The organism is Acinetobacter sp. AOR14_HL, from assembly GCF_027855175.1.
Lineage (GTDB): Bacteria > Pseudomonadota > Gammaproteobacteria > Pseudomonadales > Moraxellaceae > Acinetobacter > Acinetobacter calcoaceticus.
This window is the reverse complement of record NZ_JAKTII010000012.1, coordinates 109,493-167,163: the sequence shown is the minus strand read 5'-3', so window position 1 is coordinate 167,163 and position 57,671 is coordinate 109,493. Positions and strand designations below refer to the sequence as shown.

At 38.6% G+C, this 57,671-nt stretch carries 52 protein-coding genes and 6 tRNA genes; 31 read left to right on the top strand and 27 right to left on the bottom strand.

Features of this window, described 5'->3' with window-relative positions:
• Nucleotides 1-355: 355 nt before the first annotated feature.
• Complete coding sequence (locus MKL38_RS13425; protein WP_231762616.1) at nt 356-1,063, top strand: nitroreductase; 708 nt, start codon at nt 356-358, stop codon at nt 1,061-1,063.
• A 25-nt stretch (nt 1,064-1,088) separates the two neighbouring features.
• Here the strand turns inward: MKL38_RS13425 and MKL38_RS13420 are convergent, their stop codons facing one another.
• The gene (locus tag MKL38_RS13420) at nt 1,089-2,303 is read right to left on the bottom strand and encodes a multidrug effflux MFS transporter (protein WP_270903501.1); all 1,215 of its coding nucleotides are present in this window, start codon (nt 2,301-2,303) and stop codon (nt 1,089-1,091) included.
• Nucleotides 2,304-2,429: 126 nt separating this feature from the next.
• Between MKL38_RS13420 and yccS the strand changes: the two genes are divergently transcribed.
• The 4 genes from yccS to MKL38_RS13400 all read left to right on the top strand — a co-directional run bounded on the left by yccS (nt 2,430) and on the right by MKL38_RS13400 (nt 8,918).
• Nucleotides 2,430-4,604 carry a YccS family putative transporter gene (yccS, locus tag MKL38_RS13415; protein ID WP_209831949.1) on the top strand — a complete coding sequence of 725 codons (2,175 nt, stop codon included), beginning with the start codon at nt 2,430-2,432 and terminating at the stop codon, nt 4,602-4,604.
• A 100-nt stretch (nt 4,605-4,704) separates the two neighbouring features.
• Nucleotides 4,705-5,280, top strand: coding sequence for an SdpI family protein (locus MKL38_RS13410; protein WP_005036343.1), 576 nt, complete (start codon nt 4,705-4,707; stop codon nt 5,278-5,280).
• 155 nt (nt 5,281-5,435) lie between these two features.
• Nucleotides 5,436-8,018 carry a sulfite reductase flavoprotein subunit alpha gene (locus MKL38_RS13405; protein ID WP_270903500.1) on the top strand — a complete coding sequence of 861 codons (2,583 nt, stop codon included), beginning with the start codon at nt 5,436-5,438 and terminating at the stop codon, nt 8,016-8,018.
• Between the two features lie 114 nt (nt 8,019-8,132).
• Nucleotides 8,133-8,918 carry a YdcF family protein gene (locus tag MKL38_RS13400; protein ID WP_270903499.1) on the top strand — a complete coding sequence of 262 codons (786 nt, stop codon included), beginning with the start codon at nt 8,133-8,135 and terminating at the stop codon, nt 8,916-8,918.
• 468 nt (nt 8,919-9,386) lie between these two features.
• On the opposite strand, the gene MKL38_RS13395 is transcribed toward MKL38_RS13400, so the two are convergent.
• The 8 genes from MKL38_RS13395 to MKL38_RS13360 form a co-directional block, all read right to left on the bottom strand.
• A tRNA-Val gene (locus MKL38_RS13395) sits at nt 9,387-9,462 on the bottom strand.
• A 66-nt stretch (nt 9,463-9,528) separates the two neighbouring features.
• Nucleotides 9,529-9,605, bottom strand: a tRNA-Asp gene (locus MKL38_RS13390).
• A 36-nt stretch (nt 9,606-9,641) separates the two neighbouring features.
• A tRNA-Val gene (locus tag MKL38_RS13385) sits at nt 9,642-9,717 on the bottom strand.
• An 89-nt stretch (nt 9,718-9,806) separates the two neighbouring features.
• Nucleotides 9,807-9,883 (bottom strand) — tRNA-Asp (locus MKL38_RS13380).
• 48 nt (nt 9,884-9,931) lie between these two features.
• Nucleotides 9,932-10,008, bottom strand: a tRNA-Asp gene (locus MKL38_RS13375).
• A gap of 24 nt (nt 10,009-10,032) precedes the next feature.
• Nucleotides 10,033-10,108, bottom strand: a tRNA-Val gene (locus MKL38_RS13370).
• A 207-nt stretch (nt 10,109-10,315) separates the two neighbouring features.
• Entirely contained in the window at nt 10,316-10,819 is a 504-nt protein-coding gene (gene elsL / locus MKL38_RS13365; RefSeq protein ID WP_270903498.1) for a cell wall-recycling L,D-carboxypeptidase ElsL, read from the bottom strand.
• A gap of 158 nt (nt 10,820-10,977) precedes the next feature.
• Nucleotides 10,978-11,337, bottom strand: a complete 360-nt coding sequence (locus MKL38_RS13360; RefSeq protein WP_045435412.1) for a YbaN family protein — start codon at nt 11,335-11,337, stop codon at nt 10,978-10,980.
• A gap of 104 nt (nt 11,338-11,441) precedes the next feature.
• Between MKL38_RS13360 and MKL38_RS13355 the strand changes: the two genes are divergently transcribed.
• The 3 genes from MKL38_RS13355 (at nt 11,442) to dapE (ending at nt 13,848) form a co-directional block, all read left to right on the top strand.
• The gene (locus MKL38_RS13355; protein ID WP_270903497.1) at nt 11,442-12,323 is read left to right on the top strand and encodes a DUF1853 family protein; all 882 of its coding nucleotides are present in this window, start codon (nt 11,442-11,444) and stop codon (nt 12,321-12,323) included.
• 122 nt (nt 12,324-12,445) lie between these two features.
• Nucleotides 12,446-12,589 carry an entericidin A/B family lipoprotein gene (locus MKL38_RS13350; protein WP_003655297.1) on the top strand — a complete coding sequence of 48 codons (144 nt, stop codon included), beginning with the start codon at nt 12,446-12,448 and terminating at the stop codon, nt 12,587-12,589.
• A 125-nt stretch (nt 12,590-12,714) separates the two neighbouring features.
• Complete coding sequence (gene dapE / locus MKL38_RS13345; RefSeq protein WP_270903496.1) at nt 12,715-13,848, top strand: succinyl-diaminopimelate desuccinylase; 1,134 nt, start codon at nt 12,715-12,717, stop codon at nt 13,846-13,848.
• Between the two features lie 131 nt (nt 13,849-13,979).
• Here dapE and MKL38_RS13340 read toward each other — a convergent pair whose 3' ends face one another.
• From MKL38_RS13340 to pilG, 7 genes are all read right to left on the bottom strand, one after another.
• On the bottom strand, nt 13,980-14,861 hold the full coding sequence (locus tag MKL38_RS13340; protein ID WP_270903495.1) for an alpha/beta fold hydrolase: 882 nt from the start codon (nt 14,859-14,861) through the stop codon (nt 13,980-13,982).
• Between the two features lie 330 nt (nt 14,862-15,191).
• Complete coding sequence (locus tag MKL38_RS13335; protein WP_270903494.1) at nt 15,192-15,659, bottom strand: hypothetical protein; 468 nt, start codon at nt 15,657-15,659, stop codon at nt 15,192-15,194.
• Nucleotides 15,659-20,164, bottom strand: a complete 4,506-nt coding sequence (locus tag MKL38_RS13330; RefSeq protein WP_270903493.1) for an Hpt domain-containing protein — start codon at nt 20,162-20,164, stop codon at nt 15,659-15,661. Before MKL38_RS13330 ends, MKL38_RS13335 begins: the two co-directional genes overlap by 1 nt.
• Before the next feature lie 148 nt (nt 20,165-20,312).
• Complete coding sequence (locus MKL38_RS13325) at nt 20,313-22,394, bottom strand: methyl-accepting chemotaxis protein (RefSeq protein ID WP_270903492.1); 2,082 nt, start codon at nt 22,392-22,394, stop codon at nt 20,313-20,315.
• 42 nt (nt 22,395-22,436) lie between these two features.
• Nucleotides 22,437-22,973 carry a chemotaxis protein CheW gene (locus tag MKL38_RS13320; protein ID WP_003655289.1) on the bottom strand — a complete coding sequence of 179 codons (537 nt, stop codon included), beginning with the start codon at nt 22,971-22,973 and terminating at the stop codon, nt 22,437-22,439.
• A 59-nt stretch (nt 22,974-23,032) separates the two neighbouring features.
• The gene (locus MKL38_RS13315; RefSeq protein WP_003655288.1) at nt 23,033-23,395 is read right to left on the bottom strand and encodes a response regulator; all 363 of its coding nucleotides are present in this window, start codon (nt 23,393-23,395) and stop codon (nt 23,033-23,035) included.
• 23 nt (nt 23,396-23,418) lie between these two features.
• Nucleotides 23,419-23,802 (bottom strand): twitching motility response regulator PilG, encoded by a 384-nt coding sequence (gene pilG / locus MKL38_RS13310; protein ID WP_000389061.1) that lies wholly within the window; start codon nt 23,800-23,802, stop codon nt 23,419-23,421.
• A 285-nt stretch (nt 23,803-24,087) separates the two neighbouring features.
• On the opposite strand from pilG, the gene MKL38_RS13305 reads away from it, so the two are divergent.
• From MKL38_RS13305 to MKL38_RS13290, 4 genes are all read left to right on the top strand, one after another.
• Entirely contained in the window at nt 24,088-24,723 is a 636-nt protein-coding gene (locus MKL38_RS13305; protein WP_270903491.1) for a hypothetical protein, read from the top strand.
• Nucleotides 24,724-24,791: 68 nt separating this feature from the next.
• Nucleotides 24,792-25,901 carry an efflux RND transporter periplasmic adaptor subunit gene (locus MKL38_RS13300; RefSeq protein WP_270903551.1) on the top strand — a complete coding sequence of 370 codons (1,110 nt, stop codon included), beginning with the start codon at nt 24,792-24,794 and terminating at the stop codon, nt 25,899-25,901.
• Between the two features lie 15 nt (nt 25,902-25,916).
• Nucleotides 25,917-29,015 carry an efflux RND transporter permease subunit gene (locus tag MKL38_RS13295; protein WP_270903490.1) on the top strand — a complete coding sequence of 1,033 codons (3,099 nt, stop codon included), beginning with the start codon at nt 25,917-25,919 and terminating at the stop codon, nt 29,013-29,015.
• Nucleotides 29,016-29,073: 58 nt separating this feature from the next.
• On the top strand, nt 29,074-30,789 hold the full coding sequence (locus MKL38_RS13290) for a proline--tRNA ligase (RefSeq protein WP_270903489.1): 1,716 nt from the start codon (nt 29,074-29,076) through the stop codon (nt 30,787-30,789).
• A gap of 54 nt (nt 30,790-30,843) precedes the next feature.
• On the opposite strand, the gene MKL38_RS13285 is transcribed toward MKL38_RS13290, so the two are convergent.
• The 3 genes from MKL38_RS13285 to MKL38_RS13275 all read right to left on the bottom strand — a co-directional run bounded on the left by MKL38_RS13285 (nt 30,844) and on the right by MKL38_RS13275 (nt 32,189).
• Nucleotides 30,844-31,185 (bottom strand): YegP family protein, encoded by a 342-nt coding sequence (locus MKL38_RS13285; RefSeq protein ID WP_270903488.1) that lies wholly within the window; start codon nt 31,183-31,185, stop codon nt 30,844-30,846.
• Between the two features lie 211 nt (nt 31,186-31,396).
• Nucleotides 31,397-31,741 carry a zinc ribbon domain-containing protein YjdM gene (locus MKL38_RS13280; protein ID WP_005036305.1) on the bottom strand — a complete coding sequence of 115 codons (345 nt, stop codon included), beginning with the start codon at nt 31,739-31,741 and terminating at the stop codon, nt 31,397-31,399.
• A 91-nt stretch (nt 31,742-31,832) separates the two neighbouring features.
• Nucleotides 31,833-32,189: a DUF488 domain-containing protein gene (locus MKL38_RS13275; protein WP_270903487.1), complete on the bottom strand. Its 357-nt coding sequence runs from the start codon at nt 32,187-32,189 to the stop codon at nt 31,833-31,835.
• 174 nt (nt 32,190-32,363) lie between these two features.
• Between MKL38_RS13275 and rutD the strand changes: the two genes are divergently transcribed.
• From rutD to MKL38_RS13235, 8 genes are all read left to right on the top strand, one after another.
• On the top strand, nt 32,364-33,170 hold the full coding sequence (gene rutD, locus MKL38_RS13270) for a pyrimidine utilization protein D (protein ID WP_270903486.1): 807 nt from the start codon (nt 32,364-32,366) through the stop codon (nt 33,168-33,170).
• Nucleotides 33,167-33,754, top strand: coding sequence for a malonic semialdehyde reductase (locus MKL38_RS13265; RefSeq protein ID WP_270903485.1), 588 nt, complete (start codon nt 33,167-33,169; stop codon nt 33,752-33,754). Before rutD ends, MKL38_RS13265 begins: the two co-directional genes overlap by 4 nt.
• A 358-nt stretch (nt 33,755-34,112) precedes the next feature.
• Nucleotides 34,113-35,231, top strand: coding sequence for a pyrimidine utilization protein A (rutA, locus tag MKL38_RS13260; RefSeq protein WP_270903484.1), 1,119 nt, complete (start codon nt 34,113-34,115; stop codon nt 35,229-35,231).
• On the top strand, nt 35,228-35,980 hold the full coding sequence (gene rutB, locus MKL38_RS13255) for a pyrimidine utilization protein B (RefSeq protein ID WP_270903483.1): 753 nt from the start codon (nt 35,228-35,230) through the stop codon (nt 35,978-35,980). Before rutA ends, rutB begins: the two co-directional genes overlap by 4 nt.
• Before the next feature lie 46 nt (nt 35,981-36,026).
• Complete coding sequence (gene rutC, locus MKL38_RS13250; protein WP_270903482.1) at nt 36,027-36,410, top strand: pyrimidine utilization protein C; 384 nt, start codon at nt 36,027-36,029, stop codon at nt 36,408-36,410.
• A gap of 96 nt (nt 36,411-36,506) precedes the next feature.
• A complete protein-coding gene (rutF, locus tag MKL38_RS13245; protein WP_209831965.1) occupies nt 36,507-37,067 on the top strand; it encodes an NADH-dependent FMN reductase RutF in 561 nt (186 codons plus the stop codon).
• A 30-nt stretch (nt 37,068-37,097) separates the two neighbouring features.
• Nucleotides 37,098-38,450, top strand: a complete 1,353-nt coding sequence (gene rutG, locus MKL38_RS13240; protein WP_270903481.1) for a pyrimidine utilization transport protein G — start codon at nt 37,098-37,100, stop codon at nt 38,448-38,450.
• 15 nt (nt 38,451-38,465) lie between these two features.
• On the top strand, nt 38,466-39,338 hold the full coding sequence (locus MKL38_RS13235; RefSeq protein WP_270903480.1) for an NAD(P)-dependent oxidoreductase: 873 nt from the start codon (nt 38,466-38,468) through the stop codon (nt 39,336-39,338).
• A 48-nt stretch (nt 39,339-39,386) separates the two neighbouring features.
• Here MKL38_RS13235 and MKL38_RS13230 read toward each other — a convergent pair whose 3' ends face one another.
• A complete protein-coding gene (locus tag MKL38_RS13230) occupies nt 39,387-39,839 on the bottom strand; it encodes an SRPBCC family protein (protein ID WP_270903479.1) in 453 nt (150 codons plus the stop codon).
• Nucleotides 39,840-39,878: 39 nt separating this feature from the next.
• Here MKL38_RS13230 and MKL38_RS13225 point away from each other — a divergent pair, with 39 nt between their 5' ends.
• The 4 genes from MKL38_RS13225 (at nt 39,879) to MKL38_RS13210 (ending at nt 42,646) form a co-directional block, all read left to right on the top strand.
• Entirely contained in the window at nt 39,879-39,995 is a 117-nt protein-coding gene (locus MKL38_RS13225; protein ID WP_151743408.1) for a hypothetical protein, read from the top strand.
• 59 nt (nt 39,996-40,054) lie between these two features.
• Nucleotides 40,055-40,777, top strand: coding sequence for a CAF17-like 4Fe-4S cluster assembly/insertion protein YgfZ (ygfZ, locus tag MKL38_RS13220; protein WP_005036286.1), 723 nt, complete (start codon nt 40,055-40,057; stop codon nt 40,775-40,777).
• Nucleotides 40,778-40,926: 149 nt separating this feature from the next.
• The gene (locus MKL38_RS13215; RefSeq protein WP_045435444.1) at nt 40,927-41,637 is read left to right on the top strand and encodes a DsbC family protein; all 711 of its coding nucleotides are present in this window, start codon (nt 40,927-40,929) and stop codon (nt 41,635-41,637) included.
• 184 nt (nt 41,638-41,821) lie between these two features.
• Nucleotides 41,822-42,646, top strand: coding sequence for a tetratricopeptide repeat protein (locus MKL38_RS13210; RefSeq protein WP_005036282.1), 825 nt, complete (start codon nt 41,822-41,824; stop codon nt 42,644-42,646).
• A 34-nt stretch (nt 42,647-42,680) separates the two neighbouring features.
• Here MKL38_RS13210 and MKL38_RS13205 read toward each other — a convergent pair whose 3' ends face one another.
• The 4 genes from MKL38_RS13205 to MKL38_RS13190 form a co-directional block, all read right to left on the bottom strand.
• Nucleotides 42,681-43,604, bottom strand: a complete 924-nt coding sequence (locus tag MKL38_RS13205; protein WP_045435448.1) for an AEC family transporter — start codon at nt 43,602-43,604, stop codon at nt 42,681-42,683.
• 56 nt (nt 43,605-43,660) lie between these two features.
• A complete protein-coding gene (locus MKL38_RS13200; protein WP_270903478.1) occupies nt 43,661-44,770 on the bottom strand; it encodes an NADH:flavin oxidoreductase/NADH oxidase in 1,110 nt (369 codons plus the stop codon).
• A gap of 9 nt (nt 44,771-44,779) precedes the next feature.
• On the bottom strand, nt 44,780-46,909 hold the full coding sequence (locus MKL38_RS13195) for a TonB-dependent receptor family protein (protein ID WP_270903477.1): 2,130 nt from the start codon (nt 46,907-46,909) through the stop codon (nt 44,780-44,782).
• A gap of 133 nt (nt 46,910-47,042) precedes the next feature.
• Entirely contained in the window at nt 47,043-47,609 is a 567-nt protein-coding gene (locus tag MKL38_RS13190) for a DNA-3-methyladenine glycosylase (RefSeq protein WP_270903476.1), read from the bottom strand.
• Nucleotides 47,610-47,685: 76 nt separating this feature from the next.
• Here MKL38_RS13190 and mutM point away from each other — a divergent pair, with 76 nt between their 5' ends.
• Together mutM and MKL38_RS13180 are read left to right on the top strand one after the other, a co-directional pair.
• Entirely contained in the window at nt 47,686-48,510 is an 825-nt protein-coding gene (gene mutM, locus MKL38_RS13185; RefSeq protein ID WP_270903475.1) for a bifunctional DNA-formamidopyrimidine glycosylase/DNA-(apurinic or apyrimidinic site) lyase, read from the top strand.
• Between the two features lie 18 nt (nt 48,511-48,528).
• A complete protein-coding gene (locus MKL38_RS13180) occupies nt 48,529-48,819 on the top strand; it encodes a peptidylprolyl isomerase (RefSeq protein ID WP_003655265.1) in 291 nt (96 codons plus the stop codon).
• 10 nt (nt 48,820-48,829) lie between these two features.
• Here the strand turns inward: MKL38_RS13180 and MKL38_RS13175 are convergent, their stop codons facing one another.
• From MKL38_RS13175 to typA, 3 genes are all read right to left on the bottom strand, one after another.
• Nucleotides 48,830-49,183 carry a gamma-glutamylcyclotransferase family protein gene (locus tag MKL38_RS13175; RefSeq protein ID WP_270903474.1) on the bottom strand — a complete coding sequence of 118 codons (354 nt, stop codon included), beginning with the start codon at nt 49,181-49,183 and terminating at the stop codon, nt 48,830-48,832.
• A gap of 141 nt (nt 49,184-49,324) precedes the next feature.
• Nucleotides 49,325-49,756, bottom strand: a complete 432-nt coding sequence (mscL, locus tag MKL38_RS13170) for a large conductance mechanosensitive channel protein MscL (protein ID WP_270903473.1) — start codon at nt 49,754-49,756, stop codon at nt 49,325-49,327.
• Between the two features lie 254 nt (nt 49,757-50,010).
• The gene (gene typA / locus MKL38_RS13165; protein ID WP_005036264.1) at nt 50,011-51,846 is read right to left on the bottom strand and encodes a translational GTPase TypA; all 1,836 of its coding nucleotides are present in this window, start codon (nt 51,844-51,846) and stop codon (nt 50,011-50,013) included.
• 178 nt (nt 51,847-52,024) lie between these two features.
• Here typA and MKL38_RS13160 point away from each other — a divergent pair, with 178 nt between their 5' ends.
• The 5 genes from MKL38_RS13160 to MKL38_RS13140 all read left to right on the top strand — a co-directional run bounded on the left by MKL38_RS13160 (nt 52,025) and on the right by MKL38_RS13140 (nt 57,586).
• The gene (locus MKL38_RS13160; protein ID WP_270903472.1) at nt 52,025-53,383 is read left to right on the top strand and encodes a uracil-xanthine permease family protein; all 1,359 of its coding nucleotides are present in this window, start codon (nt 52,025-52,027) and stop codon (nt 53,381-53,383) included.
• A 63-nt stretch (nt 53,384-53,446) separates the two neighbouring features.
• Nucleotides 53,447-54,460 carry a class I SAM-dependent methyltransferase gene (locus MKL38_RS13155; protein ID WP_270903471.1) on the top strand — a complete coding sequence of 338 codons (1,014 nt, stop codon included), beginning with the start codon at nt 53,447-53,449 and terminating at the stop codon, nt 54,458-54,460.
• A 21-nt stretch (nt 54,461-54,481) separates the two neighbouring features.
• Nucleotides 54,482-55,942 carry an amino acid permease gene (locus MKL38_RS13150; protein ID WP_270903470.1) on the top strand — a complete coding sequence of 487 codons (1,461 nt, stop codon included), beginning with the start codon at nt 54,482-54,484 and terminating at the stop codon, nt 55,940-55,942.
• Nucleotides 55,943-56,218: 276 nt separating this feature from the next.
• The gene (locus MKL38_RS13145) at nt 56,219-57,424 is read left to right on the top strand and encodes an RtcB family protein (protein WP_270903469.1); all 1,206 of its coding nucleotides are present in this window, start codon (nt 56,219-56,221) and stop codon (nt 57,422-57,424) included.
• 3 nt (nt 57,425-57,427) lie between these two features.
• Nucleotides 57,428-57,586: a hypothetical protein gene (locus MKL38_RS13140; RefSeq protein WP_005036254.1), complete on the top strand. Its 159-nt coding sequence runs from the start codon at nt 57,428-57,430 to the stop codon at nt 57,584-57,586.
• The last annotated feature ends 85 nt before the right edge of the window (nt 57,587-57,671 follow it).

Below are 57,671 nucleotides of genomic sequence, written 5' to 3'. Positions count from 1 at the left end.
TATATTTTTCATTAAAATTTTATATAAAAAATGGTCATATTTTATATAAAACTATCCGTTTTGTACTGTTTTTAAACATATTATACCTTTTTTTCAATTGAATATTTTTCACCCACTCACTGTTATGCTTTTATTTTTATAACCGACAAAATCATACTATTTTGTCTATTTAAATCTAAAGTGGCATATTCGAATTATGATTAATCAGACAATATGTCTAAACTAATTAAATTATCATACCTGTAAGAATATCTCTTTTCTAATATTTTTTGCTTATAAATGAAGTACTTTCAAAACATGGAATTAAGCTTCAAAAAGTATGAAAATATTTAAGACAAAGATATAGGAGTATCTCATGAATCTGGAACAAGTTCGTCTCGTTGATGAAGCTATCACTTCTCGACATTCTGTCCGCGCTTTTTTAAATACTCCAATTGAGTCAGGAGTTATTAAAGATATATTACAAGTCGCAAGTCGAGCACCTTCTGGAACAAATACTCAACCGTGGAAAGTGTATGTAGTAACAGGCAACAAGCGTAATGAAATGGTTGAACGTGTCTGTGCAGCACAAATCGAAGTTTCAAAAAACCCGGAACTTGCAGAACAATATAAAGAAACTTTTGCCTATTACCCTGAAAAATGGATATCCCCTTTTATTGACCGCCGCCGCGAAAATGGTTGGGGACTCTATGGTCTACTCGAAATTAAAAAGGGCGAAAAAGAAAAAATGGCTGAACAACAGTTACGTAACTTTAAACTGTTTGATGCACCAGCCGGCCTTTTCTTTACAGTAAATAAAACCATGGGAATTGGATCTAAAATGGATATCGCAATGATGATCCAAAACGTGATGGTTGCTGCCAAGGCACGAGGTTTAGATACATGCCCACAAGCAGCTTGGAACCATTTTCACCCTATTGTTTTAGATATCTTGGGTGCATCAGATGATGAAGAGCTAGTTTGTGCAATTGCGTTAGGTCATGCTGATCCTAATCACATTGTAAATACCTTCATTACACCTAGAGAACCTGTCGAAAATTTCGCAGTTTTTCTAGACGAATAAGATCTAAGTCGCCATTCTTTTAAAACTATGAGAATGGCTTGGTTTCTACTTGTTGCACCGCTTTTAAAACGACAACGAACCCACTCAGCGTAAATAACACCATCATTACGCCCATGTTGAGCGATGCAGACCAAATGAGGAAGTTAAGCAGCACGCCACCCAAGAGGCCACAAGCGAATTGCATACTTCCCATAATTGCACTGGCTGTTCCGGCACGGGCACCTTGTTTGGACATTGCTAATGCCATTGCATTTGGTCCTGTTAAACCAATGCCTGAAATAGCTAAAAATAGCCCTACCATAACAAGCCATAAAGGCGCAGCAGGAATTAAACCCGCAATAAATACGATAATGGCTCCAGTCACTTGCACAAGTGAACCTGCCTTTAACCGTTTAGTGATGTCAACACGTGATGTTAAATGCTTATTTAAAGATGACATCAACATAATGCCAAAAGCATTTAGTCCAAAGGCATAAGCAAACTCTTGCTGATTCAGTCCGTATTGATCCATAAAAACTGCTGGTGCTGAGCTGATATAACAAAATAGCGCCGCCCCTGTTAAACAGCCTGCAAACATAGGTAAGCGGAAACTCGCATCTTTGAAAATAGCCCCATATAGAGTAACGACTTGATATGGTGACAACTTGAGTCTTTTATCGATTGCCAAAGTTTCTTTAAAAAAGAAATGTACGCATAGCCAGCATATTGCTCCCACGATTGAAAGCGCAATAAAAATCGCTTGCCACGGAAACCAAATTAAAATCCATGCTCCAATCATCGGCGCCAAAATAGGTGCTAACCCCATGACAATCATCATGCTTGAAAAAGCTTGTGCCGAGCCTTGAACATCTAATCTATCGCGTATTGCTGCACGGGCCATAACCACACCAACACAGCCACCTAAAGCTTGCAGAATACGAGCAGCAATCAATCCCCATTCATTTGTAGCCAATACACAAAATAAGCTTGCGACTGCATAAAGTGCGAGACCAAAATAAAGTGGCTTCTTTCTACCAATCCGGTCGCTTAGAGGACCATAAACCAACTGCCCAACAGCTAGACCAAAAAAGTAAGCTGGTAGTGTATTGGCCACCATTTGTGTACTTACCCCAAAATCATGCGCCATTTGTGGCAAAGCAGGTAAGTACATATCGATGGATAATGGCCCTAAAGCCGTAAGTAAAGCGAGCAACATAATCCAGCCAATAGAGTATTGACGCTGGGCTGTTTGTTCAGACATAACGATATTTCATTTTTCAATCATTTGCATACAGACAAGCTTACACTGTCTATCGTATGATTTGTGCAACATTGGTGTAGAAATACACAAATCCTTTATCCTCAGGTTGATCAGCAAGGACTTCCTTTGAAATCTTGGTTTAAACGCCTAAAAAGAGCGACTTATAACACAACATTTATGTATAACGTGCGAATGCTGATAGCCTTTTCAGGAACTGCTTTCGTGCCTTATTTCCTGGGCTATCAATTAGCAACAATTCCGCTTACTTTAGGTGTGGTTGCAGCCGGTTTAAGCGATATTGATGATCGCTTTTCAGTACGAATCATGAACCTGATTTATACTTATATTGGGTTCTTCATTACCGCCGCTTCCGTACAATTACTTTTCCCCTACCCAATGGCTTTTGCTTTGGGATTGATTGCTTCGTGTATTGGCTGGATTTTACTGGGTTCATTAGGACGTCGTTACGCAACCATCTCTTATGGATGTTTGGTTGTTTCAGTATATACCATGCTAGGTGTTCATCTCTTCGACCACTGGTATATTCAACCAGCCCTTTTAGTTGCAGGTGCTGCATGGTATGGCTTAATTGCAACTATTAGTTTTTTACTATTTCCAGTTCGACAACTACAAGACAAACTGGCTGCATCTTATGCATCCCTAGGTGATTTTCTCTTTGCAAAATCAAATTTGTTTGATGTAGATATGACTGCTGCAAGCTATCAGCAAAGTATGATCGAACTGTCATTAGAAAACGGCAAGTTAATTACGATTTTTAACGACTTAAAAACAGCTTTATTAACTCGTTTAAAAGGCGACCGCGGACAAAAAGATACACGCCGAAGCTTACATTATTATTTTGTCGCTCAAGACATTCATGAGCGTGCTGACTCCGCTCATATCGATTATCAAAAGTTAGCCAAAATTTTTCAGCACAGTGATATTTTATTTAGATTCCAGCGAATTTTGGCGGTTCAAGGCAAAGCTTGCCAAGAGTTAAATGAATGTATTTTGCAACGTAAACCTTATAACCATAATAAAAGGTTTAAACAAAGCTTTGAAAACCTACGCCTCTCATTAGAAAAGTTACGTCGTGATCAGCATTATGACCTTTTATGGGTAAATGCACTTTTCGCTTTATATCAAAACTTAAAATCTATCGACTCTCAGTTACTCAACTTAGAAACGGAACAACACATTCAATCTGATAAAGTAAAACAAGCCGAGAACCAGCTTAAAGATGATGATTTACAAGGATGGAATGATATTGTTGTTCGAATAAAACAGAATTTAACTCCTGAATCTGTGCTGTTCCGCCATGCAATTCGCGTCTCAATTGTTCTTTTTATCGGATATGTATTGATTCAAATGACCAATATTGAATATGGCTACTGGATTATGCTTACAGCACTATTTGTAAGCCAGCCTAACTTCAACGCAACCAAACGTCGCTTACGCTTACGAATTGTCGGAACATTAGTTGGGATTATTGTAGGTCTTGCGATTATCTTCTTAATTCCTTCAACCGAAGGGCAACTATTCATGTTGATATTAAGTGGCGTTCTGTTTTTTGAATTACGCAGTAAACAATATGCGCAGGCAACTGCCTTTATCACAATATTGGCATTAATTAACTTTAATCTAGATGGTTCGGCAATGGCTGCGGCTATTCCTAGATTTGTAGATACTTTAATTGGATGTGCTTTAGCTTGGTTTGGCGTGACATTTATTTGGCCCGACTGGAAGTTCCGTCGTTTACCTCGCAACATCAGACGTTCATTACAAGCTCAATGTAATTATTTAGCTGAAGTTGTGAAACAGTATCATGAAGGCCGTAATCATGCGCTGAATTATCGTATTGTACGTCGAGCTGCACACAATACAGATGCTGAAGTTGCTTCACTTATTTCCACTTTAGCGACTGAGCCAGACTTTGACCCAACTCGTAAATCCGATATTTTTGAATTTTTATGTTTAAACCATACATTTTTAAGCTATATCGCTGCACTTGGGGCACATCGAGAAAGCCTTCAGGATCAAGCTGTTCTTAAATTATTAGACCAAGCGCTAGATGATATTCAAGGCGCTCTATTAAGAGATGAAATGCCTGATCTTACAGCACAAAATATGCTCCAAACGATACGTCAGCGTCTAAGCCAAAATGATGAAAATGACCAAAAATCACTCATTATTTTACAGCAGCTCTCACTCATGCTTGGTGTGCTGAACCGATTTAGTATGTTAAAACAACGTCTAAGTCATGATCTTGATAATGATGCCAGTGAGCTTGCATCATTATAAATTTGCCTCGGAATTTAGTATTAAATTGGCATAATATCCTTTCCTGACTTATGCCAATTAGTGCTAAACTTAAAACAGTTTACAATTTGTTATTTGCACTATGACCGCGAAAACTTTATACGCTTATACGCTTCAGCCTGTTCCATATGACGTGTCAGAAGCTGAACAACGTAATGCACAGCTTCTTATCTGGCGCAGCACCAATAAAATCAGCACAAAAATTTGGGCAATTATGGGTGTAGTTTTAGCCCTAGCTATATTAGGTCTTATTTTTATTAAGAACTACTCTACTGTTTTTTGCTGGGTTGCTATTGTCGCTGTAGTACTTTACTACCTAGGTCGTAAATACGGATTAGAATGGTACGTTAAACGCAAAATGAATGAATTTCCGGTACAGGAAATCAAAGGTATTCGTTTAGGCGTGCAGCCTCATGGCATTGTGATGCGCCAAAAAATGGGCCAACAAGAAGGCGTTGGTACAATTGGATGGAAAAATATCTACGAATGGTACAATGGACCTGATTTCATCTTGGTAAATTTCAAAGTAAAAGATCCAAAAGGCCAAGAACAACAAGGTGCTTATATTTTACCTAAGCGTATGGATTCTAAAAACTTCTCGTTCAATACGATTCGCACGCATTTAAAAGAAGCTGTAGGCGAACCGAAAACTCTGTAAGTTTTGATTTCATAAAAAGCCTCCTTATGGAGGTTTTTTATTACAGTAAAAACAAATGATAATGAAAATTAATATTATCTCCAAAATCCATATTATCTACTCAATCTTCGGCTATACTTCTTTACAAGATCTCCATCATATTCACATTTTCGACCATGTTTAAAAAAATTTTATTTCAAATTCATTGGTTTCTGGGTATTACTGCTGGCCTAATCTTATCCATTATGGGTGTAACAGGTGCAATTTATTCTTATGACCAACAAATTTTAAAATGGATAAATTCTGATAGTTATGTTGTTCAAGCTGAAAGCACTCCAAAATTAACCCCTGCTCAGCTATATCAACATTTCAATACCACTCAGCCTGAAATTAAAATTAATAGCATTACGATTGCCAAGGATCCGACCGCCTCTTCTACTGTCAATATTGAAAAAGAAGGTGAACGCCGTGGCTATAATATGATGGTTAATCCTTATAACGCTCAGGTTCTGCCGGATATTAAAGGCCGAAAACTGTTGTTATTAATACAACAAATTCATCGTAATTTAACCGCAGGCGAAGTTGGCAAGCAAATTACTGGTGCTTGTGCGCTCATGTTAATTTACTTTGTACTGAGTGGATTATATTTACGCTGGCCTAAAAAGCATTCTGCCCGTCAATGGCTCGCGGTTAAACCAAAATTGAAAGGCCGAAATTTTATTTGGGATCTACATGCTGTTGTTGGGACATGGGTCATTGTTTTTTATCTACTATTCGCATGTACAGGTCTATATTGGTCTTATGACTGGTGGCGTAGTGGCATGTTCAAAGTGATGGGAGTTGAACAACCCAAGCCACAAGGTCATGGCCCCGCTCCTCAAAATCGAGGAATGCAACAAAATAAACGATCTGAGCATAATACTGATAAAAAATCAGAGCCTCAGTTAGATAATACTCAGCTCATTACAGCACTTAATCAAACATGGAGTGGCTTCAATAGTCAGGTCGGACGTGATTATTCGACACTAACATTGAACTTACCAAAAAAAGATGATGGAAAAGTTGAGTTAAGCTTTGTCGATGCTACCCCGCAACACGAACGTGCACGCAACCAAGCCATCTATAATTATCAAACTGGCACTATCGAAAAGATGGAGCTCTACGAAGATAAAAAACTTAATCAAAAAATCATGAGCAGTATGTTACCTGTACACCGTGGTAGCTTCTTTGGACCAATTTATCAATTCGTTGCGATGCTTGCTTCATTGGCAATGCCTTTATTCTTTGTTACAGGGTTGATGCTTTATCTTAAACGCCGCAAACAGAAAAAGTTAACACAGGCGGCTCGTCAGTCTTTAGCTGGACAATATATTGATCCAAATGCAAAGCCTTGGCTTATTACCTACGCAACTCAAACTGGTGTAGCAGAACAACTTGCTTGGAGTACGGCAACAAGTTTACAAGAAGCTCATCAACCAGTTCAGGTTAAACCTGTACAGCAGCTAACACAATCTGATTTAGAGCAGCATGAGCAGGTTTTATTTGTAATCAGTACATACGGTACTGGTGATGCTCCCGATCTCGCTACAAGCTTTGCTAAAAAGTTTTTAAAAGTGAATCTGGACCTTAAGCACATGAACTATGCTGTTTTAGCGCTAGGTTCTAAAGAATATCCTGATACGTATTGTAGTTTTGGTCATGCAGTAGATGCTTGGCTTAAAACTAATGGTGCTCATGCCCTCTTTAATACAATTGAAGTTGATAATGTAGACCTATCGGATATTCAAAACTGGAATCAATCACTTGCGAAAGCAACTAAATTAGATTTACACGCTGTAAATTTAGAAAAAGTTTTTGATACATGGAAGTTACAACAACGTGACTTACTCAATCCAAATAGCTTAGGGCAACCTGCTTATAATATTGAGCTTAACGCAAAGCACGAAGCAATATGGCAAGCTGGTGATATTGCTGAAATTCAGCCTGGTAATAGCCCTGAACGTATTCAGGCATTCTTACAGAAGCATCATATTCTTAAAAATGCCAAAGTCGACTCATTAGAAATCTCAATTGAGAAAGCGCTTTGGAATAAAGATTTAACGGGCGAAATTGAACCATTTGCGAATCTGGACCATTTATTAGAACAGCTTCCTAACTTACCAACGCGAGAGTACTCAATTGCGAGTATTCCTTCTCAGCAAGTGCTTCGTTTGGTTGTTCGTCAACAATATGACGCATCCGGTAACTTAGGTTTAGGTTCAGGTTGGCTGACTCAACATACTCAAGTCAATGATGACGTTGCTTTGCGTATTCGTACCAATGAATCATTCCATCTTATTGATGACAACCGCCCTATTATTTGTATTGGTAACGGAACTGGTATTGCAGGTTTAATGAGCCTGTTACATACACGTACTCGTCATGACTACACTGAAAACTGGTTAATCTTTGGTGAACGTCAAAGAGCATGCGACTTCTTCTATGCATCAACAATTGAAGCATGGCAAACAACAGGAATGCTAAAACGTCTAGATTTAGCATTTTCCCGAGATCAAAAACAACGCGTGTATGTTCAAGATGTAATCCGTCAGAATGCAGCAGAATTAGTAAGCTGGATAGAGCACGGCGCTGTTCTCTATGTCTGCGGTAGTATTGATGGTATGGCAAGCGGAGTCGACCAAGCACTGGTTGAAATTCTAGGTGATGAACAGGTAGATGAATTAAGACAACAAGGCCGTTATCGCCGTGATGTTTATTAAAGGCCAATAAATCAGAAAACCGAGTAATGGCACAGATGCTTTACTCGGTTTTTTATTGCATTCAAAATGATTTTGCATACACTGTCTGCAATTTAAATTGCAACTGTAAACACAATGCAAGTCAGTAAGTGGATCCGTATTTTCCTAGCAATCATTGGTTCGATTTTATTTCTAGATGGGTTAGTTTTAATTTGTCTCAATAAAATTAATGTCGGCACAATTATCCCTTTAATTTTGGGCGCCTTCTTCTGCCTCTATTCTTTATTCTATTATCATTTAGAGCGTTTCTTCTTCTATCATTATCGCTTACACACACTTTGGCGTTTCGGCTGGTTATGCCTCTGGATATGGCTAATTAGCTTAGGCTATTTCTTTGATTTTATTAAACAGAATAAAGAGACAAATCAAAATCTGCCTCCAGTAAATGCAATCATTGTATTAGGTAGTGGGGTAGAAAATGGTCAACCATCCAAAACTCTTGCAAAACGTTTAGATACAGCTGCCCCTATTGCTCTAAAACAGCTCCAAGCAAAAGTTGTTTTAACGGGAGGCCTTGATTTTTCAGAAAAGGAAAGCGAAGCATTAGTTATGTCTCGCTATCTAGAGCAACATTATCATATTGCAAAAGAACGAATGATTCTTGAAGATAAAAGTACAAGTACTGAACTTAATCTAATGAATAGTAAACCACTATTAGCACAGCACCACATTACCCTCGACCAACCGATTGCTATTGTGACAAGCGATTTTCACACTCCACGAGCAGCAGCTATTGCTAAAAAACAAGGTTATACGCAAGTTTATACAGTGGCGGCTGAAACACCATTAGCTACTCGCTACAATTCTTGGTTACGAGAATATTTCGCTTTTGCAAGTGGATGGTTTCTTAACGAATATTAAGAATGACTTATTTCAAAACTGCTATTAAAAAATAGCAGTTTTTTTACGCAAGAAAGTATTGTTATTGGTTAGAAATAGATCTAGTAAGCTTATAAAATATATAAAGCTCTATTTGAGTCATTACATGGCAAATTTAATATAAGAAAAGTCTATTCAATAAAAATATAAAATAAATTTTTTAAGAAAATTTTATGTGAAATAATTTTAGTCTATAACTCAGGCAATCACTTTTAAACACAGTTAGGTTTTAAACCTATAGCCCCAAATTAAATAACACAAAAGTCATTTATCCAAATAAGAAATAACTTAACTAATGATTTTCAGTCAATTGGAGATATAAACTTTGAGCTTTAGAATAGAACAACTAAATTTAGAGTGACTTAGATAAAGAATTCAAATACAGATTGAGAATTATAGATAAATAAGCAATTTAAATATTAGAAAAATTTAACTTTCGGAATGAAATAATGGTGGGCGCTGACGGGATCGAACCGCCGACATTCTGCTTGTAAGGCAGACGCTCTACCAACTGAGCTAAGCGCCCTTAATGAGAAAAGATAACGAATGTATCTTTATACTCTACATTCTCTAGACAAGGGAATCAAGAGAATGGCGCAGCGGACGGGGCTCGAACCCGCGACCCCCGGCGTGACAGGCCGGTATTCTAACCAACTGAACTACCGCTGCACTACAATACTTTAAAATAAAGTATGGTCACATATATGGTGGGCGCTGACGGGATCGAACCGCCGACATTCTGCTTGTAAGGCAGACGCTCTACCAACTGAGCTAAGCGCCCCAAGAAGAAAAAATTAATTATTCATTAATTTTTTGATATAAGATTTTTACATCTCAAATCATCTTCCAAACACAACTCGAACTGAAAAGTGGCGCAGCGGACGGGGCTCGAACCCGCGACCCCCGGCGTGACAGGCCGGTATTCTAACCAACTGAACTACCGCTGCACTTTCACAATATCGAAATTGTGGGGTAAAACGATGTTAAGTCTTAAGTGGCGCAGCGGACGGGGCTCGAACCCGCGACCCCCGGCGTGACAGGCCGGTATTCTAACCAACTGAACTACCGCTGCACTTGAGAGCTTAACGTAAAGGCTTGGTGGGCGCTGACGGGATCGAACCGCCGACATTCTGCTTGTAAGGCAGACGCTCTACCAACTGAGCTAAGCGCCCTTTAACGTCTTCATCGTTTGTGAGGTGCATTATAGAGAATCTTTAACAGGTGTCAAACGCTTTTCGACTTCTTTTTAAAAAAATGCGAATGAATGATTAAAAATAAGTCATTATTAAGTAAAAAACAATTTTTTGTATTTTATTTAAACACTTATTTCAATATTTTCTGCATTTACACCGCTAACCAAGAATAGATAAAACTCGCACTCAGGTTAAAGATTGTTCAGATAAATAAACTAATGCATCTTCAGCAACTAAATCAAATAGCTCAATGATTTCTTCATTACGCATTCGAACACACCCATGTGACATTGGCACCCCCATTGGTTGCGTGTCTGGAGTTCCATGAATGTAGATATAACGTTGCATAGTGTCGTGGCCTTCCCCTTTATTAAACCCAGTCTCTAGGCCATCTAACCAGAGAATACGAGAAAGTATCCAGTCTCGTTCAGGATATTGGGCAGCTAACTCAGTGCTATAAACCTCCCCTGTTGGCTTACGTGCGATAAAAACTGCATTTTTGGGAAACTCTGCACCAATTTTCTTTGCCACTCTATGCCATCCACGTGGTGTTCTACCCGTGTTTTCCTGCTCACCAATTCCATTCTTTCCTGTAGAAATGACATAAAACTTATTATGTTTAGGCAAAGTTAATGTTTGGTTTGCTAAATCGATGAGAACATCAGCATCTTCGAACTTAAATTGAGACATTGAACTTATTCTCTTATATCAACTCAAATATTTTGAGTTTAGCTAAAAAATTATTGTAAGGGCTTCTCTTGCATTGAAAATAAAAGATTATCAATCTTCTTTTATCTACGCGCAGCTTTACTGCTTGTCTTGCGCCAAAATAAAAGATTATCAATCTTTTATTTTGGCTCAGGGCGTAGCCATAACCAAACTGCAACGATGAACATAGTAATATCAGTAAAAGCCTTGACCAAAAGTGGCGCTGAAGTAAATAACATTATAATTCCACTAATTGCCATCATTATGCTTGCAATCCACTTCGCTTTACGAGGTACTGTGCCATTGGCTCGCCAATTACGTAATGTTGGTCCATATTTAGGGTGATTTAACAACCAATCATCCATTTGTGGCCAGCCTTTTGAAGCAGCCCAAGCAGCCAGAATCAAAAACACTGTTGTCGGCATACCTGGTAAAATTGCTCCAATAATGCCTAGCGTGATAAAAATCACGACTAAAGAGCGCCAGAACAATGTTCGCATATATAAACCTTAACCTGCTGTTGGCGTTAGTATAAAGTGTTTTTCTAATGTTTTTTTGTTGATCCGTTAGGAAATTAGGATGAATTACTTCGAGTATTAAATGTATGAATATTGCCTCAGTTAAAACGTCCTATTTCGAGCCATGGCTACAATTTCAACATCCTATAGTCCGACAGCTCGCATTTTGTATTGCTAGTCCAAATTTACTTTCCCAACTACCAAAAAGTCTATTTATACAACATCATTTTAAGCTACATCCAACCGAAGTATGGGAAAGTCATTTTCAAAATTATTTGCCACGTTTAAAAGAGCTCGATCAGTCCCCAGAGCCTTTAATTCAGTTTTTATCTCAGCTTAAAAGTACACGTTTAGGTTTACGCTTTGAGCATCTACTCTGGTTTTGGTTACAAGAGGATCAGTACCATCCCTATCAATTATTGGGACATAGTATTCAAAAAATTGAGGGGCCAAAAACTTTAGGAGAACTAGATTTTTTAATTCTAAATAAAGAAACTCAAGAAATTGAACATTGGGAGGTTGCTTTAAAATATTATCTCGGTGAGGCAGATTTACAATTAGAACAATGGATTGGACTGAACCGTCAGGATACTTTAAGCAAAAAGCTTTACCACTTTACCAACAAACAATTTCAATTTCTTGAAGCATTAAACTTTGAAATTCATCAACGCTTTGCAGTTTTAAAGGGACAACTTTATCTCCCTTTAGATTTAAATTTGCAGCAGCCCCTACCTGACTGGATAAATTTAAAGCGTCGTTTGGGCTATTGGGGCACCACAATTCCTCATTCTTCTTTTTATCGATTAGAAAGGCACGAATGGCTGTGCCCAAATAAACAGCCTAGTTCCGCCCCAGCACATTGGTGGACAGACGGCTTATATTGTAAAAGTGGTCAGGAGGTTCAGTTTTTTATGTTTAGACACCCTTCACACTTAAAATTAAAGTCCAACATTCAGAAATTTCAATAATTAACAATAAATTTAAGATTCTAGACACATTTTATAACGTTTTTACTATTAAACAGTCATGTTTCTTTTTCCGTTTGTTTTTTAATCTAAATTCACTTCATTATTAAATTTAAACGGAGAAAGTGATGAAAAAAGTTTTAGCTGCTTCTGTAATGATTGCTGTTGTTTTAACAGGCTGTAATACGTTTAAGGGTTTTGGTAAAGATGTTTCTAAAGCAGGTGATGCTGTAACGAATACTGCTGAAAAAACACAAGATAAAATGTAAGTTAGAGTTGTCACTAAAAAACCTTATCATTCCGATAAGGTTTTTTTATTTTTACGTACCCATCACGTAGAGATTCGCCTATTATATCGGACTATATTTCACCTGATCAGCACGCAATTTCCGGTATGAACCATTCAGATACTCTCTCGCTTAGCCTAGAACTTTTACAACAACCTTCTGTTACTCCAATTGATCACACTTGCCAGACCATCATGGCAGACCGTTTAAGCCAAGTTGGTTTTCATATTGAACCAATGCGTTTTGGTGAGGTAGATAATCTCTGGGCACGTCGTGGAACTGAAGAACCTGTATTTTGTTTTGCAGGTCATACTGACGTAGTCCCGACAGGTAAATTAGAAGCATGGAATTCAGACCCATTTGCACCTGAAATCCGCGATGGAAAATTATATGGTCGTGGTTCGGCAGATATGAAGACAGCTTTGGCAGCTATGGTTGTTGCATCTGAGCGTTTTGTTGCAAAACATCCAAACCATAAAGGATCTATCGCATTTCTGATTACTTCTGATGAAGAAGGTCCTGCGGTTAACGGTACGGTTAAGGTTATTGAGACTCTTGAAGAACGTAATGAAAAAATTAAATGGTGTTTGGTCGGCGAACCCTCAAGTACTCATAAATTAGGTGATATTGTTAAAAATGGGCGTCGTGGTTCCCTCAATGCTGTATTAAAGGTCCAAGGTAAACAAGGCCATGTGGCTTATCCACATTTAGCACTAAACCCAATTCATGAAGCATCACCTGCTTTAACAGAGCTATGCCAAAGCGTTTGGGATAATGGAAATGAATATTTCCCAGCAACATCATTTCAGATTTCAAATATTCATGCTGGAACTGGTGCAACCAACGTAATTCCAGGTACTTTAGAAGTTACTTTTAACTTCCGTTATTCAACAGAAGTGACTGCTGAACAGCTTAAACAGCGTGTTCATGAGATTTTAGATAAACACGGTTTACAGTATGAAATCGTTTGGAATCTCTCTGGTTTACCTTTCCTGACTCCAGTTGGTGAACTCGTTAATGCGGCTCAAACTGCGATTTTAAATGTAACTGGCACTGAAACTGAGCTTTCAACAAGTGGTGGTACTTCTGACGGACGTTTTATTGCTCCAACAGGTGCACAGGTATTGGAGTTAGGCGTTCTTAACGCAACAATTCATCAAATTAATGAACATGTTGACGTACATGACCTCGATCCACTGACTGATATTTATGAGCAAATTTTAGAAAATTTATTAGCTTAAAATATTAAAGCTCAACGAATAAAAAAGCATCCTCTTTAGGATGCTTTTTCTTATCTTAAATTGTTATCTTTGAGAATCTTAGAATACGATTCGTATTCACTAATCCAGATAGTTGGCTTTATACAAAATACTTAAAGAGCATCTTCTGAATGCTTATCTATCCACTGCAATATAGTGGGCCAGACTTCCTTAGCAGCATTTTGGCTAAGTGCAATTCTACTATGAGAATAATTTTCTAGATTATTATTAGAAAGTCCAAACTCACGGAATATATTATTTTCATTTTCAAAGGCTTCTAAATATTCATAGCACCCTTTAACTGGCGCAATGAACTTATCCCCAGTACCACAGATGGAATATATCGGAACTCTAATAGAGGCCATAAATTTTCTATAATCAATATCTTTAAAATCACTTATAAAATTCTGATTTAAATTCCAGCTAAACCATGGTCTCATAGTGTAATAGGTTTCATTTACTCGTCCTAACTTAAATTTACTAGCAGGAATCTGTCCTAGACTTTTAACAACTAATTTTGCAGAAAGTAACTTAAGAAAATCAAATGGGCTATTTACTGCTCCAAATGCTTGGCAAGCGACAAAAGTAATACTTTGAATAAGATTTAAATATTCAGAATGATTAATCAAGAACATTGTTAAGCATAGCCCTCCTCCACTATGAGTTACACAGTGTAAAGACGATATATTTAAATGATTATAAATATAGTTAAATGCAGCTTTATATTCATATAAAGCCACTGTTTCGAAATTAAACGGTACATCTGTTTTTGGGCTAGTGCCATGCCCTCGCCATTCTAAAATAAAACAGATATAACCATGACTTGCCAAATAATCAGCAATCCCCATACAAACAGTTTTGTCCGAAAATGCACCATGAGATAAAAAAATTGCTTCTTTTTTTGTCAGAGAATGTTTTCTATTTGAAATTTCCCACAATGCAAATTCACCACGATCCTCTGTCTCTAAAATATGCAGCTCTTTATTAATTGACATTTATGTTTTCTACTGTTGCAAAGAGTTTGTTATAGATTATTTCCCATATTTGGTGTGGTAAAATTCAAAACTACTCTTTAGTTATAATTTACTTCCTTTCTTAGAATACTAAATTTAATAGTAGGGCCTATTAAAACTAAATATTATTAATTTTCTAAATTTCAAAACTAATATTTTAACATTGGAACACATATAAAATATAAATTCACAATATATATAAAGCAATTACTTCAGGATTATTTTTTTGTAAAACTGTGAGCTACCCCATCTCTTATAAAAGAATTTTACCTATTTCTTACAAAAAAGGAACTCAAATTGAGTTCCTTTCTTTTATAAGTGAAGCGAATTTTGGATATATTGCAAATTAGGAACGTGGTAGCGCTGATTCTCCATACGCACATATTTAAATACAGTTGGGTGCTTTAAAGAGTCCTGTATATCTTCGTTTTCATCTACGACTTCAGAAATACGCAGACGAACTGAAACTGGCATCGATTTACATATGAGTGCAAAACGTTGGCTGATATCTTCACTTTCAATAACTAATGCCACCGCTCGCGAATCAATTTCATTATGCACTGTATAGACTGGAAGTTTTACATCATGCCATTCAATATGCTTGATACCATTTTTAACATCCATAGCTGATAACACTATGTTTTGTGGTAATAGCATCGGCACTTGCTGATCACATTCAATAATATATGCATCAATAAAACCAGTTGAAACAGTAATTAAATGTTGAAGTTCTTGCTGATCCATTTCATTAATTAAAGATGTACTGATATGACTCTTCATTAAGCAAGTTCCTCTTCACGTGTTGTGAAAAAAGCATCAATATTGTGAAGTAAATCTTCTTCTTGGAAAGGTTTACCCATGTATTGGTTAACCCCTAAAGTAAATGCTCGTTCACGGTGTTTTTCGCCAGTTCTGGATGTAATCATAATGACTGGCATATCTTGATGTAGATCATGATGTCGCACGAGGTTAAGTACTTCAAAGCCATCCATTCGCGGCATTTCGATATCAAGCAGCATCAGATCTGGTTTAATATTTTCCAACTGCTCAATTGCATCGACACCGTCTTTAGCAGTTACTACGTCATAGCCCTGACGTTCGAGTAAACGAGTCGTTACCTTACGGACTGTGACAGAGTCATCTACAATCATAATGAGACGGCGTTCATCAGACTCACGTTGTCTATAGATAGCTTCATTAAGCTGCTTATGTCGGCGGGTAGACTGAATTTGGCGAGCAATATTTTGTCCATCTAGAATTAGACAAACTTGGCCATCACCTAAAATAGTTGCGCCTGCAATCGCACCAATACTAGAGAACTGCTGCCCGATTGGCTTGACCACAATCTGCGCACGTGAACCAATAAGCTGATCAACCAATAATGCAATTGTTTGTCCATTATTGGTCTTAATCATTAATACTGGTAGTGAATACATCATCCCGCTCAAACGTGGAATTGGTTGATTACCAACAAACTCAGATAAATAACGTAATGGATAGCGTTTATTTTCAAATTCAAAGAATTCTTGTGCACTTCCAAAATACTGTTCTAATGATGTTGGTGAAACTCGAACAATTCGATCAATTTGAGCTAACGGAATTGCAAATTGTTGATCAGCAACTTTAACCATTAAGGCATCACTAACAGCTACTGTGGTCGGAACACGTATGGTAAAGATTGTTCCTTGCCCATACACAGAGTCCACACTCACATGTCCGCCCAAAGCTTTAATATCACTTTGTACAACATCTAGTCCTACACCACGACCTGAAATCTGAGTGACTTGATCAGCTGTACTTAACCCTGGATGGAAAATCAACTGTAAAATATCTTGATGTTCTAATACTTGTTCAGGATTAATCAAACCAGACAATAGGGCCTTTTGACGGACCTTCTCGATATCAATACCTCTGCCATCATCCTTAAATGTAACAACAACATCCGTACCTTGACGATGAATATTCAGTTCAATACGTCCAGTTTCTGGTTTTCGCGCTTGTTCACGTTGCACACGATCTTCTAAACCATGGTCAATTGCATTTCGAAGCATGTGCTCAAGTGGTGTAACCAAACGTTCTAGCATTGTTCGGTCTAATTCACCTTCGGTATTATTAACAAAAAGCTCTGCTGGTCGATCCAACGCAGTAGAAGTCTGCCTCACAATTCTTTGTAAACGAGGTAGCAATCGAGAAAATGGTACTAATCGTGTTCGCATTAGGCCTTCTTGAATTTCGGCTTGAATACGTGACTGTTGTACCAGCAAACTTTCAGTGTCTCTAATTTTTTCAGATAATGTATTTTTAAAATCCACTAAATCCGATGCAGATTCGGCAAGTGATTTCGATAATTGATTCAATGAAGAATATTGGTCCATCTCTAGAGGATCAAATTCTGTATAACGAGAGTGCTCAATACCGTGTTTTGCAATAATCTGACTTTCTAATTCGCCTTCCATTCGGCGTAACTGGTCTGCTAGTCGTTGAATGGCTAATTCCATTTCCACTAGCGTATGACCAAATTGACTGAGATCCATTTCAATTCGTGAACGGTTAATCGAATTTTCACCAGACAAATCAATCATTTTCTCAATTAAATCTGCCGAAACCCGGATCATCTCATTATTTTGTTCAAGATGCTGCGTTTGTTCCCATGCCCCCATCATTGGCGGTGGTTCTGCACCATCACCTTGCACAAAGCTCATTACAGGTTCAGTGCTAAATAGATCAGTTCTGGTCAACTTACTTGGAATTTGTATTGCAGTTTCAATAAACTGAATATTTTCTAAACTTTGTTGTAAACCATCGAAATGTTGATAATTTTGTTTAAAAATTGCTTCTTTTAACCAAACAATCGCACTCTCTAACAAGTTGTCATAAATATTTGAGCTAAAATGATAAAGCGCAAATTTTTCAAAAGCATTTTCAAGTTGATAAGCAATCGCTTGTACGGTTTCAAGTCCCACCATACGGGAACCACCTTTCAAGCTGTGCACTGCCCTTTGTAGCTGAAGCAAGATACTACGATTGGTACGCTGCTCAAACCACTGCTTTAATAGGTGATCGGCCATCTCTAACAGCTCGGCCGCTTCCTCCATAAAGGTCTGCTCGACAACAGAGTCAATATCCTGATCTTGGATACTGTCTGTATAGCCTTCTGCATCAAAAACTTGTAATTCTGTGTACTCAACAAGTCTATTATTAGACTCAACAATCTGCTCAAAATTAGAAGTTAACTCATCGAGATTTAACGCAGTATTGTGTATAGCTTCTTGTTGTAATACTTCAACACTTGATTCCGGTATAACATCTGTTTCAGACTCTACTTGCATCTCTTTAGCAGCAGACCCGAGTGAATTATATACCTTACCTGCATTCTTAAGCGCTTGAATAGTATGAGAAGCAGCATAATCTAGGTGCTGTTCACGTACTATTTGTAGGCGATCAGCTAAATCATCTTGAACCAGACGAATAAAATCAATGAGAGCAGATGAAGTAATTAACTGTCTTTGAATTAAGCGCTCATAAATACTTTCTAGTTCATGTGCAATTAAACCAATATAATTTGCCTGAATCATATTTGCCCCACCTTTTAAGGTATGCAAATAGCGCATCAGATTATTAAGAGCAGCAAAGTTCTCTTGATCATTAATCCAAATATTAAGATCTGTATCCATCCCTTCAAGCAACTCATCGGCTTCTTCAAGAAAAATATCTAACAGTTCTGGATCAAAATAACGGTTTACATGCTCAGTAGACATGAACTGGCGATCTAAATGCACACTCTGACTCATGACTACATGATCAGTTAGTATACTTTCGATAGATGCTGAAGATTCATTTGCTGTTTGTTCTACATCAGCATTAAATAGCGACTCAACAACTTCCTGATGACTTTCTAATGGTTCAGAATTAAGGCTTGGAATATATTGGGTATATAGTTTTAGCTCTTCCAAAACATTTTGGTGTTGCTCAATAATACTAACTCTTTGACCCGCAGCTAATGCATCAAATAACTGAATTAATTGTTGATGTGCTTTCTGATAAATTTCAAAAACATAATCTGATTGCAATAAATCAGGTCGATCAAGCAATACGTCATAGCTATCTTTCAGCTGGTTCGTATATTCATATAAACCAACCATGGCCTGCGACTGAGTATGTTGCAATAACAAATCAGCTTGTTCACTTAAACGTTCAATATAATGAGGAAACTCAGAACGAATTCCTTTCTCAAAATCTAACTCTGCATCAAGTAATTCTGAAACATCTAGCTGTAACAGCTGAGATACTAAACCATGTGGAGGCGTGAGCGGGCTCGCATGCTCCCCATGTTGTTCCATATAAGTATCCCAAACCTGATTGAACTGTTTCAGGTTAGAGTCTAATTGCTCATTAGAGCGATGCGCAGCCAATAGATCTAAACAATTTCGAATAAACTGACGATAATCACGGAGTAGTAAAATTTCTTCTGAATGAGAAGATAGCTCTTCTTGTAATAGGATTTTAAATAAATGCTCAACTTTAGTACTAGCATCAAAAATTGCTTCTACCTGAGCCATTGCCGAGCTGCCGCGCAACGTATGTAATGCACGGATTAGTGCATTGTAACTCTCGTGCTGATGTATTTCTTGTTCTAAGAACTGATCGATGGTCGCTAAGTGCTCCTCCGCTTCTTCCATAAATAAAACTAGGGTTTCAGCAAGGTTATGTTCACTTTCTACGGCGGTTTCTAGAGTTAAATTATCTGATTCCTGTTCTAAATCACCCACCTCTAAACCAGTCTTAGTTTCCGCAGTGAGAGTATCCGACAATAATAGAAGTTCTTCTAAAGCAGGCTCTAGACTTTGCTGTTGTTGTAATTGTTGTCCCAATAAAATAAGAGGTCTAAAATCTACTGCATGTTCCTTTTTAGATTTAAAGTCATCTACTAATTTAAAGAAATAGAACTTAAATACCAACTGAACATATTGTTGGATGTTAGGAGTTAATGTGAGACTCTCATTGATTACCCGATTAAGCGTATCTTCTACAGTCCAAGCAAGCTCAGCAGAGGATTTCGCTGCAATCATTCGCCCTGAACCTTTCAAGGTATGAAAATGGCGACGGATCTCAGTCAGCGTAGCAACATTTTTAGATTGCATCCATTCATGAATCAAAGATTGCAATTCAACAAAAATTTCTTCAATTTCTTCAACGAAGATATCAAGAAATTCATCATCTTGTTGAGAATAGCTATCTTCCGGTAGCATCATTGCTTCAGTTAAAGTTTTTAATATTTCTTTCATAGCAAAGGCTTCTTTTGCTTGTCCCCTAAATGGAGAAAAACGACAGAGTCAACACCAGATAAATAGCTGTGTCCCCAATACTTATCTGGTGTTGTTAATACTTTTTAGAAGAATAGCTAGTATAGAAACAGCTATCCTCGTCCCCAATTTAATCAGGTAATTTAAAGTCCGTTACCGATTCACGTAATGACTCTGCCATATTTGCTAATTCAGAAACAGAACGTGCTGTATCGAATGTTGCAGTTGTCGTTTGCGAAGTAATTTCTTGTACGACGGTCATGGTTGTCGCAATGTGACTCGCAGATGCAGACTGAAGTTTTGCTGCATCAGAAATGTTGGCCATCAAGTTTGCCAAGTCACCAGATACTTTTTGAATCTCGTCCAAGGCAATACCTGCATCTTTTGCCAAGTTCGCTCCGCGCACAACCTCAGTGGTTGTTTGTTCCATTGAAATAACAGCTTCATTCGTATCGGTCTGAATTGTTTTAACCAGAGTTTCGATCTGTTTAGTTGCCGATGCAGAACGTTCTGCAAGACGCTGTACTTCGTCTGCAACCACGGCAAAACCACGTCCTGCTTCACCTGCCATAGATGCTTGAATTGCTGCATTTAGTGCAAGAATGTTTGTTTGGTCCGCAATGTCATTAATTAACGATACGATGTTACCAATTTCTTGTGAAGACTCACCCAAACGCTTAATACGTTTAGAGGTTTCCTGAATCTGTTCACGAATCGTGTCCATACCTTCAATTGAACGGTTTACTACTTGTGCTCCATTAGAAGCAATTTGTACCGAACGTTCCGCTACTTCGGTAGATTCAGATGCATTTGAAGATACTTGGTCAATTGATTGCGCCATTTCATTCATTGCGGTTGATGCGCCAGCAATTTCTTGTGCCTGATGCTCTGATGCTTCTGCCAACTGGTTAGTAATATTTTGTGTATCATGCGTATAGCGGGCAACTTCCTGAGAAGTTTCATGAATTCGGGATACAAGATCACGTAATTGGTCAATCGCGAAGTTAATCGAGTCGGCAATCGCTCCAGTAAAGTCCTCAGATACCGTTGCATATGAGCGCAAGTCACCATCTGCCAAGTCGGCAATTTCATCTAGTAAACGTAAAATCGCGTTTTGGTTACGGTCATATTCTTCTTGCAAGGTAGCTACACGTTGTTTATCCGCTTTACTACGAAGTGATAAAAGCTTTAAGACTGAGCTAATTAAACCAATAAGTGATAATGTAAGAAGCGCAACTAAAGCAAAGGCTTTCCAACCATACTGTGTTTGCTCAGAAAGATTACCCAATGCAGATAACATTTCATCAGATTGCGAGAAGATCTCACCCGATGACTGACGTACGTTTACAATTTGATTTGTATGTTTAAGAACTGATGTCGCTGCAGATTTTAAAACTTGATCATACTCAGACTTAATGCCTTCTAAAGATTCACGTACTTCCGGGGACTCAACTCTAGCAACACCCAGTTCTGCATTGCCGTTTAGCTGTGCATTTAAGTACACACCAAAAGTATCAATATCGACACCAAAGTCATGCGCTGAGTTTTCAGAATTCTCTGTAGCAATGAAAACGGAGTTAATAGAACGTAAAATACGTTCCGCAATAAATACCTGGTTTTTAGCAATGACTACCTGATTACTCGATACTTTTTCGCGGACCATCTTATCAACCATCAAGTTATATTCAGCTTGAATCTCAGGAATAGAGTCACTAATCGAGATATTCATATTATATAACTGATTAATTACGCCCTGCTGTGACGAGATCAAGTCAACGTCATAAGACAAAGCTTTCCACAGAACCGCTACCTTTTGGTATTCTTTTGAAGATGTACCATAAATATTTTCAACATTTTTTATATTTTTAGCAAAAAGTTGACGTGACTCAACTAAGTCTTTCATAGCTTTAGGTGATCCAGAAGCCGTTGCTTCCGTAGCCTGTCTAGAAATAGTTTGTGACAATAAGCGTAACTCACCCAAACTACGTGTTAATTGGTTATGTCGAGGTACACTATAAAATAAATAAACGAGCGAAATTAAAGCAAATACTAAACATAACAACGCTACATAAAGGATAGGCTTGGACTTTTTACTTTCCCCAAATAAACTGGCGTATTGCTCAATTCCCGACTGGATTTTTGCAATAAAATTGAGACCCGATTTTTCGGGCGCAACACGATTGCCGCCTTTCTTTTTAAGCTTAAAGCCCATAGCTTCTCCCCAGAAAATACTCTGTTTTTCACAGCGTAAAAATTAGTTTATAAATTTTGTCGATGCATTCATGTAATGTGGGTTTTGCAATAAACGACTAAATAAAAAGACATGCCAATGCTGGTTATGTTGGTGAAAATAACCTTGGCAATATTCTTTTAGATTTTCCTCTAAGTCTAAGCTTTGAGAAAAAAAACTTTTTTTATTAAAGTGCTGAATCCCCAAGACCTGATCCACAACCAACCCCACATACTGGTCGTGATGGCTAATACATAACACTTTTTGGGCAGACGAAAATGTACTTCGTTGCCCTGAAATAAAATGAGCCAAATCAGAAACCGAAAGTAACCGTCCCCGAATGTTCGCCAAACCCTTCACCCAACTTTGAGCATTTGGAACTGGCGTATATTTCGGTGGATAGATAACTTCTGACACTTCCCCAAGTGGTGCGACGAAGTATTGCCCTCTCATTTCAAAAGCAATCCCTGACCATCGCTGTGCTTCATTTTGAACTGAAGCGTAATTCTTATTACCCCGTTTAGACAAACGAAGTAACTCGATAAATCCATTCGCTGCCATACTCGATCCTATAAAACGGGCATATAACCCCGCTATTTATGTTTTTATGGATGGATGAGTTACTTTAGAAATTGTTTAATTACATCAATCAATTGCTTTTCTTCAATCGGCTTAATCAGGTAGTCGAGTGCACCCTGACGTTTGCCCCATACTCGGTCAGTTGCCTGATCTTTAGTACTCACGATTACCACAGGAATATGCTTAGTGTCTTCATCACGGGTAATCTGGCGGGTTGCCTGAAAGCCATTTACACCTGGCATGACAACATCCATTAACACTAAGTCAGGCTGTTCTGCTTTTGCCAAAGTTACACCATCTGCACCATTAGATGCTTCAAGTACGTCATAACCATGCTTGGTTAGAATTTCTTTAAAACGAAAAGTTTCTGTTGGTGAATCATCAACAATGAGAATACGTGTCATTTCTTTGCCCTTAAATTACTTAATTATGAACTTACGTGATTACGAATCGCGTTTAACAATTCATCTTTGCTAAAAGGTTTCGTCAAGTATTCATCTGAACCTACCACACGCCCTTTTGCCTGATCAAATAAACCATCTTTACTAGAGAGCATGATAACGGGAATGTTCTGATAATTTTGAGAGTTTTTAATCAAAGCGCAAGTTTGATAACCATCTAAACGAGGCATCATGATATCGACAAAAACAATATCTGGATTTGCTTCTGCAATTTTGGACAAAGCTTCAAATCCATCCACCGCAGTAATCACTTCACAGCCTTCTCGCTGTAATAAAGTTTCGGCTGTACGGCGAATGGTTTTTGAGTCATCAATTACCATTACTTTCAGATTTTGGAATGCATCTTCCATTTAATCTTCCATCCCCAATAAATATAAAATATAAATGCAATTTAACTTAAATTTGTTTTTACGCATTTATAAGCATTTTTAACATATCTCACGGTCTATTTTCAATGAGGCATTTTTGTCTACTTTCTCATTTATAAACAATAACTTTTAACCTCATCACACTTTAATTGAAATTATCATTTTTTTTATAATGACTATATTTTTATTCAGCTAAATAATAACTAATATATTAAAGATTAATTATTTAAAAATAAGCAATTTAGCTTTCTTTTTTGGGGATATTCAATGAATAATCGGATGAAATATGCCTTTTATAGGAACTGCTTGTCTTTATCTATAGGCATTATTTCCTTCGGTTCGCTCTGTTTTTCAACGACCTTGGCTCTAGCGGATACTTCTAAAGTAGTCTGGTATCGATATTATGATCAACACGGTACGGCCAATATCAGTACATCTGTCACTCCTGCTCATATCCGTTATGGTTATGAAGTTCTAGATCAAAATATGCAAGTGATTAAAAGAAACCATTCTTATAATGCGCAGGCTGATTTAAATCAATCAAGTCAACGAGCACTGTCGGCACGGCATAGAGAACTAGATATTAAATTAAAAAATGCCTATAGCAATAGCAAGACAGCCATGCTTAAAAGAGATCAAGCATTACTTGCTATAAAGAAGCAAATTAACTATCAAGAGGAACAACTCGACCAGTTACAACAAGACAAAATTTTATTTAAGCGTCAAGAAATGGAATATTTCAGAAAGCGAGAAGTCATTCCTGAGCGACATAAGACTTTGATTGAAAACAATCTAAATAATATTTACAGAGTCAAACAAACACTTGAAACACTTTCCAAGACCTACAAACGTACCAACAGCGAGTATGAAAATATTATCGAACGTTTAAAAAAGCTTGAATAACTGTAAAGGTTTATCAAGAATAGGGGCAAAATAAAATTTGAATTATAGGATGATGCTATATGCACAAAATGCATCTCACCCCTTCTACTATTTTTAAACTGAGTATTATTAGTTTATGTTTGATTTTAGCTGCATGTAATCAGCAAGAAACAACTAAAACAACGGCATCAGCTCCAGCAAAAATTGAACTCATTCCTCAAGACCTGATTGCAGTTAAAGAGGGAGCACTTGACTCTCAAACTGCTTTTACCGGAACGATTCGTGCGGTTCAGCAAAGTTCAATTCAGGCTCAAGTGAGCGCCACGGCGACCACTGTAACTACAAATGTTGGCCAACAGGTACAAAAAGGCCAAGTTTTAGTGAGATTGAACAATCAGGACAATGTTGCACGATTAGCGCAAGCGCGCGCCAACCTTGCATCAGCTCAATCACAAGCTGAACTTGCACGCAATTTAATGAACCGAAAGCAAAGACTGTTTAATCAAGGGTTTATTGCTCGTGTCGAGTTTGAACAGAGTCAGGTTGACTACAAAGGCCAACTTGAAAGTGTAAAAGCTCAACAAGCGAATGTTGATATTGCTCGAAAGGCTGATCAAGACGGAATTATTACCAGTCCAATTTCAGGTGTGATTACTAAACGACAAGTAGAACCTGGTCAGACTGTATCGGTTGGACAAACGCTATTTGAAATCGTAAATCCAGACCAACTTGAAATACAGGCCAAGTTACCAATTGAGCAACAGTCTGCTCTTAAAGTAGGTAACAGTATTCAATATCAGATTCAGGGAAATTCTAAACAATTAAACGCAACGCTTACTCGTATTTCACCTGTTGCAGATCAAGACAGTCGACAAATCGATTTTTTTGCAGTTCCTAAAGAAAAAATTGATTCGTTAAGTATAGGGGCTTTCATTAATGGAAATATTCTTCGTAGTGATACCAATCAAGGCCAAACGATTCCTTTAGACAGCATTCAAAATATGCAACATGATCCTTTTGTATGGGTGGTACGTAATCACACCATCCAAAAAGTTAAAATTCGAGTGATTGAACAGCGCTATAACGACAATATTGCTTTGGTTGGTGGCTTGCAAAGCACAGATCTGGTAAGCCGTATTCAATTTGAAGATTCCGACATTAATAAAAAAGTGACGGTTACAAACGACAAAAATAAATAAGGTAGCAAATAGCGTATGTGGTTTACTCGAATCAGTGTGAAATACCCCGTTTTTACTATTATGATGATGATCAGCTTAATGGTACTCGGGTTAGCTTCTTGGAAACGGATGACCGTTGAAGAGTTTCCAAATATAGATTTCCCATTCGTCGTAGTGACTACAGAATATGCTGGTGCTTCACCTGAAGCGGTCGAATCAGATATTACTAAAAAACTCGAAGATCAAATCAATACGATTTCAGGCATTAAGCAAATTACCTCACGTTCAAGTGAAGGTTTTTCAATGGTCGTTGCAGAGTTTAACCTTGATACATCTTCAGCCATTGCAGCACAAGATGTTCGAGACAAAATTGCTCCCGTCGCAGCACAGTTTCGTGATGAAATTGATACACCAATTGTACAGCGCTACGACCCTTCATCTAGTCCAATTATGTCAGTCGTATTTGAATCTACTAGCATGAATTTGGCTCAATTGAGTTCATATGTCGATAAACGGATCGTGCCTCAACTCAAAACCGTGTCTGGTGTCGGTAATGTGAATTTATTGGGGGATGCCAAACGACAAATACGAATAAAAATTCTTCCTGAGCAATTGCAAAGTTACGGCATTGGCATTGATCAGGTCATTAATACGTTAAAAAATGAAAATATTGAAGTTCCGGCAGGAACCTTACAACAAAAGAACTCTGAACTGGTTGTACAGATTCAATCAAAAGTTATTCATCCCCTTGCATTTGGCGATTTGGTGATTGCCAATAAAAATGGTTCACCGATTTTCTTAAAACAAGTCGCAACTGTTGAAGACACTCAAGCAGAACTACAATCAAGCGCTTTTTATAATGGTAAAACGGCTGTCTCTATTGATATTTTAAAAAGTTCCGATGCCAATGTAATTCAAGTCGTCGACAAAACTTATCAAACTTTAGAGAAGTTAAAAGCTCAGATGCCTGCGGGTTTAAATTATAAAGTTGTAGCTGATAGCTCTAAAGGCATTCGCGCTTCAATTAAAGATGTTGCCCGTACCATTATTGAAGGTGCCGCGTTAGCAGTTTTAATTGTTTTATTATTTTTAGGCTCTTTCCGCTCTACCGTCATCACAGGTTTAACCTTACCCATTACCCTTCTTGGAACCCTAACTTTTATCTGGGCTTTTGGGTTTAGCATTAACATGATGACGCTGTTAGCCCTATCACTCAGTATTGGTCTATTAATTGATGATGCGATTGTCGTTCGGGAAAATATTGTAAGACATACAGAACTTGGCAAAGATCATGTCACAGCTGCCCTTGAAGGGACAAAAGAAATTGGTTTGGCTGTACTCGCAACTACGCTGACTATTGTGGCCGTCTTTTTACCTGTTGCCTTTATGGGCGGATTGATTGGACGTTTCTTTTATCAGTTTGGTGTAACAGTGAGTACCGCTGTTCTAATTTCAATGTTTATTAGCTTTACGCTCGATCCAATGCTTTCTGCTCACTGGAAAGATCCGGTCAAGAAAAAAGATAATTGGCTACAACGGTTTTTTGACCATATTTCTAATTTACTAGATCGACTTAGTCATGTTTATGAAAGGCTATTAAAGTTAGCCCTACGTTTCCGTTTCATTACGGTCATTATTGCAATCGCTTCATTATTTGCTGCATTAGGACTTTCTAAACTCATTGGAACTGAATTTGTACCTACTCCAGATAAAGGCGAAATTCGGATTCAGTTCGAAACTCCTGTAGACGCTTCTTTAGAATATACCCAAGCAAAACTCCATCAGGTTGACCAAATTATCAGGCAATTTCCAGATGTCGTTTCAACTTATGGTGTTGTCAATAGTGGGGTTGATTCTGGTAAAAATCGCGCCGGTTTGGGGGTTACCTTAAAGCCGAAACAACAGCGAAACAAGGATCTTAATGCGCTCAATAATGAATTCCGTGATCGTTTGCAAACTGTAGCGGGCATTCGAGTTACGTCTGTTGCCGCAGCACAAGATTCTGTTTCGGGTGGGCAAAAGCCAATCATGATTTCTATTAAAGGGACAGACTTAAATGAACTACAAAAAATTTCAGATCGTTTTATCGCTGAAATGGAAAAAATTAAAGGTGTAGTTGATTTAGAAAGTTCTTTGAAAGAACCAAAACCAACTCTGGGTGTTCATATTAATCGTGTACTGGCAAGTGATTTAGGCCTATCAGTTTCACAAATTGCCAATGCGATTCGTCCATTAATTGCTGGTGATAATGTGACAACTTGGGAAGATCGGGATGGTGAAAACTATGACGTTAATGTTCGTTTAAACGAAAATAAACGTATGCTTCCGCAAGATGTTCAGAACCTATATCTCAACTCAAATAAAACCAATGCCAATGGGCAAAACATTTTAGTTCCACTTAGCGCAGTTGCAACAACCGAAGAAAAACTTGGCGCTTCACAAATTAACCGACGTGATCTTGAGCGTGAAGTACTGATTGAGGCAAATACCTCAGGACGACCTAGCGGCGACATTGGTCAAGACATCGATAAAATGCAAAAGGCGTTTAAGCTACCTGCGGGCTATACATTTGACACTCAAGGTGCCAATGCCGATATGGCAGAATCTGCCGGATATGCATTAACAGCAATTACCCTATCGATTGTATTTATCTATATTGTTTTAGGTTCTCAATTTAATAGCTTTATCCATCCTGCTGCGATTATGGCCTCTTTACCATTATCACTAATTGGCGTATTCCTTGCCCTCTTCTTGTTCCAAAGCACACTGAACCTGTTTTCGATTATTGGCATTATCATGCTTATGGGGCTTGTCACTAAAAACGCTATTTTGCTTATCGATTTTATTAAGAAAGCGATGGATCAGGGTGTCAGCCGTTATGATGCTATTTTACAAGCTGGCAAAACCCGTTTACGCCCAATTTTAATGACCACAAGCGCCATGGTGATGGGGATGGTTCCTTTAGCTTTAGGTCTTGGCGAAGGCGGTGAGCAAAGCGCACCAATGGCTCACGCTGTGATTGGGGGAGTGATTACCTCTACCCTATTGACTCTTGTGGTTGTACCCGTCATTTTCACTTATCTAGATGACTTGAAAAACTTTATGCTGCGTCAAACTCGACGATTCATGTCATAATGCAGCGATTATCGTATAATCTGCGTTTTTATAACGCTTAACTTTTAGGACTTTTTCCATGCGCGCAAGCCGCTTTTTATTTGCAACGTTGAGAGAAACCCCAAATGATGCTGAAGTGATTTCACACCAGCTCATGTTACGTGCGGGGATGATTCGTAAATTGGCATCTGGTTTATATACATGGCTGCCGATGGGAACACGTGTGCTCAAAAAAGTAGATGCAATTGTTCGTGAAGAAATGAACCGTTCAGGTGCAATGGAAGTATTCATGCCCGTGACTCAACCCGCAAGTCTTTGGGAAGAATCAGGTCGCTACGAACAATACGGTCCTGAATTATTACGCTTTAAAGATCGCCATGCGAACCCATTTGTACTTGGACCAACGCATGAAGAAGTTATTACGGATATGGCGCGTAACGAACTCAAAAGTTATAAGCAGCTTCCTGTAAATTTCTATCAAATTCAAACCAAATTCCGTGATGAAATTCGCCCACGTTTTGGGGTAATGCGTTCACGTGAGTTCATCATGAAAGATGCTTATTCTTTCCATGCAACTCAAGAGTCGTTACAAGAAACTTATGACGTGATGTACGACACATACAGCCGTATTTTCACTCGCTTAGGCTTAGACTTCCGCCCAGTACAAGCAGATACAGGTTCAATTGGTGGTTCAGCTTCACATGAGTTTCACGTTTTGGCTTCAAGTGGTGAAGATGACATCGCATTTTCAACTGAATCTGATTATGCAGCAAACGTTGAAATGGCTGAGGCTGTTTTAGTGGGTGAACGTGCAGCCCCTACTCAAGAACTAAAATTGGTTGAAACACCAGATCAGAAAACGATTGATGATGTATGTCAGTTCTTAAATGCTGATCCTAAGCAATCTGTTAAAGCATTATTGGTTCAAGGCGTTGCTGACGAAAAAGGTCAGGTTCCTGTCGTTGCTCTATTTGTACGTGGTGACCACGAACTTAATGAAATTAAAGCCGAGAAGCATCCTTTAGTGGCTGCACCTCTTACTTTTGCAACTGAAGAACAACTTCAAGCATTTGGTTTAACTGCTGGCTTTACAGGTCCACAAGGTTTAGTCGAAAAAGGCTTAACCGTGATTGTTGACCGCGCTGCATCTGTTCTTTCAGACTTCGTTGCTGGTGCAAATGAAGCTGACAAACATGCTGTAGGTGTAAACTGGGAGCGTGATGCACAAATTACCGAAGTTTTCGATTTGCGTAATGTAGTTGAAGGCGATCCATCTCCAGATGGCAAAGGTACACTACAAATTAAACGTGGTATTGAAGTAGGCCATATTTTCCAGCTTGGTACTAAATACTCTGAAGCTTTAGGCTGTAAAGTTTTAGGTGAAGATGGCAAACCATTTACAGTAACCATGGGATGCTACGGTATTGGTGTAACACGTGTAGTTGCAGCTGCAATTGAACAAAATTACGATGACAAAGGCATTATCTGGCCACAAGCCATTGCACCTTTTGAAATTGCAATTGTTCCAATGAATGCGCACAAATCTCCACGTACTCTTGAAGCAGCAGAAGCTCTTTATGCAGAGCTTCAGGCACAAGGTTTTGATGTATTACTTGATGACCGTAACGAACGTCCGGGTGTTAAATTCTCTGACCTTGAATTGATGGGTATTCCACACCGTATTGTGATTGGTGAAAAAGGTCTTGATGCGGGTACTTTTGAATATAAAGGCCGCCGAGATGCTGAAGCGAGTAATTTAACTAAAGAAGAACTTTTAGCTAAGTTAACGCGTTAATAAATACATAAATAAAAAAGCAGCTTTTAGAAGCTGCTTTTTTTAACTTAGTTTTTATACCTGAACTGTTAAGTCTTTGATGGTCGTTGATGAACCATTGGTTTTAACAGACTCAATTCCTTTATCTCGTGAGGCTTCACTCGCATAGAACTGACTTGTTCCAATAATCTGATGATTTGCAGCTTTTAAATTGAAATAAGGCTTTCCATTTTTTGCAGTTAAACGCTCATATCGCGCGTCATCACCACTGTTTTTTTGAATTGATTCAATACCATTTACAGCAGAGGCTTTTGCCTTATATAGCTCACTATTTAAAATAGGTTCACCATTTCCTGCCTTTAAGATAAAGCGGTATTGACCATCACTCGCTTGTGAAATTTCGTACCATCCTGCCATAAAAACCTCATTTTTTTGTTGGTGTGGGTATGACTTTCGTTATTATTCTGGACGAAAGTTATTTGTTATTTATGACAATATAAATGGGCAATCATTCTTTGAACAGCCCATTTTTTATACTTTTTCGTAATAAAATTATAATGATGTTAGGAATTTAAAAAGCAGAGATATAGACATATATCTCTGCTGAAATGTAACAATAATTAACAGTTTAAGCTTTTTTTACAAATTCAGATTTTAATTTCATCTGACCAATACCATCAATTTTACAATCGATATTGTGACCGTCACTTGCATCTGGAACTAAACGAATCGTTTTTACTTTCGTGCCTACTTTTACCACTGAAGATGAGCCTTTAATTTTTAAGTCTTTAACTACAGTCACACTGTCGCCATCGGCTAAAATATTTCCATTAGCATCTTTAATAATTTCTTGTTCTTCAGTTGCTAAAGCATCTCCTTCTTTCCACTCATTTGAGCATTCAGGACAAATCAATAAGTCGCCATCTTGGTAAGTATATTCTGATTGGCATTTTGGGCAATTTGGCAAAGACATGAAAAAAATCTCAAAAAGTATATTATGCGAGATATGACTCATTTTTTAAAGTTTTAAATAAAACACTTTTACCAAAAAAAATTTTATACATTCATTTTAAGTTTTTGCTTAATAAATATTCCTTCAAAATAATTGCATGGTTATTTTCAACATCTTTTGCTGAATATAAGAGCGTGACTTTATGCTTCGATGCGATCTCGTGTAATTCTTTCACTGCTGGATTGGTCTCAAGTTCTTCTAAATAACGCTGTTTAAATTCTTCCCAATGATCTGGTGTTGCTGCATGGAACCATTTTCGAAGTTCAGTTGAAGGAGCCACTTCTTTTAGCCATAAATCTAAATGAGCATTTTCTTTGCTAATTCCCCTACTCCATAGACGATCAACTAAAATACGCTTTCCATCATCAGGATCAGCATTTTCATAAATTCTTTTAATGTGTATATCCATTTCTGACACCTACTCAGCTTAATCTAAATAGTATTGGCTTAATCATCACATTGATTTGCCTACCTGTACAATTTAAATCTTTTGCTCTAAATATTGTCTAAATTTGCCATTATTCATTAATTCAGGCATATAAATTGCTTTTGAATTTTTCATTATTTTATCAAATGGTAAAAAATGAAATATTGTATTTATCCATGTTCATCTCAAGAAGATGCTCCTTATTTGATTTTGTCATCTGGGTTAGGGGGTCATGCTAGTTTTTGGAGTCCACAACTCGAATCGTTAAGTGCACATTTCAACATCGTGACTTATGACCAAGAAGGTTGTCACCAAGACAGTGCTTTATTATCTGCACACTACCATATGTGTGACATGGCAAATCAAGTACTACACTTATTAGAACATCTTCAAATTCATGAATTCCATATGATCGGGCATGCTTTGGGTGGCATCATCGGAATGGAACTCGCAAAGCAACTACAATCCAGCTCAATTACCATGCTCAGCCTGACACTGATTAATGCATGGGATGAGCTAGATGCCCATACGCAAAAATGTTTTGATGCCCGTATCGCATTGTTAGCATCAGCAGGCGCTGAAGCCTATGTGCGTGCACAGGCATTGTTTTTGTATCCTCCAGCGTGGATTTCTCAGAATCATAGTCACATTAAAAATACCGAAGATATTCAACTCCAAAACTTTCCACCTAAGACAAATGTATTTGCCCGACTCAAAGCGTTGATGGATTTTCAATTACAAGCAGAACACGTACAGGCATTGCAAGACACCGCTATTCATATCGTTGCTAATCAAGATGATTTTTTAGTTCCAGTACATAAATCACACGATCTGTTTACTCAACTTGATCATGCTCACATCAATATTTTGCCTTCTGGTGCACATGCTTCCACAGTGACCGAATCTCAACGACTAAATCAAACGTTCATTCAATTTTTCCATAGCATTAAGGCCGTATCATGAATGCAAAAACATTAAATATTTTAGATCAACTCTTTTTAGAAGCTAGAACCCACAGCACGTGGTTAGATAGAGCGGTCAGCCCTGAGCAAATTCAACAAATTTATGATCTGGTCAAAATGGCGCCGACTTCTGCCAACTGTAGTCCTGCTCGTTTTGTCTTTTTAACAACACCTGAAGCTAAACAAAAACTCAAGCCAGCATTGTCGTCTGGCAATGTAGAAAAGACGATGACAGCTCCTGTCACTGTTTTGGTTGCAACCGATGCAAGATTTTATGACAAACTGCCAGAACTATTTCCTTATGCCGATGCAAAATCATGGTTTACATCAAGTGAAGCCGTAGCACATGAAACTGCTTTTCGTAATAGTTCATTACAAGCTGCATATTTAATTATGGCATGTCGTAGTTTAGGTTTAGATACGGGTCCAATGTCTGGTTTTGATGCGAAACAAGTTGATGAGCTATTTTTTTCAGGCACAAATCATCATATTAATCTCATCATTAACATCGGCTATGGCGACCCTCAAAAAGTTTATACTCGCCTTCCCCGTTTAAATTTTGAAGAGGCTTGTCGGGTAGAATGAATTAAGTACATACCCCCCTCTTCAATCTCAAAAGAGAAATACCTTAGTTCTACACGGCGACTTCAATGTCGCCTTTTTCATTCTGCTGTTTTAAAACATTGGATGTAATGCACACTCCAAAAGTAAAATTGATCAAATGATGCACAATGAAGCAAGTTAGTTCCTCCTTGGTGCATAATTGCATTATTTTTTACCATTTGATAAAAATTATACCAAACAATAAACTCAATACATTGATAAATATATAAATATTAAAGTTGGCACGCGCTATGCATTATTAAAAATACAAACAAACACTGAAAATTATATCTTTTATAGCTTTCAGTTCGACTTCCTAAACTCACGATGGGGAATCAAGATGAAGATCGGCGTTTTTTGTCCAATTGGAAATAATGGCTGGCTGCTTTCAGAAAATGCACCGCAATATAAACCTACCTTTGAATTAAACAAACAAATTGTACAGCGTGCTGAACACTACGGTTTTGACTTTGCCCTTTCCATGATTAAGTTGCGTGGTTTTGGCGGGAAAACTGAGTTTTGGGACTATAACCTTGAAACATTTACCCTCATGGCAGGTCTCGCCGCTGTCACCAGTAAAATCCAAATTTATGCAACCGCTGCAACATTAGTCATGCCTCCTGCAATTGTGGCACGTATGGCATCGACCATAGATTCGATTTCTAACGGTCGGTTTGGACTAAACGTCGTGACCGGATGGCAAATGCCTGAATATTCCCAAATGGGTATGTGGCCTGGCGATGAATATTTTGCTAAGCGCTATGACTACTTATCTGAATATGTCGAAGTTTTACGTGAACTTTGGGCAACTGGAAAATCAGACCTAAAAGGCGAGTTCTTCCAGATGAATGATTGTCAGGTCAAACCACAGCCTCAAGCTGATATGAAAATTATCTGTGCAGGACAGTCTGATGCAGGTTTAGCTTTTTCCGCAAAATATGCTGACTACAACTTTGTTTTCGGAAAAGGTTTAAACACACCGACAGCCTATGCCGAAATTAATGATCGCTTAAAAGCTCAAACCGACAAAACTGGACGCAATGTACAGACCTATGTGTTGTTTATGGTAATTGCTGCCGAAACAGATGACGCTGCAATGCAGAAGTGGCAACACTATAACGATGGTGCGGATATGGATGCTATTCGTTGGCTACAAGACCAAGGTGCAAAAGATAAAGTGTCTGGCACTGATACCAATATTCGCCACATGGCCTCTAGCGTTTCTCCCGTCAATATCAATATGGGCACCATCGTTGGCTCTTTTAAAAATGTCGCAAAAATGCTTGATCAAATTTCCGAGATTAAAGGGACAGAGGGAATTTTGTTGACCTTTGATGACTTTGTACAAGGCGTAGAAGATTTTGGTCAACGCATTCAACCGCTCATGAAATGTCGTGAAAGTGTCGTTACCGAACTGACAAAGCAAGCCGAACCAACTGTTTTGGAGAAAAGCGCATGAATGAAATGTCTAATATTGTATGTGCAGAATTCACGGCACAGATTGGTACAGGCAAAGTATTAAAAGCCGAACCTGAACATATTCAACTAGCAGCAGAACAAACTGCGCTTGTTGTCATTGATATGCAAAATGCTTACACCTCTTTAGGTGGGTATTTAGATTTAGCAGGTTTTGATGTCTCAAAGACTAAGCCTGTAGTCGAAAATATTAAAAAGGCGATCGATGCTGCACATAGTGCAGGGATTCAGGTCATCTATTTTCAAAATGGTTGGGATAAAAACTACGTCGAAGCTGGTGGTTTAGGTTCACCAAATTTTCATAAATCCAATGCTTTAAAAACCATGCGTAAACAGCCTGAGTTACAAGGCCAACTTTTATCTAAAGGTGGTTGGGACTTTGCTTTAATTGATGAGTTACAACCACTTTCACAAGACATCATTATTGAAAAGCCACGTTATAGCGGTTTCTTTAACACGGCGCTCGACAGCATTTTACGTGCTCGTGGCATTCGTAATTTAGTCTTCGTTGGTATTGCCACCAACGTCTGTGTCGAGTCGACCTTACGTGATGGTTTCTTTTTGGAATATTTCGGTGTTGCACTTAAAGATGCTTGCTATCAAGCCGGACCTCAAGAAGCTCACGACGCAGCGCTATATAACATTAAAACTTTTTTTGGCTGGGTATCTGACACCAATAGTTTCATTGAAACCTTTAGTTCGGCATCAACATTGCTACAGCAATCTGCCTAATTCATACATTTAATTTTATCTAAAATTTTTTGATTTGGAGCATTTTATGTCTAAACAAGTTGTTATCCCTGAAGGAACATCGGCACCACTTGCACCCTATGTTCCTGCAACCAAAGCGGACAATATTGTGTATGTCTCAGGCACATTGGCTTTTGATGAAAATAATAATGTGGTTTGTATTGGTGATGCTGCAGGACAGACCCGCCATATTTTAGAAACAATCAAAAATGTGATTGAAACAGCAGGTGGCACCATGGATGACGTAACGTTCAATTCCATTTTCATTAAAGATTGGGCGGACTATACCGCAGTGAATACGGTATATGCCGAATACTTTCCGGGTGACAAACCTGCTCGCTTTTGTATCCAGTGCGGCTTGGTAAAACCCGATGCTTTAATTGAGATTGCATCGATTGCCCATGTGGGATAAGCGATGTCACTGATAAAAACCTTCAGCATCGTAACTGATGTGATGTTTTAGCCTCGATTCATTGTAAAGATCATGCATTGGGGTTGGAGAGCAATCATGCAAAAAAGAGAAGAGAAACAGGTTTTAACTCCATCCGTTGTTCAACAGACTCATCCATGTTCCACACACCTAGAAGTAGATCAGCACACTTTTAGACAAGGCATGGCAAATCTTGGAGCAGCAGTGAATGTCATCACGACGGATGGGCCTGCGGGACAAGCAGGTTTCACAGCATCCGCTGTATGCAGCGTAACCGATACACCACCGACACTATTGGTTTGTCTCAACCGCTCAGCATCAGTTTTTAATACTTTTAAACAAAATGAGGTGCTTTGCGTCAATACTTTAGCTGCCCATCAAAGTACGCTATCTACAATATTTGGCGGGAAAACGCCAATGCCAGAACGCTTTGCTCAGGGGGAATGGAGCAAGCTAATCACTGGTTCTCCGATTTTGAATGAGGCCTTGGTGTCATTTGATTGTGAAATTGTACAAAGCATGAGTATCGGTAGTCATGATGTCTTATTTTGTGCAGTCAAAGCAATGAAACATCAAAGTGGGCTTAATGCACTTATGTACTTCAACCGCAGTTATTGCGAATTACAAATAGCATGCTAATGCAGATAAAAATGAAAAAGAGGATCTGTTATGCGAACAAAAGAATCTTGGTTTCCTAAATTTAAACCGCACGCAGGTAATTTAGAAACTCCCGTACAAATTGATGAATATCTCCCTCCCGGTAAAAGTATTGTTTTGGGGTTACAACATGCTTTTGCTATGTTCGGAGCAACTGTTTTAGCTCCGTTACTCATGGGCTTTGATCCGAACCTCACCATTTTTATTACTGGTATTGGCACCATCTTGTTCTTTTTAATTACAGGTGGGCGTATGCCGAGCTATCTTGGATCAAGCTTCGCTTTTATTGGCGCAGTTGCTGCAGCCACAGGCTATGCAGGCGTTGGATTAAATCCAAATTTAGCTGTGGCCCTTGGTGGCACAATCATTTGTGGTTTGATTTATGCATGCATCGGTTTAATTGTCATGAAAACTGGAACCGCATGGATTGAAAAACTCATGCCACCCGTGGTCACTGGTGCAATTGTCATGATTATTGGTTTAAACCTTGCACCTGTAACAATTAAAAGCGTTTCGACAAATAGCTTTGACACGTGGATGGCAGTCATTACCATTTTATGCATTAGTGCTGTTGCCGTTTTTACCAGAGGTATGATTCGCCGCCTTCTATTACTCATCGGGCTCATCAGTGCTTATTTTATTTATTTTCTACTCACCAATATTTTCGGGTTAGGCAAACCCATCGATTTTAATGCGATCAGTCAAGCTGCATGGTTTGGCCTACCAACTTTTCACTCACCTGTTTTTAATGCCAAAGCTATTTTATTGATTGCACCTGTTGCGCTTATTTTAGTCGCTGAAAACTTAGGACATTTCAAAGCTGTTTCTGCCATGACAGAACGTAATTTATCTCCATATATGGGTCGTGCTTTTTTTGCAGATGGTATCTGTACAAGTTTATCAGCTTCTGTTGGGGGTACAGGTATGACGACTTATGCTGAAAATATTGGAGTAATGGCTGTAACTAAAGTCTATTCAACGACTATTTTTGTGGTTGCGGGACTATTTGCAATTCTACTCGGTCTATCCCCTAAATTTGGAGCGATCATTAGTACCATCCCTGTTGCTTTATTAGGCGGTGCGTCCATTGTTGTTTTTGGCTTAATTACTGTGGCTGGAGCAAAAATTTGGATCGATAACAAAGTTGATTTCACTAAAAATAGTACTTTAATTATTGCAGCAGTCAGCCTCATTATGGGTGCTGGTAATTTAAGTCTACATATTGGGCCATTTGACTTAGGAGGTATTGGAACTGCGACACTTGCAGCAATTGTTCTTAACCTATTACTCAACAGAACAGAAAAATCCCAAAGCCAATCTATTGAAAAATCAGTAGAACCGCTTAATTCTGTCCCACATCTCTAATTTTGGAGAAACTCCTTGATTCAAAGTGTTTCATTTATCGGTTTAGGGGCAATGGGATGGCACATGGCTTCCCATTTAACCCAAGTATGTAGCCAAGTCTATGTTTGGAATCGTACTTTTGCTAAAGCAAAGCAACATGAACAAACCTTTGGTACGCAGGCTGTAGACCTGACACAAGCTCTACAAGCAGATATTATCTTTTCATGCCTACCTACTAGCCAAGATGTAGAAAATTTAATTGCAGATTCTCAACTAAAACAAGGCTGTATTTGGGTAGACTGCACTAGCGGGGTGCCAGAGACTGCAAGAAAACTCAGCCAACAGCTCAAATTAAATAAAGTTGATTATTTAGATGCACCAGTTTCAGGTCAAACGATTAGAGCTGAACGAGGAACACTTACGGTAATGGTTGGAGGCGATGAGTCTGCTTTTAAAAGAGCAAAACCAATCATTCAAGCATTTGCTAATTTAGTTGAATATGTCGGCGAAAGTGGTGCTGCCTTTGCAGTAAAAGCCATCAATAATACATTAATGGCAACACATCTTTGGGCGTTGGCAGAGGGGTTAAGTATCCTTAAATCTCAAGGCGTAAATTTATACTCCGCAATGAACTGCATTAACCACTCTAGTGGCAAAAGTAATGTTTCAGAACACATCATGATGCAACGTGTTTTAAACCGCAAATTTGAAAAAACTTTTGCATTAGATTTATTACAAAAGGATATTGGAATTGCACTAAATCTCGTTACTCTGAATAATTTGGAACTTCCAGCTTTTAGCCTTATTCAGCAACAGTTTAATCAGGTTTCCAAACCCGATGCACAACAAGTCGATTTTTCAGCCATAGTTAAAATATTGGAACAAAAAAACCAACTAGAGCTATGTTAAGAGTAGGTCGTGCGACCTACTCTTTTTCATAAGAAAAGTAGAGTAACTTTATTGATCTGGAATTTCAGCTTCAACTAATAAGGTAAGTAAAGATAAAGATTCTTGCCACCCTAAGTAGCAGGCTTCCACAGGAATAACTTCCGGTATTCCTTCTTGCGTAATATGCACTTCTGTACCCACCAATACCGTTTTTAATATAATGGTGACCTGCATCGTACCGGGTAAATTTGGGTCATCAAATTGGTCGTTATAGCGAATTAATTCATTTGGAACTAATTCAACATAGGTTCCACCAAAAGAGTGAGTTGAACCTGTCGAAAAATTGGTAAAACTCATTTTGTATGAGCCACCCACACTTGAATCAAAACTATGGACCTTTGCGGTAAAACCATGAGGTGGTAACCACTTTACTAAAGCGTCTGGATCTAAAAATGCACGATAAACACGCTCGGCTGGTGCCTTAAACACTCGATGAAATTTCACTGTACCTGTTGCCATCATTATTCTCCTTATTTTAATTTCCTTTGAATTATCGAAATTATGGCTATTAGCTTAAACCTTAAGATTCATCCGAACGTATATTTTTGGTGTTTTTTTAAACAAAAAAGCTATCTTTTATGCAAAATCAAAATACAAAAACTATGGCTGATTTTTTAGTAAAAATGGAGCAAAATAGTCGGCAATCATAAAGAAACATATTGAATTTGAGATTAATCATGAGTCTGCTCGCTTTCTCCTCATATGCTTTAAACGGTGTAGATGCACAAAAGTTTTTACAAGGCCAAGTTACTGTAGATACTGAACGTTTAGCTGAAAATGAAACACGCTATACAGCCATCTGTGATCTTAAAGGTCGTATCCACTTTGGCTTGTGGTTAAAAAAGATTAATGCTGAAAGTTTTGAAATTGTAGTTGCTCAAGATCAAGCAGAAGAGTTTGCCAAACATATTAAAAAATTTGGTGCTTTTTCGAAAATGACTTTGAGTGAACAAGGTCCTGCTTTTCCAAAAATCTCTGGTCATCAGACTGAGTTTTCTGCACTAGAAACTGATATTTCTGAATGGCAAAAACAAGCTATTCTTTCTGGCCAAGCTTGGATTACACAGGCAACAGAACACGAGTTTCAACCTCAAGAATTACGTTTGCACCAACGCGAGGGCGTTAATTACGATAAGGGCTGTTACCTAGGTCAGGAAATTGTGGCGCGCCTTTGGTTTAAAGCAAAACCAAAACACTGGTTACATCTAGTGCAAGGTACAGGTGAAGCACCTGCGGCGAAAGCTCAACTCCATAACGATATTGAAGTCGTCAATAGTGTTGCAAATGAGGAAGGTTATCTTGCTTTAGTTGTGGCTAAACCTGCTGCTCTAGAAGAGCTGGGCCTTCAAGTTCTTGATTTACCTGAAGCCTTAAGCGGTGATGTTGCCAGACCACAATAACTCATTATTTGCTTAAGCTGGAAAGCCCACCTATAAACTTGTGGGCTTTTTTATAGATACAAAATACTAATGAATTCATTAAATTAGAACGTCAATTTTTTAAGTTTTATATGCCATCATTAACACTGTTGAAATTAAAGAGAAAAAAGATGAAGACTAAACTTGCTACACTCATGTTGAGTTTGGCTATTTTCGGTTCTGCTCATGCTGATGTTAAAACACTTGAACAAAATCTTAAGACCAATTATCCAGATTTGCCTGTAAAAGGTGTTTACCAATCTCCTGTACAAGGCATTTATGAAGTGTATACAAGCGGTCGTATTGTTTATACCAATCAAGATGCCAAGTACTTTTTTGTCGGTAATTTAGTCGATATTAAACAACAAAAAAATATGACTGATGAACGAATTGCCGAATTAGGTAAGATTGATGTTAAAAGCTTACCGCTTAATCAAGCGATTAAATACGTAAAAGGAAAAGGCGAACGTACGATCTATATCTTTAGTGATCCCGATTGTCCATATTGCCAGCGCCTAGAACAAAATATGGTGGGGGTTGATAACGTAACGGTATATGTTTTCCTTTACCCTCTTACCAGTTTACATCCGAACGCTGAAAAAGTTTCAAATCAAATCTGGTGTTCAAAAAATCCCGCAGAAGCTTGGACGAACTATATGCTTAACCGTAAGCTACCTACGACCAGCAAAAACTGTTCAACACCAATCCAGAAAAATATTGCTTTCGGTAATAAATTAAATATTGATGGAACACCCACCCTGTTCTTGCAAGATGGTCAAAGAATTTCTGGCGTACCAAATGATGCCAAGCAAATTGAAGCATTACTCCAGACAGCAAAATAACAGTATCACCCACTCCGTTTTATTAACGTGAGTGGGTATTTTTTCTCCACAATTTGCTCAAAGTGCAGTGCTTCATATACAAATCGGCTGTTTACTTTCAGCGTTCAAGATTTATGATGAGAACTTGAAACTATTTAATGCATCAATGGAATGATGTAGCTACGAAGTAAAAGGTTAAAAAGAAATGAAGAAATTACTAATCGCAAGCCTAATCACCCTTTCAAGTGCATCAATTTTTGCGGCAGATAACACTACGACTGCTGCTAAAACAGATGCTTTTAAACAAGCTGAACAACTGTATGCAGCAAAAAATTACCCAGCTGCATTTCAGGAAATGCAACGCCTAGCTCAAACGGGTAATGCTCAAGCCATCTATAACTTAGGCTATATGACCCAAACTGGGCAAGGAACAGCAAAAGATTCTTCTAAAGCCCTTAAGTATTATGAAGATGCATCTAATAAAGGCTATGCTCAAGCGAGTTATACACTCGCTCAAATCTATGAGACAGGCGAACTAGGCGTTGCCAAAGATAGCAACAAATTCAGTCAATATATTCAAAAAGCATCGGCTCAAGGTTCTGATGATGCGACTGTAAAAATTGCTACGATTTTATTTGCTCAGAAAAAACCACAATCACATCAAATCGCTCTGCAAAAGTTAGCGCCTTTAATTAGAAAGGGCAACTACCCTGCGATTCAGGTCAAAGCGCTTTATGATATTAGCCAAGGTGTGGAAAATAAAAACCCACTCATGAAACGTCAAGGCATTGAGTCCTTACAATCAATTGCACAAAAAGGTTATGCACCAGCTTCTATGGCTTTAGCGACCATGATGGCCAATGGCAATATCATTCCACAAAATTTGCCACAGGCTAAAAAGATTTTTACTGAGTTAGCTAACCAAAATGTTCCCAATGCTAGAGAATCTTTAGCTTCAGTTGATAAAATTATTGCAGAAAAAAGTAAACAACCAGCCACTGCTCCTGCACAACCAGCCCCGAAAAAATAGTGAATGATTTAAGCCCTGCGAGGGGCTTTTTAATTTACCACCACAAAGCGATAAGTCCACTCACCCCAATAAAGCCAACAACGGTACTAATCATTAAAGGTGTTAAGGCCTTTTCATTTAAACCATATGCTTGTCCAAAAATTCCAAAAGCAATTGGCATCGGTAAAGCAGCAATTAATGTTCCAGCGTAAAGCATTTCACGGCTTACATCTGGAGTCATTAAAAAGAGAGCAAAAATAACAGATGGCATCAAGATAACTTTAAATGTCGCCAACAAAACACTTTGCATGTTTACTGTTGTAATTCCAATCCCAACTAAGCTTCCCCCAATTGCAAACAAAGCCAAAGGTGATGCCGTGCGCCCAAGTAACTCTAAAGACTGATCAAGAGTCGTAGGAAGGTTAACATCTAAAAGAATGCATCCCATCCCAACCAAAATAGCGATAATCACTGGATTCTTGAGTAAATTCAAAAAGGTTTGTTTTAAAAGCGGTAAAAGATTTTGTTGCTGATGTAAACCAGCTTCGGCCAAAATCAGCATGAGTGCCACAATCAATAAATTTTCAATGATTAAGGTTAAAGAAATATAGATTGCTGCATGGTTGCCAATCAACATAGTCAAAATGGCAGTTCCCATGAATCCAGTATTGGACATCGAAGCGCCCATCGCAATTACGGCGCTATGGGTTAAACTATTTTTAAAATATTTTCGATAGAGAATAAAAGCCAAGAAAAATAAAATTAAAGAGCCACCGCCATAAGCAACAAAATAAGCAGGGTGCCAAATGTCTTGTAAGTTTTTATTTGCTAAAGAATGAATTAAAAAAGCTGGCAAAGAAATTTTAATCACAAATGCGCTAAGTGCCCGGATCTGTTCAGGCGTTACCAATTTGATGAGAACACAAACATAGCCCATCAATAGCAATATCAAGATAGGCAAAATAACCTGAAAAACCACCGAACGACCTCACTCATCTAAAGAAAAACGGGCAAAGATGACTTTGCCCGATACAGTTAAAAAGAATTAAAAAGCTGTTTTACCCCGTGAGGTTGGCAACGTAAATACTGAGGCGCAATTTTAACTTCTGCACCTAAAGCCGCTGCTGCATGCCAAGGCCATCTTGGGTCATATAACATGGCACGAGCAAGACCAATTGCATCGGCCAGATGCGAAGTAAGGATACTTTCTGCTTGTTCAGGTTCGGTAATTAGCCCTACAGCAATGACTGGAATAGACACATGTTTTTTCACTTGTTCAGCAAATGGAACCTGATAACCAGCGCCAATCTTAATAGATTGATGTTCGTGTAAACCACCACTAGACACATGCACATAGGCTGCGCCCAACTGCTCTAAAGCTTTTGATAAACCAACTGTAGATTCGATATCCCAGTGTTCTACACCGTCCAACCAGTCGGTCGCAGACAATCTAACTCCAACTGGATAACCAGCAGGAACAGCGAGTTTAATCGCCTGAAGAACCTCAAGTGTCATGCGCATACGGTTTTCTAAAGAACCGCCATATTCATCTGTACGCTGATTCGCAATTGGCGATAAAAATTGATGTAACAAGTAACCATGCGCAGCGTGAACTTCGATTAACTCAAAGCCAGCTTCTACGGCACGTTTTGCTGCTGCTGCAAAGTCTTGTTGAACTTGTTTAATCTCAGCAATGGTTAAAGCATGCGGTGCAGCATCATGCACAGAAAAGGTACTTTCACTTGGGGCAACAGTTTGCCAACCATGTGGCTGATCTTTTGCAATTTGCCCTTTGCCTAACCACGGTTTTTCAGTAGAAGCCTTACGACCTGCATGCGCTAACTGAATTCCAAATGGCATGGGTGAAAGTGTTCTAACCTTACCCAATAACGTTTTGATTTGGTCACGTTGCTGATCATTCCAAAGTCCAAGGTCAGCATAACTAATACGCCCCTCAGCTTGTACAGCAGTCGCCTCTACTATACAAAGCCCTGCACCAGATAATGCATAATTTGCCCATTGCTGTTCGTGCCAATAGGTCACTTCACCGTCATCTGTTGCCGAATATTGGCACATTGGGGCAATTACAATTCTATTGACCAGTTGTAGTGAACCAAAGTTAACCGTTTCAAATAATTTTGCCATTTTTAATTCCTAGAATTGCTTAATTACACGTAAACCTGCACTCCAGTTACGTCCATCCGCTGGCTCAAAGTAGCGTCCATTACCGTCATTTACGATCACTGAACCTGCATAGTTTTTATCAAATAGGTTATCAACACGGGCAAAGCTATTCACTTTCCAGTCGCCCATTACCCATGCATAACCAACATTAGCTGAGGTTACACTGTAGCTTGGCGCTGCGTCACTGTTGGTATCATTCACGTATACTTTATCCATATACTGTACATCTACACCACCATATAGACCGTGCGATGGTTGCCAAGCCAAAGATGCATAAGCCTGATTTTTAGCAATACCTGGGATGGCATTCCCTGATGGAATTTGAGCAACACTTCCTGAGGCTGGAATATCCGCATCAAAAGTTGCATCCAAATATGTATAGCTCGCAGTCGCTGTTAAATCTCGCCACAATTTTTTATTCCAAGCAAACTCAACACCTTCACGTAAGGTTTTATCTGCATTACGGAACGTTGAACGGCCGTTAGAATTCCCTGCTGAAACAATGTCATCTTTAGTTTTAGTCTGGAAAACTGCCAAAGTAAAATCACCTAAATGATTTTGTGACTTTAAGCCTGTTTCATAGGTATCACTCGTTGATGCTGTTAAATCAAAATTAAAACCGCTCAAACCATCTGGACGATATGCCATTTCAGTAAATGTCGGTGTTTCAAAACCTTTGGCATAACTCACATACGCCATAAGTTCAGGTAAAATTTGCCAACTTAAAGCAGCTGACGGTAATACTTTATCGTAATCAGTTTTATCGCTATCGTCGCCATTACTTAAATAGCGATCTTCAGATTTGTAATGGACATTGCTATAGCGCACACCCGTATCAAAACGCCATGTTGGTAAGAACTGCCAAGATGCTTGTAAGTATGGGTCAATATTCCACAAAGTATTATCTTCATCACGGCGTAAATTACCTTTGACACCATAAGAAGGTTGACCGTTTACTAAGTTAAAATTTTCAAAACCTTTGCGGTCTTCATCCATGGTATCGAGTGCAACACCGACACTTACAGTCGTATTTGGAAGTAACTCTTTACCCGTCCAACGGAAATCAGCACCATAATAATTACGCTCAAAATCAATCACGCCACCTGCATGATTGATGCTGGCATCTTGTGTTGATTTAGGAATAGATTGATATTGAGTAACTTGGCGATTACCTAAATATGCCATCGCATAGAGTTCATTTTTATCATTAATCGGCTTAGACCACGTCACGCCAGTTTGAGTTTGTTCAATATCTTTACGGACATTAAATTGCTTTAAAAATGGAACTTGTTGCTTTGGGTTCGCATTCCACTGGTCATGCGTTAAACCCTGTGGATCATCTGCATGGATTTTGACATAGTTGGTCACCCAGTTAATTTTGCTGCCATCATCAAGATTCCAACTGAGTTTTGCATTGTTTAATACTTTCTCTGCACCGCTATGTTCTCGATAACCATTGGTATCGAAATATGATGAACTAATAACATAACTTGGTTCATTCGCACCCTTTGCCCCACCTTGTAGCACGAGTCCAGCTCGGCTTTTATCATGACTTCCGCCCGAATAACTCAGCTCAATCGAGTCTTTACCCTGTCCTTCTTTTGTGGAAGTTAAAATCGTCCCGCCAGATGAGTTTCCATAAAGCGAAGAAAAAGGTCCTGTTAGAACTTCGACATGATCCAGACTACTTAAATCGATATTAGACGTTTGACCTTGTCCATCTGGCATTGTTGCAGGAATACCATCAACATATAGACGAATGCCTCGAACACCAAAAGTAGAGCGTGCGCCAAAACCGCGCATGGAGAGCTGTAAATCTTGTGCATAATTTTCACGATTACGAATCTGTAAACTCGGTATGCCTTTTACAACTTCAGTTAAATTTACTTGTGAAGAAGTATCGAGTTGAGGCGCATCAACTCTAAAAACTGAAGCTGGTGTTTGCAAATAGGTTGTATCGGTACGCGTTGCTTCCACATGTAAAGTTGGCAATACCGTAATGTCTTGAGCTAAGTCATCTGCCCAAACGAGTGGGCTATAAATACAGCCCATACTCATCAAAATACAGTAATGAAGTCGGTCTAAGCGTAATAAGGACATGCTTATTTCCTTTATTTATATTGTAGTTATGATAACAAAAAGCAGTGTCTTGTCTGGATATTGAATTCGCTCTGCATTGTTGTAAATCTGGAACACACTTAATCACTATCAAAGAACTTACTACCTACTTTAATTAACGACTTAAAGACAGGTGATCTTTCCAGCAATATCGTTCAAGCCACTCTTTTGCTTCTTCGGCATAATCAATTCCGATACGCGGTGTCATCACCACTTCAGGCTGCGTTGATGCCGATTCAATCCACAGTCCAGATTCTTCACCTAAAGTCTGACCTTTTAAACTTCGATCAATGCCTAAATAGCGTGTGAGTTTTCCGGGTCCAGCTAAAAGCTTATATTCTTTTTTGGTTGAAGCACCATTCAAAAATGCAGAACGAATCATTACCCCTTCAGGGATGCCTTCTGTCTGGGTAATGAGATTGAGCATTTCATACATGCCATAGATTAAATAGACGTAAATCGTGCCACCTGAACCATACATCACGTCTGTTCGAGCTGTGCGTTTATCATTGTAACTATGGCAAGCTTTATCTCGAATTCCTAAATAAGCTTCTGTTTCGGTAATCGTACATCGAATGACGTGTCCATCAGCTTTTCGCCTACATAGCACGCACCCGATTAAATCATGAGCAACCTGTGAAGTTTCACGTTGAAACCAGCTTAATGGTAAAATATCTGACATAGTAATCTCTGAAATATTACATACCACACGATATACTTGATTATTCCAGTATATCTGTTAATTCTGCGAGTTGGCGATGCCTGAGTTACCCGAAGTCGAAACAACTAAAACCAGTTTATTTCCCTTATTGAATCAAAAAGTTCAAAGTGTAGAAGTACGTAACCCGAGCTTACGCTGGGCAATACCAGATGATGTTCAAAAACTCGTTGGACAACGTCTTATTGGATTAAATCGACGCTCAAAATATATTTTGGCAGAGTTTGAGCAAGATCAAATGCTCTGGCATTTAGGAATGTCAGGCAGCTTCCGCTTGTGTCAGCCAAATGATGAGCTTAGAAAACATGATCACTTCATCATTCGCTTTGAGGAACATGAGTTACGTTATCACGACCCACGTCGCTTTGGCTGCATTCTCTGGCTAAACTCTGAAACACAAGGGAAGTTGATTGATACTTTAGGACCTGAACCTTTAAGTACTGACTTTAATGTAGAATATTTGGCTTCAAAACTTAAAAATAAATCTGTCGGCACAAAAATTGCACTTATGGATAATCATGTTGTGGTTGGTGTTGGCAATATTTATGCAACTGAAAGTTTATTTAATGTCGGGATCCATCCCGCACAACCAGCTGCGGACCTAAGCCTTGAACAAATCGAGAAACTGGTGATCGAAATCAAACGGATTTTAAAGTCTGCTATTGATTTGGGCGGTTCGACCTTGCGTGATTACAGCAATGCCATGGGTGAAAATGGTTATTTCCAACAGACCCTTTTGGCGTATGGACGTGCCGGACAGATGTGTGTTAACTGTGAAACCACATTAGAAAACTTGAAACTTGGACAACGTGCAAGTGTATTTTGCCCAGAGTGCCAACCCCTCAAAAAGCCCAAGAAGCTCTAATTTTCAGAGGAAGTCATAATGCAAACAGCAATCGTCCGACATATTCTGGTCAAAGATAAAGACTTAGCTGAACAGTTAAAAAAGAAGCTACAAAGTGGTGCTGACTTTGCCAAACTTGCCAAGCAATATTCAACTTGTAATTCAGCAAAACGCGGTGGTGAATTAGGCGAAGTCAAAAAAGGACAGCTGGTACCAGTGATTGATAAAGTGGTATTTACAGCCGCTGAGCGTGTACTACAAGGACCAATAAAAAGCCAATTTGGTTATCATCTTTTAGAAGTTAAATTCAGAATGAGTAGCTTACGTTGATTCCATTATTTTAATTGTGGTATTCAGAAGCTTGAGCCTGTGCATCCAGTTGATATGTCCAAGCTTTGATCTGTTCACCCGACTCAAGCTTCACATCAGCTATGACACGTTGATATTGAAAACCTTCAAAATCATCAAGCATCTGCCAGTTTTCTGCCAGTTTTTCTGTGCTAAACAGATAACCCTCTACCCAATCGGCTTTTGCGTCTAAAACAATTGCTTTTAAGCCTTTGTCGGGTCCCCAATCTAAAATATGAATCACACCACGCACACTGGCTTTTGTCCAGTTACCGCCAATCTGCTCTAAAATATGAGCATTTTCTTTATTTGGGCATAAGGTTCCATACACAAAAAGCTGATTCATTTATTTATACCCCTTTTACAATATGTGTAGTTGAACTTATTGGTAACCTTTCAATTTTATCAATATCTTTAGTCCAACATAAAATACTTAGTAATAAAAAACGGCACCTTAAGTACCGTTTTCTATTAATTCAGAATATTGTTAAACTTGCTTTTTCAACTCATCACGAATTTCACGCAATAATTGAATATCTTCAGGAGTTGCAGCTGGAGCTTCTGGCTCGTTCTTATCACGGCGAAGTCTGTTTAATAATTTCACCATTAAGAACACAACCCAAGCCAAAATAATAAAGTTGATTAAAATGGTGAGGAAATTACCATAGGTTAAAACATTGATACCTGCTTTTTGCAAAGCATCTAAAGATTGCAGATTGGCAGGGTTTGCTCCTAGAACAATGAATTTCTGTGAAAAATCGACACCACCACCAGTAATTACACTGATCAACGGCATGATAATATCTTTTACTAAAGAGTCTACGATTTTGCCAAAAGCACCACCAATAATCACACCAATGGCTAAATCCATCATATTGCCTTTCACGGCAAATTCTTTAAATTCTTGAATAATACTCATCTAAACATCTCCAGATGTCGGGGGTTAAAACACGTTATATTTTTCTTTTCATTGGCATCTTATCCATTTAGATAGTAATCGCCATGATATTGATAATTTAATATTTTTATCAAAAAAAGAAAGTTATTTCACACTTTAACAACATATTAACTGATAAGAAAAATATGATTTTAAGCTTAGTTTAATTTCAAATATAACGATTAAAAAAACCGCTAAATTAATTTAGCGGTTTTTTCTTTTTCACTTAAGAAAAATTATTTATCACGGTTACGTTTACGTTCGTTTTCAGTCAAGTAACGCTTACGGATACGAATTGACTTTGGAGTAACTTCAACTAATTCATCATCTTCAATGAATTCAAGCGCTTGTTCAAGCGTGTATTCCATTGCAGGTGTTAAAGTTAATGCTTCATCAGTACCAGATGCACGAACGTTAGTTAACTGTTTCGCTTTAGTTGGGTTAACAACCATATCATCTGAACGAGAGTTAATACCGATGATCATGCCTTCATATACTTCTAATTGTGGCTTCGCGAACAAACGACCACGGTCTTGAAGTGTAAATAATGCATAGCCCAAGCAAGTACCTTGAACCATTGAAATCAATACACCATTTTGACGTTTCGCAACAGTACCTGCTTTTGCTGGACCATAATGCGAGAAGCTTGATGTCATGATCCCTGTACCAGAAGTCATGGTCAAGAATTCAGAACGGAAACCGATCAAACCACGTGAAGGCACAGTTGCTTCAATACGGATACGGCCTTTACCGTCAACTTCCATATTGGTCATTTCGCCTTTACGGAAGCCCATTTGTTCCATAACAGAACCTTGGTGCTGTTCTTCAACGTCAAAAGTTACGTTTTCGTAAGGCTCTTGTTTTTCACCGTCGATTTCTTTCATGATTACTTGTGGACGTGACACGCCCATTTCGAAACCTTCACGGCGCATGTTTTCAATTAAAACTGAAAGATGAAGTTCACCACGACCAGATACTTTGAAACGGTCTGGACTGTCAGTATCTTCAACACGTAAAGCTACGTTATGGATTAATTCGCGATCTAGACGTTCACGGATATTACGTGAAGTTACGAACTTACCTTCTTTACCAGCAAACGGAGAGTTGTTTACTTGGAATGTCATAGATACTGTAGGTTCATCTACAGATAAAGCTGGTAATGCTTCAACATTTTTCGGATCACAAATCGTGTCAGAAATGTTAAGCGCATCGATACCAGTAATACATACGATATCACCAGCAGATGCTGAATCAACATCAATACGCTCTAAACCATGGTAACCCATGATTTTTAAGATACGGCCGTTACGTGTATTGCCTTCTTTGTCAATTACAGTAACAGGAGTATTTAATTTTACTGAACCACGTTGAATACGACCAACACCGATAACACCTACGAAGCTGTTATAGTCAAGTGAAGAAATCTGCATTTGGAATGGACCGTCAGCATCAACTGCTGGTGGTTCAACGATGTCTACAATCGTTTCAAACAACGGCGTCATGTCTTCCGCAAGTTCTTCAGGTGCAGGACCTGCAACACCACGTAAACCTGATGCATAAACGATTGGGAAATCCAATTGTTCATCAGTTGCACCAAGGTTATCAAATAAATCAAATACTTGGTCGATAACCCAGTCTGGACGCGCACTTGGCTTGTCAACTTTGTTAATAATAACGATTGGTTTTAAACCACGAGCAAACGCTTTTTGAGTTACAAAGCGAGTTTGTGGCATTGGACCTTCTTGAGCATCAACAAGTAGTAATACGCAGTCAACCATCGACAATACACGTTCTACTTCACCACCGAAGTCGGCGTGTCCCGGGGTGTCGACGATGTTGATACGGTAAGTTGTATCAGTACGCTTATCTAACCAAGTAATAGAAGTGTTCTTTGCAAGAATGGTAATACCACGCTCACTTTCAAGCGCGTTCGAGTCCATGACACGCTCAATCTCGCCTGCTCGGTCACCGAGAGCACCTGATTGCTGAAGAAGTTTATCGACAAGTGTGGTTTTCCCGTGGTCGACGTGCGCAATAATTGCGATATTACGGAGATTTTTGATATCTGACATGAAAATTCGAAACGCCTGAAATTTGAGGGCAAATTATACAGAAAAACACTACTCTTGAGTAGTGACAGTTTATTGACATTGACAAAAAAAATTTCTAATAGCCTGTATTTCGTTTTGTAAAGATAGTTATCTCGATTAGAATAGCGCCAATTTGCGAAATTGCGGCGTACCTACACCCATGTCGAGTCAACATTCCCAAGACCATTTAGACCTTGTTTATGGCTTAAATGATCGGCCAAAACCGTTGATAGCTTTTTTAGCAGCTTTTCAACATTTGCTTGCGATTATTGTACCAATTGTTACGCCAGGCCTTTTAATTTGTTTAGCTTTAGGTGTTTCACGCACTGAAACTAACATGATTTTATCGATGTCTTTGGTGATTTCTGGCATTGCTACATTTTTACAATGTAAAAAAGTTGGTCCATTTGGTGCCGGTCTTCTTATTGTTCAAGGCACAAGCTTTAACTTTATTGGTCCTATTATTGGGATTGGTAGTGCAATGGTTGCCGCAGGAACACCTGTAAACCAAGTCATGGCTGCAATATTTGGTGTGGTCATTGCAGGTTCCTTCATTGAAATGGGTGTTTCGCAAATTCTTCCATGGGTAAAAAGACTAATTACTCCTTTGGTGACTGGCATTGTTGTTTTATTAATTGGCTTAACGCTTATTAAAGAAGGCTTGATTAGTATGGGTGGTGGCTACCAAGCCATGCAAGATCATACTTTTGCAAGTGCAGACAACCTTATTATGTCATGTACCGTACTTGCCATTATTATTGTTCTAAATCGTATTCGAGTGGTTTGGATTAAAAGCTCGGCTATTTTAATCGCTTTAGTGAGTGGTTACATTCTTGCTGGATTTATGGGACATCTAGATTTCTCTGGTATTAAAGATGCGCCACTCGTACAAATTCCAACACCAATGCACTTTGGTTTGAGCTTCTCTTGGGGATTGTTCATTCCAATGGCATTCATTTATTTGGTGACCTCTTTAGAAGCAATTGGTGATGTGACAGCAACTAGTAAACTTTCCAACCAACCTGTTAATGGTCCAGTATGGATGCAACGTATTAAAGGTGGTGTGTTAGTTAATGGTGCAAACTCTTTATTGGCAGGATTATTTAACACTTTCCCTAGTTCTGTTTTCGCTCAAAACAATGGTGTAATTCAACTCACTGGGGTTGCTAGCCGCTATGTAGGTATCTGGATTGCCATTTTACTAATTTTATTAGGTCTATTTCCTGCGGTAGCTGGTGTGATACAAGCAGTTCCTCAAGCGGTTTTAGGTGGCGCTGTTATGGTCATGTTCGGTGCAGTGGCTGCATCAGGTATTAATATTCTTTCATCTATTCACTTAGATCGCCGAGCATTATTAATTATTGCCATCTCACTTGCATTAGGTTTAGGTGTTGCTCAAGTTCCTCAAATTTTAGAGCATCTTCCAGAATTATTTAAAAATATTTTTAGCTCTGGCGTGGCAACAGGTGGTATAGCGGCATTGATTTTAAATGTTGTACTTCCTGAAACGCATAAATAACTAACTTTTAATTTTGATTACTGCCCAGCTCCCACTGGGCATTCTTCTTCATGAGAGATGTACATGGATCCTAGAAGTGAAGTGGTATTAAGACAGCAAGACTATTTAAAAGGTAGAATCTTGTTAATTAATGCACCGAATGATGCCTTAGTCAGTCAATTACCCGCTGGGACTGATGCGTCAGTCTGGACATGGAACCATGCCGACTATCAGGGATTTATTAATAGTGGAACAAAAGCACACTTCTCAGTTGAGTTTCCATCACAAGAATTCGACCAAGCAATCATTTTTGTTCCAAAATCTAAAGAACTCTTGAATTACATATTGCATGTAGTGATGAGCCATCTTAAAACCGATCAAGCTGTTTTTTTAGTCGGTGAAAAAAAGGGTGGCGTAGAAAGAGCCGCTAAACAATTACAAAACTTCGGCAAAGTACTCAAACTTGATAGTGCCCGCCACTGTCAATTGTGGCACTTAAAGATTGAGAAAACAGAACAGATTAAACCTCTGGAAAAATGGCTTAAAACTTATACTGTTCAGGTGAATGAACAAGAGCTTACGATTTGCGCCCTACCCGGTGTCTTTAGCCAAAATCATCTAGATGTCGGAACTGCTGTTTTACTCCCTTATCTTAATCAGGTGAAATCAGGTAGAATTGCCGACTTCGGGTGTGGTGCTGGAATTATCAGTTGCTATTTGGCAAAAATAAATTCAAGTAATATTATTCATGCTCTAGATATTGATGCTTTCGCTTTACGGTCAACGGAAATGACTTTTAGTCGAAATGGAATAGGTTCAGACCAGTTGAGATTGCAGCCTGTTATAGGTATTGCAGACGCTCCAACAGAACTCGATGCCATTGTCAGTAATCCTCCTTTTCATCAAGGTATTCATACCAACTATGATGCAAGTGAAGGACTCTGCCAGAACGCTAAAAAACATTTAAAGGCATCAGGTGAGCTATGGATTGTAGCAAACCGTTTTTTAAACTATCCGATCTTAATTGAGAAGCACTTTGGTCAGTGCCAGACTAAAACTGACCTTCAAGGCTTTAAGGTGTTATATGCCTGTGCATAACAAACTATGTAAGGAATCTCCATGAGCGAAACACATGCTCCTGAAAAACTCCAGCGTAAGCTCGGGGCTCGTCATCTGAATATGATCGCCATTGGTGGTTCCATTGGTACAGGCCTCTTCCTTGCTTCTGGATCAACCATTGCAAATGCTGGCCCAGGTGGAGCGCTACTCGCCTACTCTCTCATTGGCATTATGATTTACTTCTTAATGACCAGTTTAGGTGAGCTTGCAACCCACAATCCGACTTCTGGTGCTTTTTTTACATATGGCAGTCGTTATGTCGAAGAAGGCTTTGGTTTCGCTTTAGGTTGGAACTACTGGTATAACTGGGCGATTACGGTTGCATTCGAACTTGTTGCAGTTCAGTTTATTATGAAGTTCTGGTTCCCTGATATACCAGGATTCTATTGGAGTGCCCTGTTCCTTATTATTATCTTTATGATTAATGCCATGACAGTAAAGGGATTCGGCGAAAGCGAATTCTGGTTCTCAATGGTAAAAGTGATCGCCATCGTTGCCTTTATTATCATTGGTTTAGCCATGATCATTAAGATTATGCTAACTCCAGGTGTCGCAGCTTTTGGAAACTGGACCTATAAAGAAGCACCTTTTGTAGGTGGTTTACAGGCCATGATTGGTGTTGCAATGATTGCCGGATTCTCTTTCCAAGGAACTGAGATGGTTGGCGTTGCCGCTGGCGAATCAAAAGATCCAAAGAAAACGATTCCACTTGCAATCAAACAGATTTTCTGGCGAATCTTACTGTTTTATATCTTATGTATTTTCATTATCGGCACTCTCATTGCCTATGATGACCCAAATTTGTTGCAAGCTGCTGCCACTGAAAATATTGCGCTTTCTCCATTTACCTTACTCTATGAAAGAGTTGGCTTTGCTTTCGCGGCTGGTTTGATGAATGCTGTCATTCTTACTGCTATTTTGTCAGCAGGTAACTCGGGCATGTATTCTTCAACTCGTATGTTGTTTAAAATGGCTCAGGAAGGCCGTGCGCCAAGGTGGTTTGCAAAACTTGATGGTCGTGGCGTTCCGATGAATGCACTATATGCCACAACAATTATCGCCGCTTTTTGTTTCTTGACGACTTTTATTGGTGAAAAGCAAGTATTTAACTGGCTACTCAATATGTCAGGTATGTGTGGCTTTATTGTTTGGCTAGGAATTGCTATTTCGCACTATCGTTTCCGCAAAGGTTATATTGCTCAAGGCTATAAATTAGAAGATTTAGCATACCGTGCCAAATTTTTCCCATTTGCCCCTTGGTTTGCATTTATCCTATGTTCAATTATTATTTTGGGACAAAACTATCAGGCCATTTTAGGTGGAAAAATTGACTGGTTAGGCCTACTTTCAACCTATATTAGCTTGCCATTGTTCTTAATTATCTGGTTAGGCTATAAGTGGAAAAATAAAACAAAACTGATCCCTTATGATCAAATGAACGTGAAGTCAGAGCAAGACTAAAAATCGGTTTCAATAGATAATTAAAAGTAAATCAAAGATCAAAAGCTTGATCTTTGATTTAAAAAGCGTAAAATGCCGTTCAGATTTTCAACGGCACTTTTAAATAAGGAGGACATCATGCCAACAGTACAAGGTAAAACAGACTAAATAATTTGGCACGATGTCAGCTCACGGACAAGTGTACAAATTCACTTCACTTGTCCGAATGCTCAAATTTAAAACCTAGCATTCGCTAGGTTTTTTTATGCCTGCTCGGACAAAAATAAGAGAAAAATTATGGGCATACAAAAAATATTAAATGAGGAGGCACTATATGGTGTCCCCGTTAAAATTTTCACTCAAGATATAGATAGTGAAAGTATCGAACAACTCAAGAAAATGGCTCAACTGCAATTTATATACTCACATATTGCTGTTATGCCAGATGTTCATGTCGGAAAAGGCGCTACCGTAGGCAGTGTTATTCCGACTAAACATGCCATTATTCCTGCTGCTGTAGGCGTAGATATTGGCTGTGGGATGAATGCAATTCGTTTAAGTCTAAAGGCTTCTCAATTGCCAGATAGTTTAAGTCGTTTACGAGATGCAATCGAACGTAAAGTACCAGTCGGATTTGCCTTACACAAACAAATCAAAGCAAAAGCTTCAAGCATTATTCCACTTGAAAAAAGCTTAGAGCCGATTATCAAAAAGCATCCTGGTCTTGTCCGAATGCTCCGACAATTTGATGCGACATGGCAAAAGCAATTAGGCACTTTAGGTGGCGGCAACCACTTTATAGAGCTCTGTATTGATGAAAATCAAGACGTATGGATTATGCTGCATTCAGGTAGCAGAGGGCTTGGCAACGTTATTGGCACTTATTTTATTGAGTTAGCCAAGAAAGAGGCTCAGCATCGTTTTGGTCATGTACCTGATAAAGATTTGAGTTATTTTGCCGAAGGCTCAAAAAGTTTCGATGATTATGTGGAGGCTGTAGAATGGGCTCAAGAATATGCTTTTGAAAATCGCAAAGAAATGATGCGATTAATATTAGAAGCAATTCGCCCTCTTCTACCTTCTTTTCAAATGACAAAAGAAGCAATTAATTGTCACCATAACTATGTAAGCCGTGAAACACATTTTGGTGAAAATTTATTGATTACCCGAAAAGGCGCAATTCGTGCTGGTTTAGATGAGTTAGGCATTATCCCAGGTTCAATGGGAGCAAGATCTTATATCGTTAAAGGTAAAGCAAACGCTGAGTCATTTTGTTCTTGTTCTCATGGAGCAGGTCGTAAGATGAGTCGAAGCAAGGCGAAAAACCTTTTTAACCAGCAAGATCTTATTGAACAAACCCAAGGTATTGAATGCCGTAAAGACAGCGGTGTTGTCGATGAAATACCAAGTGCTTATAAAGATATTGATGAAGTCATGGCAAATCAGGCGGACCTCATTGAGGTTGTCCACACACTTAAACAAGTTTTATGTATTAAGGGTTAAAACATGAAAATTAAAGAAATGTCAAAAATCAAAGTCCGTAATCAAGTAGCTCTTTCCCCTTTACTTCACAAAGGCGGAATGCATGAAACGGAAAAGCCTCGTGCTCAACATCGTAGAGATAGACAAGATACTAAACAGCAATTGAGAAAAGGCGATTGGTAAATAATTTAGACCAAGATCGAAAGAAATTATGATTAAGGAGACGTAGGAATGACTAAATATTTTAAAAATCGCAATAAAAAAAGCG

Bases quoted from the DNA above. Each gene is read 5' to 3' on its own strand.
- rutF (WP_209831965.1), top strand. From the start codon at position 36,507: ATGCAAAAAAGAGAAGAGAAACAGGTTTTAACTCCATCCGTTGTTCAA.
- rutB (WP_270903483.1), top strand. From the start codon at position 35,228: ATGAATGAAATGTCTAATATTGTATGTGCAGAATTCACGGCACAGATT.
- mutM (WP_270903475.1), top strand. From the start codon at position 47,686: ATGCCTGAGTTACCCGAAGTCGAAACAACTAAAACCAGTTTATTTCCC.
- MKL38_RS13360 (WP_045435412.1), bottom strand. From the start codon at position 11,337: ATGCGAACATTGTTCTGGCGCTCTTTAGTCGTGATTTTTATCACGCTA.
- MKL38_RS13145 (WP_270903469.1), top strand. From the start codon at position 56,219: ATGGGCATACAAAAAATATTAAATGAGGAGGCACTATATGGTGTCCCC.
- MKL38_RS13420 (WP_270903501.1), bottom strand. From the start codon at position 2,303: ATGTCTGAACAAACAGCCCAGCGTCAATACTCTATTGGCTGGATTATG.
- typA (WP_005036264.1), bottom strand. From the start codon at position 51,846: ATGTCAGATATCAAAAATCTCCGTAATATCGCAATTATTGCGCACGTC.
- MKL38_RS13210 (WP_005036282.1), top strand. From the start codon at position 41,822: ATGAAGAAATTACTAATCGCAAGCCTAATCACCCTTTCAAGTGCATCA.
- rutA (WP_270903484.1), top strand. From the start codon at position 34,113: ATGAAGATCGGCGTTTTTTGTCCAATTGGAAATAATGGCTGGCTGCTT.
- MKL38_RS13340 (WP_270903495.1), bottom strand. From the start codon at position 14,861: ATGTCAATTAATAAAGAGCTGCATATTTTAGAGACAGAGGATCGTGGT.
- MKL38_RS13405 (WP_270903500.1), top strand. From the start codon at position 5,436: ATGTTTAAAAAAATTTTATTTCAAATTCATTGGTTTCTGGGTATTACT.
- dapE (WP_270903496.1), top strand. From the start codon at position 12,715: ATGAACCATTCAGATACTCTCTCGCTTAGCCTAGAACTTTTACAACAA.
- MKL38_RS13290 (WP_270903489.1), top strand. From the start codon at position 29,074: ATGCGCGCAAGCCGCTTTTTATTTGCAACGTTGAGAGAAACCCCAAAT.
- MKL38_RS13215 (WP_045435444.1), top strand. From the start codon at position 40,927: ATGAAGACTAAACTTGCTACACTCATGTTGAGTTTGGCTATTTTCGGT.
- MKL38_RS13175 (WP_270903474.1), bottom strand. From the start codon at position 49,183: ATGAATCAGCTTTTTGTGTATGGAACCTTATGCCCAAATAAAGAAAAT.
- MKL38_RS13410 (WP_005036343.1), top strand. From the start codon at position 4,705: ATGACCGCGAAAACTTTATACGCTTATACGCTTCAGCCTGTTCCATAT.
- MKL38_RS13190 (WP_270903476.1), bottom strand. From the start codon at position 47,609: ATGTCAGATATTTTACCATTAAGCTGGTTTCAACGTGAAACTTCACAG.
- MKL38_RS13355 (WP_270903497.1), top strand. From the start codon at position 11,442: ATGAATATTGCCTCAGTTAAAACGTCCTATTTCGAGCCATGGCTACAA.
- ygfZ (WP_005036286.1), top strand. From the start codon at position 40,055: ATGAGTCTGCTCGCTTTCTCCTCATATGCTTTAAACGGTGTAGATGCA.
- MKL38_RS13300 (WP_270903551.1), top strand. From the start codon at position 24,792: ATGCATCTCACCCCTTCTACTATTTTTAAACTGAGTATTATTAGTTTA.
- MKL38_RS13295 (WP_270903490.1), top strand. From the start codon at position 25,917: ATGTGGTTTACTCGAATCAGTGTGAAATACCCCGTTTTTACTATTATG.
- MKL38_RS13400 (WP_270903499.1), top strand. From the start codon at position 8,133: ATGCAAGTCAGTAAGTGGATCCGTATTTTCCTAGCAATCATTGGTTCG.
- MKL38_RS13265 (WP_270903485.1), top strand. From the start codon at position 33,167: ATGAATGCAAAAACATTAAATATTTTAGATCAACTCTTTTTAGAAGCT.
- MKL38_RS13230 (WP_270903479.1), bottom strand. From the start codon at position 39,839: ATGATGGCAACAGGTACAGTGAAATTTCATCGAGTGTTTAAGGCACCA.
- MKL38_RS13275 (WP_270903487.1), bottom strand. From the start codon at position 32,189: ATGGATATACACATTAAAAGAATTTATGAAAATGCTGATCCTGATGAT.
- MKL38_RS13195 (WP_270903477.1), bottom strand. From the start codon at position 46,909: ATGTCCTTATTACGCTTAGACCGACTTCATTACTGTATTTTGATGAGT.
- MKL38_RS13305 (WP_270903491.1), top strand. From the start codon at position 24,088: ATGAATAATCGGATGAAATATGCCTTTTATAGGAACTGCTTGTCTTTA.
- MKL38_RS13200 (WP_270903478.1), bottom strand. From the start codon at position 44,770: ATGGCAAAATTATTTGAAACGGTTAACTTTGGTTCACTACAACTGGTC.
- MKL38_RS13285 (WP_270903488.1), bottom strand. From the start codon at position 31,185: ATGGCAGGATGGTACGAAATTTCACAAGCGAGTGATGGTCAATACCGC.
- pilG (WP_000389061.1), bottom strand. From the start codon at position 23,802: ATGGAAGATGCATTCCAAAATCTGAAAGTAATGGTAATTGATGACTCA.
- MKL38_RS13150 (WP_270903470.1), top strand. From the start codon at position 54,482: ATGAGCGAAACACATGCTCCTGAAAAACTCCAGCGTAAGCTCGGGGCT.
- MKL38_RS13325 (WP_270903492.1), bottom strand. From the start codon at position 22,394: ATGGGCTTTAAGCTTAAAAAGAAAGGCGGCAATCGTGTTGCGCCCGAA.
- MKL38_RS13160 (WP_270903472.1), top strand. From the start codon at position 52,025: ATGTCGAGTCAACATTCCCAAGACCATTTAGACCTTGTTTATGGCTTA.
- rutC (WP_270903482.1), top strand. From the start codon at position 36,027: ATGTCTAAACAAGTTGTTATCCCTGAAGGAACATCGGCACCACTTGCA.
- MKL38_RS13180 (WP_003655265.1), top strand. From the start codon at position 48,529: ATGCAAACAGCAATCGTCCGACATATTCTGGTCAAAGATAAAGACTTA.
- MKL38_RS13320 (WP_003655289.1), bottom strand. From the start codon at position 22,973: ATGGCAGCGAATGGATTTATCGAGTTACTTCGTTTGTCTAAACGGGGT.
- MKL38_RS13225 (WP_151743408.1), top strand. From the start codon at position 39,879: ATGGCTATTAGCTTAAACCTTAAGATTCATCCGAACGTATATTTTTGG.
- MKL38_RS13140 (WP_005036254.1), top strand. From the start codon at position 57,428: ATGAAAATTAAAGAAATGTCAAAAATCAAAGTCCGTAATCAAGTAGCT.
- mscL (WP_270903473.1), bottom strand. From the start codon at position 49,756: ATGAGTATTATTCAAGAATTTAAAGAATTTGCCGTGAAAGGCAATATG.
- MKL38_RS13155 (WP_270903471.1), top strand. From the start codon at position 53,447: ATGGATCCTAGAAGTGAAGTGGTATTAAGACAGCAAGACTATTTAAAA.
- rutG (WP_270903481.1), top strand. From the start codon at position 37,098: ATGCGAACAAAAGAATCTTGGTTTCCTAAATTTAAACCGCACGCAGGT.
- MKL38_RS13280 (WP_005036305.1), bottom strand. From the start codon at position 31,741: ATGTCTTTGCCAAATTGCCCAAAATGCCAATCAGAATATACTTACCAA.
- MKL38_RS13315 (WP_003655288.1), bottom strand. From the start codon at position 23,395: ATGACACGTATTCTCATTGTTGATGATTCACCAACAGAAACTTTTCGT.
- MKL38_RS13330 (WP_270903493.1), bottom strand. From the start codon at position 20,164: ATGAAAGAAATATTAAAAACTTTAACTGAAGCAATGATGCTACCGGAA.
- elsL (WP_270903498.1), bottom strand. From the start codon at position 10,819: ATGTCTCAATTTAAGTTCGAAGATGCTGATGTTCTCATCGATTTAGCA.
- MKL38_RS13425 (WP_231762616.1), top strand. From the start codon at position 356: ATGAATCTGGAACAAGTTCGTCTCGTTGATGAAGCTATCACTTCTCGA.
- rutD (WP_270903486.1), top strand. From the start codon at position 32,364: ATGAAATATTGTATTTATCCATGTTCATCTCAAGAAGATGCTCCTTAT.
- MKL38_RS13335 (WP_270903494.1), bottom strand. From the start codon at position 15,659: ATGAAGAGTCATATCAGTACATCTTTAATTAATGAAATGGATCAGCAA.